A 56211-nucleotide genomic window follows, 5' to 3' on the forward strand; every position below is an offset into this window, starting at 1 on the left:
GCGGCCCCAGGTGTCGATCGTGGTCTTCACCAGATCGGCGACGCCGGCGTCGTCGGTCACCGAGGCGCCGTGGGCGATCGCCTGCCCGCCGAAGGCCTCGATCTCGGCGACCACGGCCTTGGCCGCGTCGGACGAGCCGCCCGAGCCGTCGACGGATCCGCCCAGGTCGTTGACCACCACCTTGGCCCCGCGCCGGGCCAGTTCCAGGGCGTGCTGACGCCCGAGCCCGCCGCCCGCGCCCGTGACGATCGCCACCTGACCGTCGAAGCGAATGTCGTCCGCCATGCCCTAAGTCTCCCTCAAACGCGTGTTTGGTTTCGCGCGTTTGTGCGGCGGCGGGGAGGGGGCGTCAAGGGCGGGTTGTCGGGGCTTGACCGGCATGGTTGAGTTGTCGGCGGAGGGCGCGCGATGACGGCTATGAACAAGGCGATGGGGGCGGGGGTTGCCGGTGTGGCGACCGTGACGTGCCTCGCCGGCAGTTGCTGGACTTCGCAAGGCTGGAGCGATTTTTCCAGCGCCTCGACCTGGGGGCTTTTCGGTGTCGCGGCCGTCGGAGCGCTGGCGAATGCGCTGCAGCTCAAGGGTTTTTTCGACGAGCGATCTGCTGGACGGCGGGACGTGATCGCTGATGGTCAGCGGACGCGTATTCAGATGGCTGGCGGGTTCGGCGATATGCAGCAGGCGCTCGCCAGCCAGGGGGAAGCGCTACGGCGGGTTGAAGCTCTGGTGGTGGCTTTCGCGGCAAGAGATGAGGGGGAGGGCGTTGGGCCTCAGGTCGGCCCGCAAGTCATGGCTCAAATCGCCGCGGTTGCCGAGAGTGCGGAGCCCGCGATCCGCGCGGCGGTCGATGAGGCCGTTCGGCATGGCGCAGGCGCTGTCGAAAAGACTGAAGAAGCCTTGCTCACGGCAATCGCCGCCAATCGACGAGAAGGAGCCGCACGTCATCGCGAATTGGGCGCGTTGCAATCTCTCTACTCTGTGGCGAAGGCGATCGAGACTTACAAGGAGGCGCTCCGACTGGAACCTGGCGACTTCTGGACCAGAGTTCTGCTTTGCGGTCTGCTCAGGGATGCCCATAGAACCGAAGCGGCTTTCGAACTGGCGCGCGACACGCGGGCGATGACCGATGCTGAGAGCTGGGAGAGAGGCGTCGCCTCCAATGTGCTCGGAGACGTGTTGAAGGTACGCAATGACCTTACCGGAGCGTCGGTGCTGTACCAGGAGAGCCTAGAGATTCATCGCCGGCTGGCTGCCTTAAATCCGACTGCTGACGCTATCAGGGACGTATCGCTGTGCCTTAACAAGGTGGGCGACGTATTGATGATGAGAAATGATCTTACAGGCGCGCTTGCGAGCTACGAGGATGGCTTGGAAATCCGCCGTTTAGCGTTGTCGGACGCGAGTGGGGCGGCGCAGGCGCGGGACGTGTCTGTGAGCCTGAACAAAATCGGTGACGTGTTGGTGGCTCGCAATGAGCTCGCCGGAGCGCTGGCTCGATACAAGGAGAGCTTAGAAATCCGTCGTCAATTGGCTGCGGCGGAGCCAACGAATGTCGAGCGCGCACGGGATATGTCGGTGAGCTTGGAGAAGGTTGGCGATGTGCTGACGGCGACGAATGATCTTGTGGGAGCGCTATCACAGTACAACGAGAGTTTAAAAATTTCTCGGAAGATAGCGTTGTCTGATACGACCAATCGCGAGCGGTCTCGAGATGTGTCGGTGAGTTTGGACAAGGTCGGTGATGTGCTGAGAATGCGCAATGATCTTGTGGAGGCTCTAGATCACTATGAGGAGAGCTTAGAGATTGATCAAGTGCTGGCGGCGTCAGATCCGACCAATAGTAATCGATACAGAGATGTGTCGGTCAGCTTGGAAAAGGTCGGCGACGTGCTCGGGGCTCGAAAGGACTTTTCGGGGGCGCTATCGCGTTACGAGGCTAGCCTCGAAATCCGCCTTAGGTTGGCTGCCCTGGATCCGGCGAACGGAGAGATTTCACGGGATCTATCCGTAAGCCTGAACAAGGTCGGTGATATGCTCTTGGCGTCCAGTGATCGGGCCGGGGCATCGAAGCGTTATCAGGAAGGATTGGCCATTCGCCAACGGCTGGCGAGTGAGGACCCTACGAACATGACGCTTCGGCGTGATGTGCTCGCTAGTCTTTCGCGGTTGGCGCCGCTCAGTCCCCATCCCGCTCAGGCATGGGCGATCATACTCCGTGAGCTCACCGCCATGCGAAGTGAAGGCGTTCTGCCTCCCGCCGACGAGTACTTAGTCGGGTTCGTTGAGGAGCGGCTCTTGCACGCCGAAACCGCAGCGGAGGGTTGATCCGCTCAGCGGCTTCTTACGTCTTCTTCGGCTTGGTCAGGCCGCCGGCCACCGGAGCGGTCGGCTTGTCGCGTTTGGCGCCGGCCTTCTTGCCGGGCTTCATGAACTTCACCAGCACGCGCTGGCCGACCAGCAGCGGGGCGCCGTCGGCGCTGACGACGACTTCGACGACGCGTTCGTCGCTGCGCTGGCTGGGGTCGTCGGAGGCCAGCTTGCGGGCGCCGAAGACGGCGGCGCGGCGCAGGACGCGGCCGACATAGACCTTGTCGGGGTCGCTCTCGGGCTGGATCTCGACCTCCTGGCCGGGCTTCACGTTGGGCAGGTCGGCCTCGACGATCTCGGCGCGGACGATGCGCTGGGTGTCGGGCTCAAGATCGAACATCGAGGTGACGTTGAGGGTCGAGGCGCCGGCGCCGGGATTGGCGTAGCGGCGGGCGATGCGGCCGTTGGCCGGCGCGCGGATCACCGTCAGCTCCTGGGTGAAGTTGGCCTGGCCGACCTGGGCGGTGGCGACGGCGATGGCGGCCTGCTGGGCGCCGATATTGGCCTGGGCCTGGGCGATCTGGTCGCTGGCCTGGTCGAGGCGCTGGGCGGCGACGAAGTTGGAGGCCGACAGGTTCTGCAGGCGCTTGTACTCGCGCTGGGCGGTGCGCAGCTGCACCTGGTGCAGGGCCAGCTGGGCGCGGGCCGAAGCGAGGTTGGCGGCGGCGGTCTGGGCGGCCAGGCGCGGCTCGTCGTCCTCCTGCTTGGCCAGGGGCTGGCCGGCGACCACGACATCGCCTTCCTGCACGAACACCTGGCGCACGATGCCCTGGCGGCGCGCGGCCACCTGGATCACGCCGCCCTCGACGTCGGCCTTGCCGTTGGCGATGGCCGCGTAGGGGGAGGGCTCCTCCTGGGCGGCGGCGACCTCGAGCTTCTTCTTTTTCTCGGCGGCCTGGCCCTTCACGTAGAAGAAGCCGCCCCCGAGCAGGCCGATGACGACGATGACGATCCAGAAGGCCGGACGGCGCAGGAACCTGGGCATGTGGAACTTCCCCCGGGAAATCAGTGGCTGAGCGGCGCGGGATCGGCGTCCGGCGTGCGGCGCACGTCGTCCAGGATCCGGCCGTCTTCGATGTGGATGACGCGGTCGGCATAGGCCTCGAGCCGCGGGTCGTGGGTCACGCAGATCACCGCCGCGCCGCGCTCGGTGGCGGCCGCGCGCAGCAGCTTGATCACCGTCTCGCCGCTCTTGCCGTCGAGGGCGGAGGTCGGTTCGTCGGCGAAGATCAGGTTGGGGTTCTTGGCGAGCGCCCGGGCGATGGCCACGCGCTGCTTCTCGCCGCCCGACAGTTCCGACGGTCGCTGGTTGACGCGGGGGCCAAGGCCCACGGACTCCAGCGCCGCCTGGGCGCGGCGGGCGGCCTCGCCCGGGCCGACGTCCTGGTACTTCAGCACCGTCATCACCTGCTGCTTGGCGGTGAGGGCGGGGAAGAGGTTGAAGCCCTGGAAGATGAAGCCGCAGTGATCCAGGCGGAAGCGGTCGATGCGGCCCGGCGGCAGCGCCCACAGGTCGTCGGCCTCCAGCGCCGAGACGTGGCCCTCGTCGGGCTTGAGCAGGCCCGACAGCGCCGCCACCAGGGTGGACTTGCCCGAGCCCGAGGGGCCCATGACCATGGTCACGTCGCCGTGGCGGGCGTTGAAGTCGACCCCCTTGAGCACCTCGATGAAGGTGCGGCCGGTCTTGAACCGCTTGACCAGGCCCTTGGCGGCCAGGGCGGTCTCGCCGCGCTTGTGGGCGTTGTTGTTTCCGCTCATCGCAGCAGGTCCGCGGGTTGGCTGTTCTTGAGGACGCCGAGCGAGAGGAAGCCCGACAGCATGGCGATGACGACGAGGAAGACGGCGACGACCGCGACCAGCACCGGCGGGAAGTACATCGGCACGCCGCCGGCGACGGCCAGCAGGCTGACCAGCCAGGTCAGCAGGCCCGCGGCGAACACGCCGACGATCCCGACCCAGAAGGACAACTCCATGACGATGTTGCGCAGGTCGCCCATGGAGACGCCCAGGGCCCGCAGGGAGGCGAACTCCTTGATGTTGGCCATGATCGCCCCGCGCAGGGTCTGCCAGGTGATGGCCACGCCGATCAACAGGCCGAGGAACGCCGAGAAGCCCAGCATGATGCCGATGATCTGGTCCTCCAGCATGGCCCCGGAATTGGCGTCGGCCAGTTCCTGGCGGGTCCAGGCGCGGAACTTGCCGTCGGCCTTCTTGTTGAGCTGGGCGGCGACGACCTCGGCGTGGGCCGGGTCGCGGATCTGCACCATCAGCGGGCCGACGCGCTGGCCGGTGTCGGCCTCGCCCAGCATGCGCAGGGTGTCGCGTGACATCACCAGGGTGGGCTGGATGATGTTGGGATAGCCGGTGGTGACCACGCCGATGGTGATGGTCTTGCCGTTGTAGAGGGCCTTGTCGCCCTTCTTGACGCCCAGCCGCTTGAGCGCGGTCTGATCGACGGCCACGGCGTAGGGGCGGCGCAGGGCCTCGATCATCGAACTGGTGTAGTCGGTCGGCACGGTCACGTAGCCGGGGATGGCGTCGATGACGGTGACGTTGACGAACTCGGTCTTGCGGCCGTTGCCGCCCTTTTCGCCGCGCTTGGCGCGGGCCTCGGCCTTGGCCGTCTCCTCGGGCGACAGGATGTTCTGGAAGCGGCCGCCCGAACCGTCGAGCGGGGCGACCTGGATCACCTCGGGGTGGCTGTAGACCAGCGGGATCATCCGGCGGGGCAGGCCCGAGGGGCCGCCGAACAGCGCCTTGGCGCCGGGGCCCAGCACCATGATGTCGGCGCGGGCGCGGTCGATCTGGGCGGTGAAGCCCTTGCCGATGCCGACGAACATGCCGACCTGCGCCAGCACCAGCAGGCCCGAGAAGGCCAGGGCGACGACGGCCGCCATGTATCGACGCCACTCGTACAGCAACGTGGCCAAGGCCAACGACATTACGGACCGCTCCCCCAATTCACGGTTGTAGGAGAACAGTGGGATCGCCGTGCGGCCAAGTTAAATCGGGGTAAGCTAAATCCCTGCGACGAAACGCCGTGTGGGAGCACGTTTGTTGCGTCGGCACGCCGACATCCGAAACAGGGCTGGCGAAACAGGGCTGGCGGCGGCGGTTCGGCTTGGCTATGAGGTGTTACATTGTACGCCGGTATCGGCATCGGCGACGCCCGGGTAATCATCCGCGTCAGGGACACGCGTTAGGCAAGGACGCCTCATGAAGATTTCGACTCTGGCCGCCTCGGCCCTGGTGCTCTCGTTCGCGGCCGCCGGCGCCGCCCAGGCCGACGAGGGGATGTGGACCTTCGACAACTTCCCCTCGGCCAAGGTCAAGCAGACCTACGGCGTCGACATCGACCAGAAGTGGCTCGACACCGTGCGCGCCTCGGCCGTGCGCCTGACCACGGGCTGCTCGGCCTCGGTGGTGTCGGGGCAGGGCCTCGTCCTGACCAACAACCACTGCGTGGCCGACTGTTCGCAGTCGCTGTCGAGCGAGGGCAAGGACTACGTCAAGGACGGCTTCCTGACCGGCGCGCGCGAGGAAGAACTGAAGTGCGCGGGCATGCAGGCCGAGGTGCTGCTGTCGATCGTCGACGTCACCGACCAGGTGAAGGCCGCGGGCGCGGGCAAGACCGGCCAGGACTTCGTCAAGGCGCGGGACGCCGCCTTCGCCACCGCCGAGCTGGCCGCCTGCGGCCAGGACAAGACCCTGCGCTGCCAGACCATCAGCTTCTACCGGGGCGGCCAGTACAAGGTGTACAAGTACCGCCGCTACGCCGACGTGCGCCTGGTGTTCGCGCCGGAATACGCCACGGCCTTCTTCGGCGGCGACCCGGACAACTTCAACTTCCCGCGCTTCAACCTCGATAGCGCCTTCCTGCGCCTGTACGAGGACGGCAAGCCCGCCGTGACGCCCAATCACCTGACCTGGCGCGCCACCGCCCCGGTCGAGGGCGAGCCGACCTTCGTGGCCGGCAATCCGGGCACCACCCAGCGCCAGCTGACCGTCTCGCAGCTGGAGACCAACCGCGACCTGATCATCCCGGTCGGCCAGCTGCAGCGCTCGGAGATGCGCGGCCGCCTGATCCAGTTCGGCGAGCGGAGCGAAGAGAACAAGCGCATCGCCAACCAGCCGCTGGCCGGGGTGGAGAACAGCTTCAAGGTGTTCTTCGGCCAGCAGTTCGTGCTCAGCGACAAGAAGTTCATGGACGCCAAGCGCGCCGCCGAGACCGACCTGAAGGCCAAGGTCGCGGCCGATCCGAAGCTTTCGGCCGAGATCGGCGATCCGTGGGGCGAGATCGACAAGGCGCAGGTCGCGCTCGCCGACCAGTTCGTGGCCATGCGCCAGCTGGAGACCTCGGCCGGCGGCGGCTCGGACCTCTACGGCTACGCCCGCACGCTGGTGCGCGGCGCTCAGGAGCGCGCCAAGCCCTCGGCCGAGCGCCTGCCGGAATATGCCGACACGCGCCTGCCGCTGGCCGAGAAGCGCCTGCTGGACGTCAAGCCGGTCGATGCGCCGCTGGAGCAGCTCTATCTCGAGCACTGGCTGCTGAAGACCCGCGAGTACCTGACCGCCGACGCGCCGGCGGTGAAGCTGCTGCTGGGCAAGGAAAGCCCCGAGGGCCTGTCGGCCCGCCTGGTCGCCGGCAGCAAGCTGGCCGATCCGGCCGTGCGCAAGGCGCTGTGGGACGGGGGGCTGGCCGCCGTCCAGGCCTCGGACGACCCGATGATCCAGTTCGTGCTGAAGACCGAAGGCGCGGGCCGCGAGGTGCGCAAGACCTATGAGGCCACCGTCACCGCGCCTACCGACGCGGCGGCCGAGCGCATCGCCAAGGCCCGCTTCGCGGTGCTGGGCGACAGCGTCTATCCGGACGCGACGTTCTCCTTGCGCCTGTCGTACGGCAAGGTCGCCGGCTGGACCCATCGCGGCCGCACGATCACGCCCTTCACCGACTTCGCCGGCTTCTACGACCGCGTCACCGGCGCCGAGCCCTTCGAGGCCGCGCCGCGCTGGATCGCCGCCAAGGACAAGCTGAACCCCAAGACGGTCTACGACTACGTCACCACCAACGACATCATCGGCGGCAATTCCGGCTCGCCGGTGATCGACGCCAAGGGCCGGGTGATCGGGGCCGCCTTCGACGGCAACATCCACTCGCTGGGCGGCGCCTTCGGCTATGACGGCTCGATCAACCGCACCGTGGTGGTCTCGACGGCGGCGATCACCGAGGCCCTGACCAAGGTCTACGGCCGCGAGGCGCTGGTGAAGGAACTGGTCTCGGGGAAATGATCCTGACCCCTCTCCCCTTGCGGGAGAGGGTGGCCCTGCGGAGCAGGGTCGGGTGAGGGGTCTCTCAGACATCGAACGCCGCGACAGCCGATCGGCCGTCGCGGCGTTTTGCGTTTGTGCGACCCCTCATCCGTCGGCCTTCGGCCGCCACCTTCTCCCGCAAGGGGAGAAGGATCGGGATGGTTCACATTTCATCCCTGCAACACGCTGAAATGTGGAATGTTTTTCGCTGGTGTCGGAGCGCGCCCGGGGCAAGGGCGCGCGTTTCTCGCGCTTCGTGCGCGTCCACCGGCACCAGGAGAAATCGCCTTGAGCGTTTCCAGCCTGAGCAGTTCTTCGATCATGCAGCAGCTGCTGCAGTCGATGCGCAGCTCCTCAACGACGTCCGCGGCCAGCGCCACGTCGTCGTCCAGTGGCTCGTCCACTGGGCAAGAAATGCAGGTCGGCAGCGGTTCACCCCCGCCGCCGCCCCCGCCGGCCATGAGCTCGCAAGGCTCCAGCGGCGAAAGTTTCAGCTCCGAAACCCTCGGCTCGCTGCTTTCCATGCAGGAAGGCGGCGCGAGCCAGATGGGGGGAATGGGCGGCGGGCAGGGGATCTTCGAATCCCTCGACACCGACGCCGACGGAACCCTGTCGAGCGACGAGCTGACCACGGCCCTGAGCAGCGCGCTCGGCGAGTCGGACGACGTGTCGTCGGCCGTCGAGAGCCTGATCTCGGACGGCGACAGCGACGGCGACGGCACGCTGTCGGGCGACGAGTTCGCGGCCCTGGCCCAGGCTTCGGGCGGCGCGGGCCCGATGGGCGGTCCGCCGCCCGGACCTCCACCGAGCGATAGCGCGGGCGGTGGTGAAGGCGGCGGCGGTGGTGGCGGCGCCGGCGGCGCAGCCGCGGCCAGCCAGGTGTTCGACGCCCTCGACACCAACCAGGACGGCACCGTCTCGGCTGCTGAACTGGCCGCGGCCGACACCGACAGCAGCGACGCGGCCTCCGCCGCCTCCAGCCTGATCTCGGCGGCCGACAGCGACGGCGACGGCAGCCTGTCGAGCACGGAATTCTCCAGCCTGCTGGATCCGAGCTCCGACAGCGCTTCCAGCGTGATGGACACCTTGTCCAGCTCGAACCTGGCGTCCGAGATGATGCAGAAGCTGCTTCAGCAGCTGGCCGATGCGATGACCACCAGCACCGCCAGCGACGACAGCTCCAGCAGCTCGACCTCGACCCAGTCGGTGAACATCGCCGCCTGATCGGACTGAAGCCCTCCCCCTCGATGGGGGAGGGTTGGGTGGGGGTGGCTCGGGCCTTGCCGGCTGAACCGCCGCGTCACCCCCATCCCCGACCCTTCCCCCATCCGCCAACGGGAAGGGAGAGCGGACGTGACTGCAATTCGGCGGTGATTGTTCGCCCGAGAGGCGCCGGCGCCCGCGACGCCAAAGGTTAAGCAAGCCGCTTGCGCCGGACGCGCTTGTGTTGGACAAACTGGCCCCTTGGTCGGCGTCGCGGGGGCGTCGCTACATAATTCAAGGTTCTGCCGTTGCTTTTCCGTCCTGAGAACGTCCAGGCCCTCGCCGGCCTGGCGCTCACCCTGGGCCTCTGCTGGCTCGTCTCCGAAAACCGCAAGCGCTTCCCGTGGGTGCTGGCCGTCGGCGCCCTGATCATCCAGGTCGGCCTGGTGGTGCTCCTGTTCGGCCTGCCTCAGGCCCAGCAGATGCTGCGCGGCGTCAACGGCGCGGTCGAGGGCCTCGGCGCCTCCACCCAGGCCGGCACGGCCTTCGTGTTCGGCTTCCTGGCCGGCGGCGACCAGCCCTATCCGGTGAGCAATCCGGGCGCGGGCTTCATCTTCGCCTTCCGCGTGATGCCGGTGATCCTGGTGGTCTGCGCCCTGTCGGCGCTGCTGTGGCACTGGAAGATCCTGAAGTGGGCCGCCCAAGGCTTCGGCTTCGTGTTCCAGAAGACCCTGGGCCTGCGCGGCCCGCCGGCCCTGGCCACCGCCGCCACCATCTTCATGGGCCAGATCGAAGGCCCGATCTTCATCCGCGCCTATCTCGACAAGCTGAGCCGCTCGGAACTCTTCATGCTGATCACGGTCGGCATGGCCTGCGTCAGCGGCTCGACCATGGTGGCCTACGCCACCATCCTGGCCGACGTGCTGCCCAACGCCGCGGCCCACGTGCTGACCGCCTCGATCATCTCGGCCCCGGCCGGCGTGCTGCTGGCCCGCATCGTCGTGCCGTCGGATCCGCTGGAAAAGGGCGGCGATCTCGATCTGGCCACCGAGGACAAGACCTACGGCAGCTCGATCGACGCCGTGATGAAGGGCACCACCGACGGCCTGCAGATCGCGCTGAACGTCGGCGCGACCCTGATCGTGTTTGTGGCCCTGGCCACCATGCTCGACAAGTTCCTGGCCATGCTGCCGGCCATCGGCGGTCAGCCGCTGAGCCTGACGCGCGGCCTGGGCGTGGTGTTCTCGCCGCTGGCCTGGTCGATGGGCATTCCCTGGAAGGAAGCCGGCGCCGCCGGCGGCCTGCTGGGCACCAAGCTGATCCTCACCGAGTTCACCGCCTTCATCCAGATGGCCAAGACCGGCGCGGCCACGCTCGACGAGCGCTCGCGGATGATCATGACCTATGCGCTGTGCGGCTTCGCCAACATCGGCTCGGTCGGCATGAACGTCGCCGGCTTCTCGGTGCTGGTGCCCCAGCGTCGCCAGGAAGTGCTGAGCCTGGTGTGGAAGGCCATGCTGGCCGGCTTCCTGGCCACCTGCCTGACCGGTTCGCTGATCGGCCTTATGCCGCGGGCGCTGTTCGGGCTGTAAGGCTCTTTCCTTCCGCTACGAAAACGAACGATCCTCCCGGCCAAAACCGGGAGGATTTTTCGTTGAAGCTCTATGACAGCCGTCGCGCGCCCAATCCGCGCCGGGTGCGGTGGTTCATGGCCGAGAAGGGGATCGAGGACGTCGAGATCGTCGAGGTCGATATCTTCTCCGGCCAGCACCGCACGCCCGACTACATGGCCAGGGCCGGCCTGCCCAACGTGCCCGCGCTGGAGATGGACGACGGGACCACGATCACCGAGTCGGTGGCCATCTGCCGCTATCTGGAAAGCGTCTATCCCGAGCCGAACCTGTTCGGCGCCGATCCGCGCGAGACGGCGATCATCGAGATGTGGGCCAGGCGGGCCGAGATGCTGGTGGCCACGCCCCTGATGCTGACCGTGCGCCACAGCCATCCGGCCCTGGCCGCGATCGAGACCCAGGTCCCCGAAGTGGCCGCCAACAACCGCGCCGCCGCCGAGAAGGGCATCAAGGTGCTGGACCGCCGCCTGGCCGACAGCCCGTTCATCGCCGGCGACCGGGTGACCATCGCCGACATCCTGGCGGTGACGGGTATCGACTTCGCCCGGATGGTGCGGTTCCGGCCGGATCCGGCGCTGGTCAACGTCAAGCGCTGGCTGGACGAGATGAACGCGCGGCCGGCGGCGAAGGCGGGGGTTTAGGAGGGGCCAATGCCGCGATCCCCTCTCTCTTAGAGAGAGGGAGGGGCCCACGCCGAAGGCGTGGGAGGGTGAGTGGTTACGACCTCTCCGATCGGAGCGCGGCCAGGATATCGGCGGCGGTCCCGCCGGGGTCCGCCAAGACCCGTTCATTGGGGAATCTGAGAACCACGTACCCAATCCGCTCCAGCGTGTCGGTACGATGATCGTCATAGACCTCACGACCGTCATGAGCCGCGCCGTCGAGCTCCACGATGAGCTTGCCCGCCTCGCAGACGAAGTCCGCGAAATAGCGGTCGATCGCAATCTGCCGCATGAACTTGAAGCCGGCGAGGCGGCGGTTGCGGACGAGCGCCCACAGAGTCTTCTCCGCCAAGGTCTGGCTTTGGCGAAGGCGGCGGGCGTAGGCGGTCCTGTCCATGCAAAAGCATGAGAGCGGCTTTCCTGCGGTCTCAAGCAGAGGAATTGGGATTTTCCTGTGGGCGGCGAAACCACTCACCCTCCCACCGCTTCGCGGCGGGCCCCTCCCTCTCTCTAAGAGAGAGGGGACGAGAATCCGGCCCCGCTTGGCTCCCGCGCCTCATCCGGCATAACCTCGTTCCATGGCCGTCTCGCTGTTCACCCATGCCGACATGCTCGACCACCGGCCGGGGCCCGGCCATGTGGAGAGCCCGGCGCGTCTCAAGGCGGTGATCGACGCGCTGGAGGACGAGGCCGGCCTCGACCTGGAGCCGTTCGAGGCGCCGCTGGTCGATCCGGCTGACCTGCTGCGCATCCATCCGGCCGCCTTCGTCGATTCGATCTTCGCCGCCGCGCCGCACGCGGGGATCCACGCCCTCGACCCCGACACGGTGATGTCCACGGGCAGCCTGATCGCCGCGCGGCGGGCGGCCGGGGCGGTGGCGGCGGCCGTGCGTCATGTGGCGAGCGGGGAGGGGAGCCGGGCCTTCTGCGCCGTGCGGCCGCCCGGCCATCACGCCGAACCGGGCACGGCCATGGGGTTCTGCGTGTTCTCCAACGTGGCGGTGGCCGCCCGCGTCGCCCAGGCCAGCGGCCTGCAACGGGTGGCGATCGTCGATTTCGACGTCCATCACGGCAACGGCAGCCAGGCGGCGTTCGAGAACGACCCGACGGTGATGGTGGCCTCGATCCACCAGTCGCCGCTCTATCCCGGCACCGGCGATCCGTCGGAGACCGGGGTCGGCAACATCGTCAACGCCACGGTGGCGCCCGGCGCGGCCCGCGAATCCTGGCGCAAGGCGTTCGACGGGCTGATGGCGCGGGTCGACGCCTTCGCCCCCGACCTCGTGCTGGTCTCGGCCGGTTTCGACGCCCACCTACGTGATCCCTTGGCGCAGCAAAGCCTTGAGGCCGAAGACTTCGCCTGGGCGACGCGGGCCATCGTCGCCGTCGCGAACCGTCGGGCCAGAGGGCGTATTGTCTCCTCGCTCGAGGGCGGGTACGACCTCGAAGCGCTGGGCCGTTCGGCCCAGGCGCATGTTCGAGCGCTTCAGGAAGGATAGGGACCCGGCGCCGCGCCTCGCGCGAGCCGGACCGTCGAGGAAAATGGCCGACGCACCGACCGCCGACCAGACCGCCTCGCCCGTGGTCCGCCCACACGGGGCGATCGTCCTGGCGCGCCACGGCGAGCCCGCCTTGTCGCGCAAGATCCACTTCAGCGCCCAGGCCTATGGCGACTGGTGGGCGCTGTACGAGGAGGGCGGCCTGCTGGCCGGACAGACCCCGCCCGACTGCCTGCTCGACATCGCCCGCAAGGCCGACGTCATCATCTCCTCGACCCGCCGCCGCTCGATCGAGACCGCCCAGGCCATCGCCGGGGGGCGCGATTTCCCGCGCGATCCGATGTTCATCGAAGCGCCGCTGCCGCCGCCGCCCTGGCCCAGCTGGATCAAGCTGTCGCCCAAGAAGTGGGGCTTCTTCTCGCGCTTCTGGTGGTGGTTCTTCGATCACCACATGGGCCAGGAAAGCCGCAAGCAGGCCGAGGTGCGCGCCGACGCGGCCGCCGACGCCCTGATCGCCCTGTCGCAGGACGGCAGGAACGTGCTGCTGGTCGCCCATGGCTTCTTCAACACCATGATCGGCGTGGCGCTGCAGAAGCGCGGCCTGAAGAAGACGCTCGACCAGGGCTTCCAATACTGGTGCGTCAAGCGTTTCGAGCGCTCCTGAAGCCTCACAGCCGTTGCCCGCACGCGCCTGCCCAACTAGGGTGCCTGCTTCTCCCTGGAGTAGAAATGACCGACGCCGCTTCCCCTGCGCATGATCTCTCGGCCCTGAGCTTCGAGCAGGCCCTGGCCGAGCTGGAGAAGATCGTGTCCGAGTTGGAATCGGGCCAGGCGCCGCTGGAGCGGTCGATCGACATCTACGAGCGCGGCGCGGCCCTGAAGGCCCACTGCGAGAAGAAGCTGGAAGCCGCGCGCCTGAAGGTCGAGAAGATCGTGCTCGGCCAGGGCGGCGCCGCGGGCGTCGAGCCGGCCGAGTTCTCCTGATGGGTCAGGCCGCCGCGAAGATCTCGCCGACGATCGCGTTCGAGGATTTCGAGCGCGTGGACATCCGCGTCGGCACGATCACGCAGGCGCAGGCCTTTCCCGAAGCCCGCAAGCCGTCCTACAAGCTGACGATCGACTTCGGGCCCGCGATCGGCGTCAAGCGTTCGTCGGCCCAGGTGACCCGCCACTACGCGATCGACCAGCTGGTCGGACGCCGCGTGGCGGCGGTGGTGAACTTCAAGCCGCGCCAGATCGGCCCGTTCATGTCGGAGGTCCTTTGCCTGGGCTTTCCCGACGACGAGGGCGAAGTCGTCCTCGTGACGGTGGATCGCGCGGCGCCGAACGGGGGAAAGCTGTTTTGAGCGACCTTGGCAAGCGCATCGCCCAGGCGGCCGACATCGTCACCGTGGCGCTCGACGAGCTGCTGCCGCGCGCCGACGGGCCCGAAAGCCGGCTGACCGAGGCCATGCGCTACGCGGCGCTGGGTCCGGGCAAGCGCCTGCGGCCGTTCTTCGCGCTGGAAACCGGCAAGATGTTCGACCTGCCCGAGCGGCCGGTGCTGCGGGCGGCCTGCGCGCTGGAGTGCATCCACGCCTACAGCCTGGTGCACGACGACCTGCCGGCCATGGACGACGACGACATGCGTCGCGGCCGCCCGACCGTGCACGTACAATATGACGAGGCGACCGCGATCCTGGCGGGCGACGCCCTGCAGACGGCGGCCTTCGAGATCATGGCCCACCCCGACACCCACGACGACGGCCATGTCCGTTCGGAGCTGGTGCGCAAGCTGGCCATCGCCTCGGGCGCGCGCGGCATGTGCGGCGGCCAGATGATCGACCTCTTGGGCGTTCGCGACGACCTGGGCGCGGTGGCGCGCATGCAGCGCCTGAAGACCGGCGCCCTGATCGCCTTCGCCTTCGAGATCCCGCTGATCATCGGCCGGGCCAAGGAAGCCGAGCGCGCGGCCCTGATGGGCTTCGCCCAGGACCTGGGTCTGGCCTACCAGATCGTCGACGACATTCTCGACGCCGAGGGCGACGTCGCCTTGCTGGGCAAGGCCGCGGGCGGCAAGGACGCGGTCAAGGGCAAGGCCAACTACGTCACCCTTCTGGGCCTCGAAGCCGCCAAGGAACGCGTCGAGCTTCTGGCCGCGCAGACCAAGGCTCATCTCGATATCTTTGGCGACAGGGCCGATCATCTGCGCGACAGCGTTGATTTCGTGCTGGACCGCCGCAACTGACCGCGCTTTCTACGAACATGCCGACGCAAACGCCTCTTCTCGACTCGATCACCTCGCCCGCCGACACGCGGGGTCTGTCGGTCGCCGAACTCAAGCAGCTGGCGCAGGAGGTCCGGGCCGAGACGATCGACGCCGTCTCCGCGACCGGCGGTCACCTGGGCGCGGGCCTGGGCGTGGTCGAACTGACCGTGGCCCTGCACCACGTCTACGAGACGCCCAAGGACATCCTGATCTGGGACGTCGGCCACCAGGCCTATCCGCACAAGATCCTCACCGGCCGCCGCGACCGCATCAAGACGCTGCGCCAGGGCGGGGGCCTGTCGGGCTTCACCAAGCGGGCCGAGAGCCAGTACGACCCGTTCGGCGCGGCCCACGCGGCCACCTCGATTTCGGCGGCCCTGGGCTTCTGCGCCGCGCGCGACGCGAAAGGCGAGGACAACGCCGTCGTGGCCGTGATCGGCGACGGCTCGCTGGGCGCGGGCATGGCCTATGAGGCGATGAACGCCGCCACCGACGCCACGCGCCAGCTGACTGTCATCCTCAACGACAACGACATGTCGATCGCCCCGCCGGTGGGCGGGATGAGCGCCTATCTGGCCAACCTCGTCTCGGGCGGCGCCTATCGCAAGGCGCGCAAGCTTGGCAAGACGGTGGTGGAAAAGCTGCCGACCCCGATCCGCGACGCGGCCCGCAAGGCCGAGGAATACGCCCGCGGCATGGTCACTGGCGGCACCTTCTTCGAGGAGCTGGGCTTCCACTATGTCGGCCCGATCGACGGCCACGACATGGACGCCCTGGTCTCGGTGCTGAAGAACGCCCGGGAATTCAAGGAAAAGCCGGTCCTCGTTCACGTCGTCACCCAGAAGGGCAAGGGCTACGCCCCGGCCGAGGGCGCGGCCGACAAGCTGCACGCCGTGGCCAAGTTCGACGTCGTCACCGGCCAGCAGCAGAAGGCGGCCGCCGGCCCGCCCAGCTACACCAAGGTGTTCGCCCAGGAACTGGTGAAACAGGCGGAAAAGGACGACAAGATCGTCGCCATCACCGCCGCCATGCCCTCGGGCACGGGCCTGGACATCTTCGAAAAGGCCTTTCCGACCCGCACCTTCGACGTCGGCATCGCCGAGCAGCACGCGGTGACCTTCGCCGCGGGCCTGGCCGCCGACGGCATGAAGCCGTTCGCGGCGATCTATTCGACCTTCCTGCAGCGTGGCTACGACCAGGTGGTGCACGACGTGGCGATCCAGCGCCTGCCGGTGCGCTTCGCCATGGACCGCGCGGGCCTGGTGGGCGCCGACGGCCCCACGCACGCCGGCTCGTTCGACATCGGCTTCATGGGGGCTCTGCCCGGCATGGTGCTGATGGCCGCCGCCGACGAGCTGGAGCTGGCCCGCATGGTCGCCACCGCCGTCGAGATCGACGACCGCCCCAGCGCCTTCCGCTATCCGCGCGGCGAGGGCGTGGGCCTGGAGCTGCCGGCCGGCCCCGCCGAGCCGCTGGAGATCGGCAAGGGCCGCATCGTCCGCGAAGGGACCAGCGTCGCCATCGTCTCGTTCGGCACGCGTTTGTCGGAAAGCCTGAAGGCGGCCGACCTGCTGGCCGCGCGTGGTCTTTCCGCGACGGTCTGCGACGCCCGCTTCGCCAAGCCGCTGGACCTTGACCTGCTGCTGCGCCTGGCGCGCGAGCACGAGGCCATCGTCACGGTGGAGGAGGGGGCCATGGGCGGCTTCGGCGCCTTCGTGCTGCAGGCCCTGGCCCAGCACGGCGCGCTTGATCGCGGCCTGAAGATCCGCACGCTGGGTCTTCCGGACGTGTTCCAGGACCAGGACAAGCCCGACGTCATGTACGCCGAGGCCGGTCTCGACGCCGAAGGCATCCTGCACGGGGCGCTGTCGGCGCTGGGCATGGACAATGTCAGCGCCGCGGGGCGGCGGGCCTAAATTGCTTGGAGAAGACGTCTTTAGGTTTGGAGACGTTCACGCCAAGAGCCTGGGCATTCTCGGGGATCTAAGGACTCGTATTCATCGCCTATTCTCTTCCTACGAGGATAGGCCTGGGATGTGTCCAGAGCCCGTTCGGAACGCATTTTATGGCGCGACGGACGCGATTTTGGACGCGGAGGAAGCCATTTTATCGTTGCGGCGAGGGTTTCCCATTCAGCAGGGTATGGGGAAACTGGCCGCGTACGGCTTTCTTCAGGCGCTCTTTATCCAGCAGGATGCCGCCCTAATAATCCATTCTAGTACCCGTGTGGGAAAGCTACCGGCCAAAGGTGGAAAACCCCATGAAGACCCCGTGTTTGGTCCTATTCGCGTATTGCGTAATCGGGTGTGTGGTCATCCCGCGTATGCAGAACACGCAGGGGGAACAGCCGCGATACCCAATATAAGAGAACCTTACTTCCTCGAGGCCGCGATTTACGGCCTCAAGGAGGGGCCGCATGTGGAGCGCTTTCCGCGTCTCCACATTGGAGAGCTTGTTGAGAAAAATGCCGGCGGGTTGATGCCTCTGCTGGAAGCTTCTCATGCTGAGCTATCCAATGAAGCTCATGCGAAGAAGGTAATTTGGGGGGCAGTCTAAGCCCCGCAGGCCTCGAAGAACGCCTTCACGCGGCCGCGCTCGTCCCCGCTGGCGGAGATGCTGTGGCGCTTGCCGGCGTTAAGGATTGAAAGATCGCCCGTGCGGCGAAAATTGCCTAGCGCGGGGTCGCGCGGGCTCGTCCGGGCCAGCAGGAAGGGCCCGGTTCCGCCGTCGTCGGCGGTTTTCGCGGCCAGGCGCGACGTCTGGTCGCGGCTGGCGAGCGCTATGGCGCCGCCCGTGATTCCGCCGGCCGAGACCTCGACCGGCCCGCCCGCCGTCGGGCAGGCCAGCATCAGCAGCACCTCGTCGCTGGAGGGGCGGCCGTAGGCCAGCTTGGGACCTTCGCCGGGCTCGTTGAGATAGGCCCAGGCATAGGCGGAATTTGCCGCCCGCTCGTGCGCGCAGCCGGCCAGCCCGAGGGCGGTCAGCAGGGCGGCGGCGATCAGGCGGAACGACATGGCGGCGGATCTCCTTCGTCAGGAGAACGCTTCGCCGCCTAGGCGGTTTCTGCCGATCCCACCCGACCACCCTGAGGCGGTCGAGCGGGAAGGGCTTGTACGCGAGCGGCCGGACCTGTCCGGAACCGCTCTCAGGCGCTTAGAACGGCGAGAACTTCTCGACCAGGGCCTGGCCGGCCGGGGTCTTCTGCACGCGGCTGATGTCGCCGCGGCCGCCGTAGCTGATGCGGGCTTCGGCGATCTGGGTGTGCTTGATCGTGTTGGCCGAGGAGATGTCTTCCGGACGCACGATGCCGGCCACCGTCAGCTGGCGCAGCTCGTTGTTGGTCTTCACTTCCTGGGTGCCCTGGATGACCATGTTGCCGTTGGGCATGACCTGCGAGACGACCGCGGCGATGGTCAGGCTGATCTTTTCCGAGCGGCTGACGCTGCCGGCGCCGGCGTTGGAGAAGCCCGAGTTGCTGTTGACGGCGTTCGACGGGTCGAAACCGCCCGGCAGAACCTTGCCCAGGCTCGACTCCAGGCCGAAGAAGTTGCTCAGGCCCGCCGTGCCCGACGAGGTGCGCGAGGACTTGCTGGTGTTGGAGGTGCTGGCGCTGTCGTCGATCTCGATCAGCACGGTGACGATGTCGCCGACGCGGCTGGCGCGCTGGTCGTTGAAGAAGGCGCGGGCGCCGACCCGCCACAGCGAGTTGGCCGAGGCGGCCTGCGGGGCCGGTTCGCGGGCCGAGACGTAGCTGGGGGTCATCGGAGCCAGCGAGGCGGGGTAGCCGACCGGGGCCAGCTCGGGGCCCTTCACGGCCTCCTTGACGCTGGAGCAGGCGGCGATCGGGGCGAGCAGGGCGAGGGCGACGAAGGCGGGACGCATGGACATCTCTGTGCTCTCTTAGCGGGCGGCGTAGCGCACGGAATTGCGGGGAGCCTTCAGGGCTTGCGCCTGAGGGCCGACGACGGCCGAACCGGGGCCGGAGGCCACCGCTTCGATGATCTTCTTGCTGGCGGTGTTCTGGATGCTGAGGGTCTCGCCCACGGCCGCACCGGTCACGGCCTTGCCCTGCAAGGTGAGGGCCACGCCGTCGTAATCGTAGGTGACTGCGACAACATCGCCCTTGGCGATGACCTGGGCGGCGGAGACGTCGCGCAGGGCGGCGGCCGCGCCTTGGCGCAGCGGGCGTTTGGCGCTCATGCCGATCATGGCGTCGGCGTCGCGGGGAGCATCCATGGGCGCGGCGGCGACCTTGATCCACACCAGGTCGGCGGGCTGCACGACCTCGCCGGCGGCGAGGCTGCGGGCATAGGCAAGAACCTCCACGTTGCCGCGCTGGACGCCGGCGGCGCCGGCCAGCTGGCCGCCGTTCTCGACGCCCTGGCGGACGATGACGCGGCGCAGGCCCTGGGGATTGGCCCAGTCGAGGCCGTTGCGGCGGGCGGTCATCTGCAGCTGGGCGGCGTCGAGCACGACGCTGGGGCCGGCGCGGCGGGCGACCACGACGCCGCCGGCCGAGCCGGCGCCCTCGAACAGTTCGCCCAGGGTGACGACGCCGTCGGCGTCGGTGGTGTCGTTGCGCAGGTCGACCGGCTGGCCGGCGAAGGCGGCCGGGGCGGCGATCAGCAGGGCGGCGGCGGCGAGGAGCAGGCTTTTCATGAGCTTACGACCTCAGGTTCGAGGTGGCCTGGAGCATCTGGTCGGCCGTGGTGATGACCTTGGAGTTCATCTCGTAGGCGCGCTGGGCGACGATCAGGGAGGTGATTTCGCTGACCGCGTCGACGTTCGAGGCTTCGGTGTAGTTCTGCAGCAGGGTGCCGAAGCCGGTGGAGCCGGGGGCGGCGACGTTGGCCGCGCCCGAGGCGCCGGTCTCCAGATAGAGGTTGTCGCCGATGGCCTCGAGGCCGCCTTCGTTCATGAAGTTGGCCAGCTCGATCTGGCCCACGGTCTGCGGGTCGGCCTGGCCGTCCAGCGTGACCTGCACCAGGCCGGTCTTGCCGATGGTGATGGCCGTGGCGTTCTCCGGGATCGTGATCCCGGGCTGCACCGTGTAGCCGTCCTCGGTGACGATCTGGCCCTGGTCGTTGGTCGAGAAGTTGCCGGCGCGGGTGTAGGCCGTCTCGCCCGAGGGCATCAGGATCTGCAGGTAGCCCTTGCCCTGAATGGCCACGTCCAGCTGGTTGTTGGTGGCCGTCGGGGTGCCTTGCTCGGTGATGCGGTAGACCGAGCCGGCCTTGACGCCGCCGCCGATCTGAATGCCGGTCGGGACCACGTTGCCGTCGCTCGACGACTGGGCGCCGGCGCGCTCGATCGTCTGGTACAGCAGGTCCTGGAACTCGGCCCGTTGGCGCTTGTAGCCAATGGTGTTCATGTTGGCGATGTTGTTCGAGATGACCTCGACGTTCAGCTGCTGTGCAGCCATGCCGGTCGTGGCGGTGCGGAGCGCTTGCATCTGTCGTTAATCCCTTACTGGACCTTGCCCATACGCTCGACGGCGGAGCGCGAGAGTTCGGCGGTTTGGTCCATCATCTTGGCGATGCTCTCGTAGGCGCGGCTGACCTCGATGAGCTTGGTGATCTGCTGGACGGGCTGGACGTTCGACCCCTCCAGCATCCCTTGGTGAATGACCGCGTCGGTGGCCGACTGCGGGGTCTCGTTTCCGGCGTTGCGATAGAGGTTGTCGCCCTGCTTGCGCAGCGAGGAGAGGTCGGAGAAGCGGGCGACGCCGATCTTGCCGACCCGGGCCGCGCCCTGGCTGACGATGCCGTCGCGGCCGATGGTGACGGCGCCCAGCTGCGGGTCGAGGGTGATCTGGCCGCCGCCGTCGTCGAGCACCGGGGCGCCCTGCTGGGTGGTCAGCACGCCTTCGGGGTTGGTCGTGAAGCGGCCGTCGCGGGTGTAGCGCTCGCCTTCGGCGGTCTGGACCTTGAAGAACCCCTGGTTCTCGAGGGCCAGGTCGAGGCTGCCGCCCGTCTGGTTGAGGGCGCCGGGCTTGAAATCGCGCACGACGCCGTCGTCCATCACGAACTTGATCGGCGCGGGGCCGCCAGCGGTGCGCGCGGGCTTGGCCGCCTCGGTGCGGACCATCAGGTCCTCGACCTTGAAGCCGGTGGTGTTGGCGTTGGCGATGTTGTTCGCGACGATGTCCAGCTCACGACGGAGCGTCATCTGCCGCGAAAGGCCCACATACAGCGCGTTGTCCATGACGATTAACTCGCAGTTTGGCGCGACAAATGCGCCGAAACCCTACAAGCAATCCTCGTGCCAACTCGAAAAGCGCAATGAAATCAGCGAAGAGGGTGGTTAACGGCGACGCTTTGAGGGGATGCGCCGGGCAGATTCAGCCTGCGACCAAATGGCCGTCAAAAGAGATCGTTAACCATGCTCGCGCACAAGTAGGACCCATAGTTTTCAAGGAACTCGCGCGTGGCCAAGAAACCGCCCAAGGAAGCTCCCGCCCCGGAAGGCGAAGAGGGCGCCGTCGAGGGTGAAGCTTCCGCCAAGAAGAAGCCGCCGATCATCCTGATCGCCGGGGCCGCCGGCGCGCTCGTGCTGCTGATCGGCGGCGGGACCACGGCCTTCCTGCTGATGAAGCCGAAGCCGGCCGCCGAGGGCGAAGCCGCGGCCGGCGAGCATGGCGAGAAGAAGGAAAAGAAAAAGGAAGAGAAGAAGGAAGGCGGCCACGGCGAGGGCGGCGAAGGCGCCAAGGCCGACGGCGGCGCCGGCGCGCCGGTCATCAAGGAAGGCCCCGACGGCGTGGTGTTCTACACCCTGCCGGACATCGTGGTGAACATGCAGTCCGCCGACGGCAAGTCGACCTTCCTGAAGCTGAAGCTGACCTTCGAGCTGCCCGACCAGGAGACGGCCGACGAACTGACGCCGAACCTGCCGCGCCTGACCGACATGTTCCAGACCTTCCTGCGCGAGCTGCGTCCCGAGGACCTCGCCGGCAGCCAGGGCAGCTACCAGCTGCGCTCGGAACTGCTGCGCCGGGTGAACCTGGTGGCCGCCCCTTCGAAAGTGAACGCCGTCCTGATCGAGGAGATGCTGATCAACTAGTCCCCTGGGGCCTGGCTGAAGCGAACCATCATGGCAGACGAGATCGACGATCAGGCCGCAATGGCCCAGTGGGCCGCGGAGAACCCTCCGGGGACCTTCGACGCCGCTGGCGGTGGCGAGATGAACAGCTTCGGCGACTTCAGCGGCGGCATGGCCGGCATGAGTGGCTGGGACGACGGCGGCGGCGACGGCATGGGCGCCGAGCGCATCCTGAACCAGGACGAGATCGACAGCCTGCTGGGCTTCGACCTGTCCGGCGACGGCTCCGACGACCGCACCGGCATCCGCGCGATCATCAACTCGGCGCTGGTCTCCTACGAGCGCCTGCCGATGCTGGAAATCGTCTTCGACCGCCTGGTGCGGTTGATGACGACGTCCCTGCGCAACTTCACGTCCGACAACGTCGAGGTCAGCCTCGACAACATCAGCTCGATCCGTTTCGGCGACTACCTGAACTCGATCCCGCTGCCGGCCATCCTGGCGGTGTTCCGGGCCGAGGAACTGGACAACTACGGCCTGCTGACGGTCGACTCCAACCTGATCTACTCGATCGTCGACGTGCTGCTGGGCGGCCGTCGCGGCACCGCGGCCATGCGCATCGAGGGGCGTCCCTACACGACCATCGAACGCGTGCTGGTGCAGCGGATGGTCGAGGTGGTGCTGAACGACGCCAAGGCCGCCTTCGAGCCCCTGCATCCGGTGGCCTTCACCCTGGACCGCCTGGAGACGAACCCGCGCTTCGCCGCCATCGCCCGGCCCGCCAACGCCGCGATCCTGGTGAAGCTGCGCATCGACATGGAAGACCGTGGCGGCCGCATCGAACTGCTGCTGCCCTACGCCACGCTGGAACCCATCCGGAAGATGCTGCTGCAGCAGTTCATGGGTGAGAAGTTTGGCCGCGACAACATCTGGGAAGGCCACTTGGCCACCGAACTCTGGACCACCCAGATGGAGGTGCGCGCGGTGCTCGACGAGCAGCAGCTGCCGCTTTCCAAGGTGCTGAACCTGCAGGTCGGCGATACGTTGATGCTGAACGCCACGCCCGACAGTCTGGTGGAGTTGCGGGCGGGGTCGATTCCGCTTACGCGCGGCCGGATGGGCCGTCGTAACCATTCCATCGCCATTCGGGCCGACGCCCCGCTGACGCCCGCGGCGAAGAAGGCGGTTCAGAAGCTGAAATGAGCCTGGTCGCGGTCGCCCTGCAGGTCTTTCTGGCGGTGCTCCTGATGGTGGCGCTGGTCTTCGGCTGGCGCCTGGAGCGCAAGCTGAAGGCGCTGCGCGACGCCCAGGACGGTTTCGCCAAGGCCGTGGCCGATCTCGACAACGCCGCCCAGCGCGCCGAGCAGGGTCTGGCCGACCTGCGCGCGGCCACCGACGAGGCCTCCGAATACCTGGCCGACCGCATCGAGAAGGCCAAGGCCCTGGCCGCCCAGCTGGACGACCGCATGACCCGCGCGGCTTCGGCTCCGCGGATCGAGACGCGCGAACCCCGCCAAGACTTGGGCCAGCGCCCGGCCCGTGATCCGCGTGATTTCGTCGCGTCCCAGGCCCCCGAGCCGGCGCCCGCGCCGAGCCCCGCCGGCGGCCGCCGCCTGAGCGCGCAGGACTTCGAAGCCATGCTGGAGCGCGAAGCCCGCGCCCGCACGAACGGCCCTGCGACCTCGCGTCCCGCGACGCCTTCGAATTCCTCGCTTAATCCGCCCGTTAATCCCTCGCGGGAAACGCCCCGTTCACGGGCGCGGGTGGATGATGACCTGTTCGACGGCCCCGACCCCTCGTCGCGGCCCGGATCGCCTTTCAGAGACCGTCGATGAAGAACGTTCCTCGCATCCTGCCGATCGTCGGCGTCGCCGTCGTCGGCGTCCTGGCCGTCAACGCCCTGGCCGGCGCCAAGTCGATGCCCGACCTGCTGGGCGGCGCCAAGGCGTTCGCCGAAGGCGTGGGCAAGACCGACAAGAAGGACGCCAAGGGCGAAGAGGCCGCCTCGGCCGACGGCGCGGGCGCTGACGCCGCCGCCAAGGCTTCGACCGCGGCCCCGCCGCGCATCTGCGCCCCGTCGGCCACGGATCTGGCCAAGGAAGCCGGCCTGTCGCCGGCCGAGCTGCGCGTGCTGCAGAGCCTGGGCCAGCGCCGCGGGCAGCTGGACCAGCGCGAGCAGGACATCGACGTGCAGCTGCAGCTGCTGGCCGCCGCCGAGGCCAAGCTCGACGCCAAGATGAAGAACCTCAACGGCATGAAGGGCGAGATCCAGAACCTGCTGGGGCAGGCGGACTCGCAGAAGGCCGCCGAGGTCGACCGCATGGTCAGCGTGTTCTCGGCCATGAAGCCCAAGGACGCCGCCGTCCGCCTGACGCTGCTGGACGACAGCGTGCGTCTGCCGATCGCCGCCAAGATGAAGGAACGCACCCTGGCGATGATCCTGGCCAACATGGCGCCGGGCGACGCCAAGGTGCTGACCGAGCGCCTGGCCACCCGCTTCTCGGGCGACGCCATCGCCAAGGGCAAGGCCGCCGTGGCCGACAACGCCGCCGCGCCGGCTGGCGCGGCCGGTGGCCAGCAGGCCGCCGCGGCTCCGCCGCTGGCCGGCGCCGGCGCGCCGAAGAAAGCCGGCTAGGGAAAGGCCAAGGGGGGCTTATGAACCTGCGGGGGGCGTTGAGGGCGAGCGTCGCGGCGATCTGCATCGCCGGCGTCGTCGCGCCCGCCGTCCAGGCCGCCGGTCCCGCCGCCGCTCAAGCTACCCAGGGCGACCTCGTCGTTCGCGCGGCCCAGGCTCCCGACTTCTCGCGCCTGGAGTTCCGCTGGAGCGGCCGCGCTCCGGCGATGAAGATGCGCCGCGAGGGCCAGCAGGCGATCCTGCGCTTCGGCCGCGACGCCAATCCCAACATCGCCGCCCTGCGTATCGCGCCGCCGCGCTGGATCCGCACGGTCGAGGCCCGCCACGCCGGCGGCGCTCTGGAACTGGTGCTGACCCTGACCGACGACGCCGACCTGCGGGTCGGCCGCGCCGACGGCGTCGATTTCGTCAACGTCTTCGCCAAGCCGCCCCAAGCCGCGACGCCGGGCGCGCCGCCGACGGCCCCGACTCCGGTTCCGCGCGATCCGCGCCGGCCCAATCCCGCCCCCGCCAGCGGCGTGGTGGCGGTGAACTACAGCAAGACCGACGGCCAGACCCAGTTCGTCACCACCTGGGCCGCGCCCGCCGCCGCCGCCGTCTTCAAGCGCGGCGAGGCCGTGTGGGTGGTGTTCGACGCCTCGGTGCGCCTGGAGCTGGGCCGCACGCCTCAGACCGGCCCCAACCACACCAAGATCCAGGTCTTCCGCGGCCCCGACTATTCGGCGCTGCGCATCGTCGCCAAGCCCGGCGTGCCGGTCTATGCCGAAGGGCAGGGGAACGTCTGGACCGTGGCCCTGGGGGCCGGCCTGCAGCCCGAACCCGATCCGATCAAGGTCGCCCGCGACGAGACCGCTTCGCCCGCCAGCCTGTCGGCCAATCTGGCCGGGGCGGGGCGTCCGGTGTGGGTCAATGATCCGGCCGTCGGCGACCGCCTGGCCGTGGTGCCGGCCCTGGCGCCGTCCAAGGGCCTGCCGTCGCGCCGCGAATATGTCGAGATGGCCCTGCTGCCGTCGGCCCAAGGCCTGGCGGTCGAGGCCTTCGCCAGCGACCTGCAGGTGCTGACCGAAGGCGACATCGTCCGCATCGGCCGGCCCAAGGGCCTGGTGCTGTCGCCGGCCTCGGCGTCGAGCGCGGGCGAGGAAGTGATCACCGGCGCGCCGCAGCCGGCGGCCATGCCGGCGGTCGTCGACCTGGAGAACTGGCCGAAGACCGGTTCGGGCGGCTTCATGGCCCGCTACGACGCCTTGCAGGCCGCCATCGCCGCCGTCGATCCGGCCGACCGCCAGGGCGACATCGCCGCCCGCATGGCCCTGGCCCGCTTCCTGGTCGGCTCCAAGCTGTCGTTCGAGGCCATCGGCGTGCTGAACGCCGCCGCCCGCAAGCAGCAGACCCTGCTGGGCGACGCCGAGTTCCGCGGCCTGCGCGGCGCGGCCAAGGCCATGGCCGGACGCTGGGCCGAGGCCGAGGCCGACTTCTCCTCGCCGGTGCTGTCGGACGATCCGTCCAGCGCCCTGTGGCGCGGCTATGTCGCCTACAAGCAGGGCCAGTGGGTGGACGCCCGCAACAAGTTCGCGGCCGGCGCCCAGGCGATGAACCTGTTCCCGAACGTCTGGCAGGCCCGCTTCCTGGGCGCCCAGGCGGAGTCGGCGGTGGCCACCGGCGACGGGATCGGCGCCGAGCGTCTGGTCAACCAGGCCCTGAAGCTGCCCAAGGTGCCGATCGTCGACCAGCTGATCCTGCGCCTGACGCTGGCCAAGGCCTTCGAGCTGCAAGGCCGTAAGGACAAGGCGCTGAAGATGTTCCAGGCGATCGGCAAGGCGCCGATCGACCGCATCGCCACGCCCGCCATCCTGCACGCTACCCGGATCAAGCTGGAAAAGAACCAGATCTCGCCGGCCGAGGCCGCCAAGACCCTGGACCAGCTGCGTTTCCGCTGGCGCGGCGACGGGGTCGAGCTGGACGTCGTGCGGGCGCTGGGCAAGCTCTATATCGACCAGGGCCGCTATCGCGAGGCGCTGGAAGTGCTGCGCTCGGCCAACAAGGTGCTGCCCGACCTGCCGCAGGCGGTGGCGCTTCAGAACGACCTCTACGGCGCCTTCCGCACCCTGTTCCTCGACGGCCTGGCCGACGGCATGCAGCCGATCCAGGCCGTGGGGCTGTTCTACGACTACCAGGACCTGACGCCGATCGGGAACGACGGCGACCAGATGGTCCGCAACCTCGTGCGGCGGCTGGTCGACGTCGACCTGCTGGACGAGGCGGCCAAGCTGCTGAAGTACCAGGTCGACAACCGCCTGAACGGCGTGCCCAAGGCCCAGGTGGCCACGGACCTGGCCTGGATCTACCTGATGGACCGCAAGCCCGAGGACGCGCTGGCGGCGATCAACAACACCCGCACCACGATCCTGCCGCCGGCCCTCAACAGCGAGCGGCGCCTGGCCACCGCCCGCGCCCTGATGACCCTGGGCCGCTACGACGACGCGCTCGAGGTGATCGAGGGCGACAAGGGCAAGGACGCCCAGGACATCCGCGGCGACATCGCCTGGAAGCAGCGCAACTGGCCGCTGGCCGGCAAGCTGTACGAGGCCGCCCTGGGCGACCGCTTCAAGAACCCGGCGGGCCTGTCGCCCTCGGACGAGGCCAAGCTGATGCGCGCCGCCGTCGCCTTCAGCCTGTCGGACGACGATGCGTCGCTGGGGCGGCTGCGCACGCGCTACACCAACCTGATCGGCACGGCGCGCAATCCCGAGGGCCTGCGCGTGGCGCTGGCCGGCGTGGACAGCGTCGGTTCGAGCGCCGACTTCGGGCGGGTGACGGCCGAGAACGAGGTGTTCAACGGCTGGGTCGCGAAGATGAAGGACCGGTTCAGGGCGGCGGCGACGCCGAAGAGCTAGCGCCGGGGAAGGCCCCCTCCGGCCCTCCGGGCCACCTCCCCCAGAGGGGGAGGATCTAGTCCGCGAAGATGCTCCCCCTCTGGGGGAGCTGTCGGCGAAGCCGGCTGAGGGGGTCTTCTACAGCCCCAGTTCCGCGATCACGCTGGCCGCTTCGGTGAAGGCCGTGTTCGCCGCCGGCACGCCGGCATAGATCGCCGTCTGCATCAGCACTTCCTTGAGTTCGTCCTGGGTGAAGCCGCCTTGCTCCAGTCCGGCGCGAACGTGGAGGCGGAACTCTTCCCAGCGGGCGAGGGAGGCGCAGATCGCGAGCACGAGGAGCCGGCGGGTCTTGTGGTCGAGGCCCGGGCGGCCCCAGATCTCGTTCCAGGCGTAGCGGGTGATCATCGCCTGGTAGTCGGCGGTGAAGGCCGTGCGCTTGGCCAGGGACTTGTCGACCCAGGCGTCGCCCAGCACCTTGCGGCGGTTCTTCAGGCCAGCCTCGAACAGCGTGTCTTTCGCCGCGCGCTCGGCCGGATCGGCGCCGAGGAAGGCGCGCACGGCGCCGGCGAAGGCGGTCGGGGCCTCGATCGAGGGTAGGTGGGCGGCGTCGATCAGGGCGGTCGCCGCGCCGGGGATGGCGGCGGCGATGCGATCGCCGTGGCCTTCGAAGGGCGTGGAGACGTCCTTGGTCCCGCCGATCACCAGGGTGGGGACGGTGACGGCCGGCAGGCGCTCGAGCAGGTCCATGTCGCGGATGGCCGCGCCGCAGGCGGCGTAGCCCTCGGCGCTGGTCGCCAAGAGGCCCGCGCGGACGGTCTCGACCTGTTCGGGATGCAGGCTGCGGAACTCGTCGGAGAAGAACCGGCCCAGGGCCATGTCGGCGATGGCGGCCAGGCCCTGGCCGCGAACCGTGTCGATCCGCGCCTGCCAGGCGGCGGCGTCCATGGCCGCCGAGGTGCAGGCCAGGACGAGGCCGGTCAGGCGCGCGGGCGCCTTCAGGGCCAGTTCCATCGCGATCATGCCGCCCAGCGAGGTGCCGACGACGGCGGCCTTTTCGACGCCGGCCGCGTCCATGGCTGCCAGGACGTCGCCGGCCAGCAGGTCCAGGCTGTAGTCGCCGACCGGGGCGTCAGAGGCGCCGTGGCCGCGGGTGTCGAGCCGCAGCAGGCGGAAGTCGGCCAGCAGCAGCGGGGCGGCGGCGTCGTAGAGGCCGATGTCGCAGCCGATCGAGTTCAGCAGCACCAGGGCCGGCTTGTCGGCCCCACCGTCGAGGCGGAAATAGAGGCGGGCGCCGTCGGCGGCTTGGGCGAAGGCCATCAGCGGTCCTTTTCGTAGTGTGCGAGGGCCCTGAGAGCGATGCTCTGGCTCTCGCCGGTGTCGGCCCCGACGCCGGCGGCGGCGAGGTTGGCGGCCATGCGATCCGGATGGACCTCCAGGCCCTCGATCACCGGGGCCATGACGGCCAGGGCGCCGTGGGCCAGCTGGAAGAGCTCGGCGATCACCGGACCCTCGGCCTGCCAGCCGCCCAGGTCGCGCTCGTGCGGCTGGGGCAGGGCGGCGACGAGGGTGGCGGCCAGGTGCGGGGCGCGGATCGCCGCCGTCAGGGCCGTCTGGCAGGCGGTGGGGTTGCGCTTGTGGGCCATGGCCGAGGAGCCGCCGCGCCCTTCGACGCGCGGCTCGAAGGCCTCGGCCACCTCGCCCTGAGCCATCAGGGAGAGGTCACGGGCGACCTTGCCAACCGCGCCGCCCAGTATGGCCAGGGCCGAGGCGAGACCCGCGATCGCTTCGCGGCGCGCGTGCCAGGGGGCGATGGCGGGGGCGAGGTCGAGGATCTGAGCCAGGCGGTCGGAGACGGCCAGGGCCTTGCCGTCCATGCCGGCCAGCGAGCCGGTGGCGCCGCCGAGCTGCACTTGCAGGGCGCTGGCGGCCTCGGTCTCGAAGCGGGCTAGCGCCGCATCGACGCCCAGCAGCCATTGCGAGGTCTTCAGGCCGAAGGTGATTGGCAGGGCCGCCTGCAACAGGGTGCGGCCGATCATCGGGGTGGCGGCGTGGGCCCTGGTCAGGAGGGCGAGGCCGGCGGCGAGGCGCCGGGCCTCCTCGACGATCAGCGCCGTGCCGGCCTTGGCCTGGAGGACCAGGGCGGTGTCGGCCAGGTCCTGGCTGGTGGCGCCCCTGTGCACCAGGGCGGCGATCGCCGGGTCGGCGATGCGGCCGCGCAGGTCCTTGACCAGGGGGATGGCCAGGGTGCCGGCGTGGGCGGCCGCCTCGGCGAGAAGCTCGACGTCGGGAAGATCGGCGCAGGCGGCGGCGATGCAGTCCGCCGCGTTCGCATCGATCAACCCGACGTCCGCCTGCGCCCGGGCCAGGCCCGCCTCGAAGCGCAGGGCCGCGCGCAGCAAGGCCTCGTCGCCAAAGATCGCCAGCATGGCGGGCGTCGAGGCCGCGCGATCGCGGATCAGGGATGGCAAGGGTTCGACTCCTGGGCGGCTAGACGTCGAAGAAGACGGTTTCGCGCTCGCCTTGCAAGACGATGTCGAAGCGCCAGGCTCCGTCCTGCTGCTTGGCGATCAAGGTGTCGCGACGCTCGGCCGGCACGAGGGCCAGGATCGGGTCCTCGGCGTTCTGGGCGGCGTCCTCGAAATAGAGCCGCGTGACCAGGCGCTTTATCAGGCCGCGGCCGAACACGCCGACGGCGATGTGCGGGGCCTGCAGACTGTTGCCGGGACCGGGAACGGCGCCGGGGCGCACGGTCTTGAAGCGGTAGAGGCCGGTCTCGTCGGTCGAGGCGCGGCCGAAGCCGACGAAGCCCTCGTCGAGCGGGATCTCGGCGCGGTCGTCGTCGGGGCTGGCGTAGCGGCCGGCGGCGTTGGCCTGCCAGATCTCGATCATGGCGTCCGGGATCGGCTTGCCGTCGGCGTCATAGACCACGCCTTCCAGGGTGATGACCTCGCCGTTGACCGCGCCGCGCGGCGGCGACAGGTTCAGCACATAGTGCTCCTCGGGGAACAGTTCCGGACGCGCGCCCATCTCCGACTGGCCGACCAGGTCGGCGCCGCCCTTCCAGGGCAGGCCGTAGTGGAAGAACGGGCCGACGGTCTGCGACGGGGTCTGGCCGAACAGGGCAGGGTCCTGGTTGTCGTGGCGGGGCGCCGGGTTGACCTGCTCAGTCGTCATGGTGGTCGTCCTCGGTAGGCGTGGCGTCGCGGCCGCGCAGCACCACGTCGAACAGATAGCCCAGCGCCCAGTTGGGCTTGGTGGTCTCGATGTCGAAGCGCGAGACCATGCGGTCGCGGTAGGGCATGGGCACGGCGTTGGCGATCGGGTCGATCTCGATCAGCGGATCGTCGGGGAAGTACATCTGGGTGACGATGCGGCTGGCGAAGGCCGGGCCCAGCAGCGACAGGTGGATGTGCGAGGGCCGCCAGGCGTTGTGGTGGTTGCCCCACGGATAGGCGCCCGGACGGATGGTCACGTACTGGTAGCGGCCTTCGCTGTCGGTGACGACGCGGCCGGCGCCGGTGAAGTTGGGATCCAGCGGGGCGTCCCACTGGTCCTTCTTGTGGATGTAGCGGCCGGCGGCGTTGGCCTGCCAGATCTCCATCACCGTGTTGGGCACGGGGCGGCCGTTCTCGTCGAGCACCCGGCCGGAGACGACGATGCGCTGGCCCTGCGGCGTGCCCTTGTGCTGGGCCGTCAGGTCGGCGAGCGACGAGCCCATCAGGTTCTCCCACTGGCCGGCCGGACCCGTGGTCTCGGTCAGGGTGTGGGGGATCTTGACCAGTGGTTGGCGCGGCGAGCGCGCCACGGTCGAGGCGTAGCCGGGGAACAACGACGGCGGCTGGCCGGCGTCTTCCCGCGCATAGGGCAGGATCAGGGTCACGAGGACCTCCTAGTCTTTCTTAGACACGTTCGATGGCGAGGGCCGCGCCTTGGCCCACGCCGATGCAGAGGGTGGCCAGGGCGCGCTTGCCGCCGGTGGCTTCCAGCTGGCGCAGGGCCGTCAGGGCCAGGCGCGTGCCGGAGGCGCCCAGCGGGTGGCCCAGGGCGATGGCGCCGCCATTGGGGTTCACGTGGGCGCCGTCGTCGGGCAGGCCCAGCTCGCGCAGCACCGCCAGGCCTTGAGCGGCGAAGGCCTCGTTCAGCTCGACGACGTCGAAGTCGCCGATCGTGAGACCCGTGCGGGCCAGCAGGCGCTGGGTGGCGGGCACCGGACCGATGCCCATGACGCGCGGGGCGACGCCGGCGGTGGCGTAGCCGACGACGCGGGCGCGCGGGGTCAGGCCGTGGCGCTTCACCGCCTCTTCCGAGGCCAGGATGATCGCGGCGGCGCCATCGTTGACACCCGAGGCGTTGCCGGCCGTCACCGTGCCGTCCGGACGGACGACGGGCTTCAGCTTGGCCAGGGTCTCCAGCGTCGTTTCGCGCGGATGCTCGTCGCGGTCGACGATGGTCGGGCCGGCCTTGCCGGGGATCTCGACCGGCGTGATCTCGCCGTCGAAGAAGCCGGCCTTGATGGCGGCGGCGGCCCGCTGCTGGCTGCGCAGGGCGAAGGCGTCCTGGTCGGCGCGGGTCACGCCGTAGTCGGCGGCGACGTTCTCGGCCGTCTCGGGCATGGAGTCGACGCCGTAGGCCTTCTGCATGGCCGGATTGACGAAGCGCCAGCCGATGGTGGTGTCCTCGATCTTGGCGGCGCGCGAGAAGGCGCTGTCGGCCTTGCCCATGACGAAGGGCGCGCGGCTCATGCTCTCGACGCCGCCGGCGATCACGAGGTCGGCTTGGCCGGCGAGAATGGCGCGGGCGGCCGTACCGACCGCCTCCAGGCCCGAGGCGCACAGGCGGTTGACGGTGACGCCCGGGACGGTTTCCGGCAGGCCCGCCAGCAGCAGGGCCATGCGGGCGACGTTGCGGTTGTCCTCGCCGGCCTGGTTGGCGCAGCCGTAGATCACCTCGTCCACCGCGGCCCAGTCGAGGCCGGGATTGCGGGCGATCAGGGCCTTCAGCGGGATGGCCGCCAGGTCGTCGGCCCGCACCTTCGACAGCGAGCCGCCGTAGCGGCCGAACGGGGTGCGGATGGCGTCGCAGATGTAAGCGGTCGTCATTGGAAGGCTCCGGGGTCGAAGGCGGCCTTGGTCTTGGCCTTGACCTCATCCAAACGAACGTTTGGAGCCAGTTCAACCAGCTTCAGGCTCTTCTGGCCGTCGGCGCCGCGCTCCAGGGTGAAGACGCAGAGGTCGGTGATGACCATGTCGACGCAGCCCGCGCCGGTCAGGGGCAGGGCGCAGCGCTCCAGCACCTTGCTCTCGCCGGCCTTGTTGGCGTGGTCCATGACGACGATGACGCGCTTGACGCCGGCGACGAGGTCCATGGCCCCGCCCATGCCCTTCACCATCTTGCCCGGGATCGTCCAGTTGGCGATGTCGCCGTTCTGGGCCACTTCCATGGCGCCCAGGACCGTGAGGTCCACATGGCCGCCGCGGATCATGGCGAAGCTCTGGGCGCTGTCGAAGAAGCTGGAGGTCGGCAGCTGGGTGATGGTCTGCTTGCCGGCGTTGATCAGGTCGGGATCGACCTCGTCCGGATAGGGGAAGGGCCCCATGCCGAGCATGCCGTTTTCGCTCTGCAGGGTGACGTGCACGCCGTCGGGGATGTGGTTGGCGACCAGGGTCGGGATGCCGATGCCCAGGTTCACGTAGAAGCCGTCCTGCAGCTCCGCGGCCGCGCGGGCGGCCATTTCATCGCGGGTCCAGGCCATTTACGCGTTCTCCTCGCGGGGGCGGGTCGTGAGCTTCTCGATGCGCTTCTCGTTGATGGTCGAGAGCACGATGCGGTCGACATAGATGCCGGGGGTGTGGATGCCGTCGGCTTCCAGGGCGCCGGCCTCGACGATCTCCTCGACCTCGACGACGGTGATCTTGCCGGCCGTGGCCATCACCGGGTTGAAGTTGCGGGCGGTCTTGCGGAAGACGAGGTTGCCTTCCGGGTCGGCCTTCCACGCCTTCACGATCGACAGGTCGGCCCGCAGCCAGCGCTCGCGGACGTAAAGCTCGCCCTCGAACTCCTCGACGGGCTTGCCTTCGGCCACCACCGTGCCGACGCCGGTCTTGGTGTAGAAGGCCGGGATGCCGGCGCCGCCGGCGCGGATGCGCTCGGCCAGGGTGCCCTGCGGGTTCAGCTCCAACTCCAGCTCGCCCGACAGGTAGAGCTGCTCGAACAGCTTGTTCTCGCCCACGTAGGACGAGACCATCTTCTTGATCTGGCCGTTGTTGAGCAGCATCCACAGGCCGAAGCCGTCGGCGCCGCAGTTGTTGCTGATCACGGTCAGGCCCTTCACGCCGGTGTCCTTCAGGGCCGGGATCAGGGTCTCGGGATTGCCCGACAGGCCAAAGCCCCCGGACATCAGCGTCATGCCGTCGAAGGTGACGCCCTCCAGGGCGGCCGCGGCGCTGTCGTAGATCTTGCTCTTCATGCTGACTCCAAGGCGACTTTTGGCGCGTAGCGGGCGCCAAAACCGCTGACACTTTTGGCTGCTACGCTTCCCTAGACCAAAGGAAGACCGACATAGTTCTCGGCCAGCGTCACCTGTGCGGCGCGCGAGCCCTTGATGTAGGCGAGTTCTGCGACCTGCATCTTGCGGTCGAAGCCGTCGCGGTCGGGGAAGCGGTGGGTCAGGCTGGTGAACCACCAGGAGAACCGCTCGGCCTTCCAGACGCGGGCCAGGGCGCGAGCCGAATAGCCGTCGATCCCGGCCTTGGAGCCCTCGTTGAAGTATTCGGTCAGGGCTTCCGACAGCATGACCACGTCGGAGACGGCCAGGTTCATGCCCTTGGCGCCGGTGGGCGGCACGATGTGGGCGGCGTCGCCGGCCAGGAACAGGCGGCCGTGGCGCATCGGCTCGGCGACGAAGCTGCGCAGGGGGGCGATCGACTTCTCGAACGAGGGGGCGCGGACGATGCGCGAGGCGGCGTCGGGACCCAGGCGGATCGAGACCTCGTCCCAGAACCGCTCGTCGGACCAGTCCTCGATCCGGTCGTCCAGCGAGCACTGCACGTAGTAGCGGCTGCGGGTGGGCGAGCGCATCGAGGCCAAGGCGAAGCCGCGCTCGTGGTTGGAATAGATCAGCTCGTGGTCGCAGGGCGGGGCTTCGGTCAGGATGCCCAGCCAGCCGAACGGATAGACCCGTTCGAAGGTCTTCAGCACGCCCTCCGGGATCGCCGCCCGGCTGACCCCGTGATAGCCATCGCAGCCGGCGATGAAGTCGCAGTCCAGGCGCTGCTCGACGCCGTCCTTGCGCCAGGTGACGTAAGGCTTGTCGGTGTCGATGTCGTGCGGCTGCACCTGGTCGGCGTCGAAGACGATCTGCACGCCGCGCTCTTCGGCGGCGTCGAAGAGGTCCTTCATCACCTCTTGCTGGCCGTAGACCATCACCGTCAAGCCGCCGGTCAGTTCGGCCATGTCGATACGGAAGACCTCACCGTCGCTGGCCAGGTTGGTGCCGCCGTGCACCAGACCCTCGCGGCGCATGCGGGCGGAAAGGCCCAGGCGCTCCATCAGGTCGACGGTGATCTGTTCGAGAACGCCGGCGCGCACGCGGCCTTCGACGTAATGGCGGTCCTTGCGCTCGACGATGACGGCGTCGACGCCGGCCTGCTTCAGCAGGTGGCCGAGGAAGAGGCCAGCGGGGCCCGCGCCGATGATGGCGACCTGAGTGCGCATGGGGTCCTTACGTCTCGCTCCCTGGGGGCGCCTCACGGCGTCTTGTGTGGGAGGAGCCTAGCTCTCCGGTTTAGGATTGGGATGGACAGAGCGCGCCAAAACTTGGACATTTCGCACAGGTGTTCGCATGGCGCACAAATTCTGGATCTCCCGGGTCTGACGATGGAAAAGACTGTCGTTCCTAGCTTTTTCCTGTTCGGCGAGCCGCCCCAGGCCGCCGAGGGCAAGTTCATCCATCTGGAGGCCTTGGACGATCGCACGCGGCCCAACGACTGGAACATCCGCGCCCACGCCCATGGCGACCTGAACCACGTCTTCCACCTGACCACCGGCGGCGGGACGATGATGGCCGAGGACCGCCGGGTGGCCTTTACCGCCCCATGCCTGCTGGTGGTGCCGTCGGGCGTGGTCCACGGCTTCGCCTACGACGTGGGGACGGCCGGCTCGGTGCTGACCATCGCCGACAGCTATCTGCGCGACCTTTCCATGCGCGAACCGGCCTTCGCGGGCCTCTTCCGGGCGCCGGCGGCGCTGGCCCTGGCCAAGGACTCTCGGGTCGAGGGGGCGCTGGAGGGGCTGGCGCGCGAACTGGTCTGGGCCGCGCCGGGCCATGCGGCGGCGGTGGAGGCGCACCTGCTGACGGTGCTGGTCGAGGCGCTCCGCTTGAGCGTCTCGGCGAGGGCCGGGGAGGGACCGGCGGCGATCGGCGGCCATGCGGCCCTGGTGGCCAGGTTTCGGGAACTGGTCGAGGCCCGCTATCGCGAGCACCTGTCGCTGGAAGCCTATGCCGACCTGCTGGGCGTCACCGCCAGTCGCCTGCGGACGGCCTGCGCCAAGGCGGCGGGCGCCGCGCCGCTGAAGCTGGTGCAGGACCGCATCCTGCTGGAGGCCAAGCGGGCGCTGCTCTATTCCAACATGACGGTGGCCGAGGCGGCCTATCACCTGGGCTTCGACGACCCGGCCTATTTCTCGCGGTTCTTCGCCAAGGCGGTGGGGGCCTCGCCCAGGGCGTTCCGCGAGGGCGCGCGGGTCGAGGCCGTCTGATCGCGCGCCGCCGATTGACGTCAGTTTCGAATTAGGACTATGTCGATCGCGCGCCGCGTCCTGGCGTGGGGAGAGCCTTGTCCGTGACCAGCTACAGCGAACTGATCGGGGCCTTGCGCATCGACGGCGAGGCGGTGGTCGCCAGCGTCGGCGACGACTGGAAGCAGGGGCGCACCACCTATGGCGGACTGTCGGCGGCCCTGTGCCTGGAGGCGGCCGCGCGCCGCCTGCCGGAGGCGCCGCCGCTGCGCTCGGCCCAGTTCGCGTTCGTTGGACCTGCGGCCGGAGAGTTGTCGGCCAGGGTCGAGGTGCTGCGCCAGGGCAAGTCGGCGCTGTTCGCCAATGTCGATCTGCACGGGGAAGGGGGCCTGGCCACGCGCGGCCTGCTGACCTTCGGCGCCCCGCGGGCCTCCAAGCTCGATCACCTGGACCTGCCGGCCCCCGATGCGCCAGCGCCCGAGACGCTCGAACTCTTCATCCCGGAGGGCGCGGGCCCGGCCTTCGCGCGCCAGTTCGAGTTCCGCTACGTGGCCGGTGGCCGGCCGCTGAGCGGCGGACCGCCCGATTTCCTGGTCTGGATCCGTCACCGCGATCCGGCCGCGCGGTCGCTGGCGGCGATGGTCGCCCTGGCCGACGCTTTGCCGCCGCCGGCCCTGTCGGTGTTCGACCAGTTCGCGCCGATCTCGACCATGACCTGGTCGATGGATGTGCTGGGCGAAGTTCCGGACGACGACGGCTGGCGGCTGATGTCCAGCCGCGCGGAAACCATCGCGGAAGGCTATTCGGCCCAGGCCATGACCCTGTGGAGCCGGGGCGGCCAGCCGCTGATCTCGGCGCGCCAGACGGTGGCGGTGTTCCTCTAGGACGGGTCGGCCATTGCCTCGCGTCATCGACTGCGGCTAAGGAGAACGCCCGTTCGCGAACGCGCGCCGTTCGCCGACGTCGAGGCGCCGGCTTAGCTCAGCGGTAGAGCAGCGGTTTTGTAAACCGAAGGTCGGGGGTTCAATCCCCTCAGCCGGCACCAGCTCCCAGAAATCCCTCTCAGGCCTCGGGCTCGTAGTGAACGAAGCCGGCCGGATCGAGGGACTCGAGCACGCCGCGCACGGTCAGGCCCTCGGAATGATGGCGCTCGAAATCCTCGACCTCGTAGACCTGGCCGGTGAAGACGCCCAGGTGGGGCAGGCCGGCGCCGGTGCGCAGGATCATGTCGCCCTGTCGAAAGACGCGTTCGGTCATGGCAAAGTCCTCCCGTTCCTTATCCTGAGATTGCAGGCGAGCGGGCTCTCGACCAAGACACGATGATGTCAGCTTCCCGAGCGGAACCTCTTTCGACGTTCAGAAAGCCAGAGTCAGGCGCAGCCGTGCGCCGCCCAGGGCGTCCGGATCGCCGGGCTCGGGCGGCAGCAGCGCCAGGGCGCCGCCATGGGCCTGAACGATCTGGCGCGCCAGGCTGAGGCCGACGCCCGAGCCCGTGGCCTTGGTGGTGTAGAACGGCAGGAACACCTGGTCGGCCTGGTCGGGGGCGACGCCGGGGCCCGAGTCCTCGACGGTGATGTGCAGGGCTTCGCCCACGCGTTCGGCCGACAGCCGCACGCGCGGGGCGGGGCGCTCCAGCGCGGCCTGGGCGGCGTTGTTGAGCAGATTGCCGACCGCCAGCCACATCTGGTCCTCGTCGAGACGGACCTCCAACTCCGGCGGGACCGTGCGCTCCAGCGCCACGCCCTTGTCGCGCCACTGGGCCTCGAAGCTCTCGCAGGCGACGTCGAACCAGGCGGGCAGGCTGGCGAGCGTGCGCACCGGCGGCGGCAGGCGGGTCATGGTGCGGTAGGCGTTGATGAAGTCCTGCAGGCCGGCGGTGCGGGCCACCACCCGCTCCAGGGCCTTGATCGCCGTGGCGGTCGCGTCGTCGCCGCCGTCGCGCAGCAAATCAAGGGCGCTGCGGCTCATCGAGGCGACGGGGGTCAGAGCGTTCATCAGCTCGTGGTTCAGCACCCGCAGCAGGTCGCGCAGGGCGGCGGCCTCGGCGGCGCGGACGTCGGCGGAGATGTCGGTCAGCACCACCAGATCGGCGGCCTGGCCGTTCTCGATCAGTTCGGCGCGGCTGACGGCGTAGGCGGCGTCGCGCCAGCGGACGGGGGTGACGAGGTCGGCCAGCGGCTGGCCGTCGGTGAGGGCGCGGCGGGCGGCCGAGGGCAGGGCGTAAGGGGTGTCGAACAACCGGCGGGCGGCGCGGTTGACGGCGATGACCTGGTCGTCCTGGCCGCGCAGCAGGATCGGCGACGGGGTCTGGTCGAGCAGCAGCTGCAGCCGGCGGCGGCTGAGGTCGGCGGCGAAGGCCTCGCCCGGCAGCGCGGCGCGGGCGGCCAGCGGGCGTCCCGACAGCAGGCGCTGGGAAAGGGCGGTGGCCAGGCCCGCGGCGACCAGTACGCAGAGCAGGGCGTTGGCGTAGAGGCCGTGGGTGAAGGCCAGCCACGCCAGGGCGCCGACCGCGAACAGCGCGGCTTGGACCGCCAGCAGCAGAGCGAGCGGCCTAAAGCCCATGCTTTTCCATCCGCCGATAGAGCGCCGCCCGGGTGATGCCCAGGTCCTTGGCCGCCTGGGAGACGTTGAAGCCGTGCCGGGACAGGGCGGCCTGCACCAGGGCGCGCTCGGAGCGCTCCAGGTTGAGGTCCTTGGGCGGCAGGCCGGCGGGCACGCGGCGCGGGGCCTCCAGCGCCGCCTGGATCGAGCCCAGGAAGCGGTCGTTGTTCCACGGCTTGACCACGAAGTCCTGGGCGCCCAGGCGCATGGCCTGGATGGCGATGGCCATGCCCGAATGGCCGGTGACCACCACGACGGGCAGTTCGGGCGTTGCGGCCAGGGCCGCTTCGAGGAAAGCCAGGCCCGCCTCGCCCGAGGTGTCGCCTCGCCGGAAGTTGAGGTCGAGCAGCAGCAGGTCGATCCCACCCTGGGCCAGACGCTCGTGCGCGGCGGCCGGAGTCTCCAGCCCCACGAAGGCGAAACCGCCCCGCTGCAGCACCAGGCTGGCGGAGGTCAGGATGTCGGGATCGTCGTCGAGAAAGAGGACGGTGGGCCGGGCGTCGGACATGTTCGGAAACGTACACTCTCAAGCGGCGGTTGAGGTGGAGAATCTGCTGAAATTCCGTATAAATCAAATAAAATCAGTTATTTATGTCTATTGATCCGGTGCTGTTAGCCTAGCAGCATGACCAGGACCGTCCTGCTTTCCTCAACCCATGACGACGCCGGCGCCGGCGGCATGGACCGCCGCGTCGAGCGGCCATGGCACGCGAAACGCGCTTATCGGCTGGGCGCGGCCGCCGTGGCGGTGGTCGTGGTCGGCGCCGTTGCCTGGACCCTGTCGCCGAGGGCGGGGTCGGTGAATATCGACGCCAACCTGCTGACCATCGGCGCGGTGACCCGCGCGCCCTATCTCGACTACGCCCCGGTGCGGGCCGAGGCGGCGCCGGCCGAGACCACCCTGGTGGCGGCCGAGGCCTCGGGACGAGTCGAGAGCGTCGGCGCGGCCGACGGCGACCGGGTCAGCGCCGGCCAGGTGCTGGCGCGGCTCAGCAACGCCCAGCTCAGCCTCGACGCCGCCGCCCGCGAGGCCGACATCTCGGCGCGGATCAGCGACAACGCCAGCCGGGTGATGTCGCTGAAGTCGGCCGAGGAGAACCGCGAGCAGGCCCTGGCCGACGCTTCGCACGCGCTGAACAAGGCCCAGCAGGAGCTGGAGAAGCGCCAGGTGCTGCTGTCGCGCGACCTGCTCAGCGAGGCGGCGGTCAAGCCCTATGCCGACGAGGCCGCCTACCAGCGCCAGCGCGTGGCGGCGCTGAAGGCCGGCCAGGCCTCGGACAAGGCGTTCTACGTGTCCCAACGAGCCCAGGCCGCGCGCACGGCCGAAGACCTGCGGCGCAACCTCGTGGAGGTGGGGGCGGGGCGCTCGGCCCTGGTCGTCCGCGCGCCCATGAGCGGCCGGCTGACGGCCTTCGACCTCAAGCCCGGCCAGGCCGTGACCCTGGGCCAGAGCCTGGGCCAGGTGGACGTCGAGGACGCCTACAAGCTGCGAGCCCAGGTCGACGAATTCTACCTGCAGCGCCTGGCGGTGGGGCAGAGCGCCGAGGCGACCGTCCACGGCCGCACGGTGCAGGCCCGCGTGGCCAAGGTGTTTCCCCAGGTGACCGCCGGGCGGGTGACGGTGGAGCTGGCCTTCGCCGGCGCCCAGCCCGCCGGCCTCAAGCGCGGCGAGGCCATCGACCTGCGCCTGTCGCTGGGCCAGCCGGCCAGCGCGGTCATCGCCCCGTCCGGCGCCTGGCTGAGCGAGACCGGCGGAACCTGGGCCTTCGTCCTGTCGCCCGACGGCAAGCGCGCCGAGCGGCGGGCGGTGACCATCGGCCGGCGCAATCCCGAACAGGTCGAGGTGGTGAGCGGCCTCCTGCCCGGCGAGCGGATCGTCACCGCCGGCGCCCAGGACCTCCAGAAAACCAAGACCCTGCGACTTCGAGCGAGAGACTGAACCATGATCGAACTGAAATCCCTCTCGCGCCGCTATCGGTCGGACGAGATCGAGACCACGGCCCTGCACGACGTGTCGCTGACCATCCGCCAGGGCGAGTTCGTGGCCATCATGGGTCCGTCCGGCTGCGGCAAGTCCACGCTGCTGAACATCCTGGGCACGATCGATCGGCCGACCGAGGGGCGGTACCTGTTCGACGGCGCGGACCTGACGGCCAGCAGCGAGGCGGCCCTGGCCCAGCATCGCGCCCAGCGGCTGGGCTTCATCTTCCAGAGCTTCAACCTGGTCGACGACCTGACCATCGCCGAGAACATCGAGCTTGGCCTGCTCTATCGCAAGGGCCGCCAGGGCTCGCGCCGGGCGCTGGTCGAGGCGGCGATGGACCGGGTGGGCGTCGGGCACCGGGCGCGGCACTTCCCGCACCAGCTGTCGGGCGGCCAGCAGCAGCGGGCGGCGATCGCGCGCGCCATCGTCGGCGAGCCCAGCCTGATCCTGGCCGACGAGCCGACCGGCAATCTCGACACCGAGAACGGGGCCCAGGTGATGGAGATCCTCAAGGGCCTGAACGCGGCCGGGGCGACGATCGTCATGGTCACCCACTCGCCCAGCCACGCCGACCAGGCAGGCCGCCGCATCGACATCCTAGACGGGCGGCTGGTGGCCTCCGTCGCCCAGGCGATCTGAGGAGGCGGGGCGTGCTGCGTTCGATCCTGGTCGCCTTCTGGCGCTCGTTCACCCGGCGGCCGCTCTATGCGGCGCTGAACCTTTTGGGCCTAAGCCTGGGCGTGGCGACGTTCCTGACGCTGAGCCTGCTCTATCGCTTCGAGACCAGCTACGAGCGCTGGACGCCCGAGCGCGGCAAGATCTACGCGGGCGGGGTGGCCTACAACATCCCCGGCTTCTCCAACGCCACGCGGGTGGGGGCGATGGGCGGCCTGCTGGAGGAGATGAAAGCCGATTATCCCGACGTGCGGGGCGTGCGCGACTGGTCCCAGCAGGCCACGGTGCACAGGGGCGCGGCGGCCACGGCCGAGCAGATGGAGCTGGTCGATCCCGAGTTCCTGGAGTTCTTCCAGGTCCCGCTGCTTGCCGGCGACGCCCGCACGGCCCTGGCCGATCCGAGCCGGATGGCGATCTCCGAGGATCTGGCGCGCAAGTATTTCGGCACGGTGGACGTCGTCGGGCGGACGCTGGAGATGACCGACACCGAAGGGCGGGCGAGCTACACGATCAGCGCGGTGCTCAAGACCCTGCCTAAGAACTCCAGCCTCAAGCTCGACATGCTGCGGCCGCTGACCGCCGTCAGGACCGCCAAGGAAGAGAGCTGGCATCACTGGGGGTCGATCCAGCTCAACACCTTCTTCAAGTTCGACCGGCCCGAGCAGGCGCGCGCCCTGGAGGCGCAGTTGCCGGCCTTCGTCGACCGGCGGGTGGGCAAGACCTTTGGCGACGTCGTCCCGCATGAGATGCTGGCCCTGAAGTTCGTGCCTGCGGGCGACGTCCACCTGCTGGATCCGAAGCAGCGGGCGGCGGTCGACACCCTGGGCGTGGTCGGGATCGTGGCCCTGGCGCTGGCCCTGATCAACTATGTGAACCTGGCGACCGCACGGGCGGGCCTGCGGGCGCGTGAAGTGGCCGTGCGCAAGACGCTGGGGGCGGGACCCGGGACGCTGCGGACCCAGTTCCTGGGCGAGGCGGCGGTGACGATCGCCCTGGCGTTCCTGATCGGCCTGGCGGTGGTGGAACTGGCCCTGCCGCTGATCAACGCGGCGGGCGGGCTGTCGCTGGATCTCGACTATCGGCAGGACGGCGCCTGGGTGGCGGGCGTGTTCGGCGTGGTGCTGGCGGCGGGCCTGCTGGCGGCGGTCTATCCAGCCTTCATGCTGGCGGCGTTCAAGCCGGCCCAGGTGCTGGCCTCGAGCCGCGCGCCCAGCGGCGGCCGGTTCGGCGCGCGGGTGCGCGAGGCGCTTGTGGTCTGCCAGTTCGCCGCGGTGGTGGCCGCCTTCGTGCTGATGCTGGGGTTCCTGGGCCAGATCCGGCACATGCAGGACGCCGACTTCGGCTATCGCCGCGACGGGCTCTTTCTGGTCACGGCCACGCGCGGGGTCGGGGTCACGCCCGAGCAGCGCAACGCCTATTGGGAAGCGGTCAGGCGCATCCCCGGCGTGATCGCGGTGACGGCCAGCAGCAACGCCCCGGCCGACGACAGCTTCAACAGCAATTCGTCGGCCACGCGCCTTGACCGGGCCGCGCGCCCGGGTCTTTCGCCCACCCTGAACCTGTCGTCGATCGGGCCGGACTACTTCCAGGCGCTGGGGGGCAAGCTGATCGCCGGGCGGCTGCTGGACCTGCAGCACGGCGGCGACGAGCAGTACGATCCCAAGGCCACGCCCGACACCGTGACCAACGTGGTGATCAGCCGCGCGACCGTGAAGCTGATGGAATACGCCTCGCCGGAGGAGGCGCTGGACAAGCTGATGGACTTCGCCGGCCGCAAGGTGCGCGTCGTCGGCGTGGTCGAGGACATGCGCTTCTACAGTCCGATGGAGAAGGTGTCGGCCAAGATCTACTTGTTCAGCGGCTATCCGGCCTGGTGGCCGGCGGACTGGCCGATCACCATGGTGCGCTATTCAGGGGTGGACGACGCGGCGATGCGGGCGCGGCTGGAGGCGGCCTGGCGGCAGGCCGCGCCGAGCACGCCGTTCGAGGGCAAGACGGCGCTCGCCAATCTCGATCGCTACTACAAGCCCCAGCGCGATCGCTCCAACCTGTTCAGCCTGGGGGCCGCGGCGGGGGCGGGGATCGGCTGCATCGGCCTCTACGGCCTGGCGGCGTTCAACACCTCGCGACGGGCGCGGGAGGTGGGCCTGCGCAAGGTGCTGGGAGCGTCGAGCCCGCAGGTGGCGCGGCTGCTGATCGGCCAGTTCCTGCGGCCGATCCTTATCGCCTGCCTGATCGCCTGGCCCTTGGCCTGGTGGGCGCTGCGGCGCTGGCTGTCGCAGTTCGACGACCCCGTGGGCATGGGGCCGGGGATCTTCCTGGCCGGCGCGGCGGCGGCTCTGGCCATCGGTCTGGCGACCGTCGGCGGGCTGGGCTGGGCGGCGGCCGCGACCTCGCCCGGCAAGGCGCTGCGCAGCGAGTGAACGGCGCGCACGGTCAGGTGGAGAGCGTTGCGGCGCTCTCCCTTAGGCTTCGTCGCCCTTGATCCAAAAGGCTTTTCGTCGGGGAGGGCGCCTGCGCGGCGGGCAGTTGACTGGCCGGTCCCGGGCTTGCAGAGCTAGCCGTTGACGAGGCGCGCGCCGACAGCAAAGAAGCGCGCCATCGAGGGCGGGCAGGGGCGATCGGTGTGAAGGACGAGGGCTGGCGCGGGCTGGTGCGCCGCATCACGCGCATCACGCGCGACCCCGCCGGCGCGGAAGACGTGGTCCAGTCGGCCATGCTGCGGATGCTGGAATACCGGCGGGCCAACGCGCTGCACAACCCCGAGGCCTTCGTCGCCCGGGCGGCGGTGAACCTGGCCATCGACGAGCGCCGCCAGAGGGCGCGGCGGCCCGAGGAGGGCCTGGATTTCGTCGAGAACGCCCTGGCCGACGCCAATCCGCTGCAGGACGAGGTTTTGCGGGCGCGCGAGCGTCTGGCGCGGCTGAAACTGGGCCTGGCGCGTCTCAGTCCGCGGACACGCGAAGTCTTTTTGCTTCACCGACTGGAGGGGCTGAAGTATCGGGAGATCGCAGAGCGCCTCGGGATCACCGTCAGCGCCGTGGAAAAGCACGTGGCCAAGGCGGCCCTGTTCCTGACCGGATGGACCGAGAAGTGGTGAGCCCAGCGCGCGATCTCGACGCTGTACGCAAGGAGGCGGCCGACTGGCTGGCCCGCCTGCGCAGCGACGCGCGCGGCCCGGCCGACGAGGCCGAGTTCAAGCTCTGGCTGAGCCGTTCCGAGGATCACCGCTCCAGCTTCGACGCCCTGACGGCGACCTGGGAACTGGCCGGCGCCCTCAAGCACGATCCCGAGATCGCCGCCTCCACCCGCCGCCGCGCGCCGTCGATGGCGCGCCGCGCGGTGCTGGCCGGCGTGGGCGTCGGCGCGGTCGGGATCGGCTGGCTGGCCCTGGCGCCGGAGGTCTACGCCACCGGCATCGGCGAGACCCGCACCCTGCATCTCGACGACGGGACCTCGATCCTGCTCGACGCCGACAGCCGCATCCGGGTTCACCTGGGCGGCCGAAAGCGCAAGGCGACCCTGGTGCGCGGGCGGGCCTTCTTCCGCGCCGCGACCGATCCGGTGAAGCCGTTCGTGGTCACCGCCGAGGGCCGCGAGATCGTCGGCGAGGGCGGCGACGCCTTCGACGTGTCGCTGAACGATTCCGCCGTGGCGGTGACGGCGGTCGAGGGCCAGGTGCTGGTGATGGACGCCGGCCAGCCCTCCAGCCGCCTGACCGCCGCCGCCGGGCAGCGGATCGTGATGGCCGGGGAGGGCGCGCCTCGCCGCGAGACCGCCGACGTCCAGGCCGCCACGGCCTGGCGCTTCGGCCAGGCGGTGTTCGACGACCAGACCCTGGCCGCCGCCATCGCCGAGATGAACCGCTACAGCCGTCGCCGCATCGTGCTCTCGGAGCCGGGCCTCGAGGATCTGCGGATCAGCGGCGTCTACAAGGCCGGCGACAACGAGGCCTTCGCCCGTTCGGTGGCGACCCTGCTCGACCTGAAGGTCCAGACCAGCGCCGGCGGACTGCTGATCGAGCCGCGCGGCGGGGCATGAACGCGTCGTTTCGCGGCCCCGAAAAAAGTTGCTGAGGAAAAATCGACCGCCGTCGTCAGGCCTCTAGAGCCCGAACATGTCGGGCTGAGAGGGGACTAGATTTTCATGACGATGGGGAACGACGGCCGGCTGCGCCGAATGCTGGCCGGATCGGCGGCCGTGGGCGTGCTGCTGGCGGCCGGGGCGGCCTTCGGCCAGGCCGTGGCCGTGGACGTGCAGGCTCAGCCGCTGGACAAGGCGCTGCGCGAGCTTGGCAAGGAAACCGGCACCAACATCCTGTTCTCGCCCAAGGCCGTGGCCGGGCGTCGCGCCGGCGCCGTGGTCGGCCGCTACACCCCGATCGAGGCGGCCCGTCGTCTGGCCGGTTCGGCCGGCCTGGAAGTGGTCGAGGATGGTTCGGGCGCGCTGATCGTGCGCCAGCCGGGCGCAGCCCCGGTCGCCACCGTCCAGCCGGCCTCGTTCGAAGCCGTAGATCAAGGCCCTGCTGTCCAGGTTGAAGAGGTCGTGGTGACCGGCTCGCGCCTGCGTCGCACCACCTTCGACAGCCCCTCGCCGGTGGTCGACATCGAGCGCGAAGAGCTGCTGGAAAGCGGCTACACCGATCTGGCCGAAGCCCTGACCGACCTGCCGGGCGTCGACATCGGCGTCAACCTGTCGACCAGCCAGTCGGCGGTGCAGGACAACGGCCTGTCGACCGTCAGCCTGCGCTCGCTGGGCCAGAACCGCACCCTGACCCTGATCGACGGCCATCGCACGGTGTCCAACGCCGGCAACAAGAACGCCGTCAGCCTGAGCTCCATTCCGGAGTTCTTTGTCGACCGCGTCGAGATCAGCACCGGCGGCGCCTCGGCCGTCTATGGCTCGGACGCCATCTCGGGCGTCGTCAACATCATCACCACCAGCAAGATGGACGGCGTGAAGGCCCGCGCCGTGGCCGGCGTCACCGACGACGGCGGCGGCAGCTCCCTCGAATACTCGGCGGTCGCCGGCAAGCGCTTCTTCGACGACAAGCTGTTCGTCATGGTCGGCGGCACCTACGAGAAGCAGGACGCCCTGAACGCGACCGACCGCAGCTGGGCGACCCAGTCGGTGGCCTACGACGCCGACACCAACACCGTCTCGGGTCCGGACCTGTCGACCTACACCCCGGGCGGCCGTTTCCGCAGCAGCAGCTTCTATTATGATGAAGGCGGCCTGCAGAAGAACTTCGTCACCGCGGTGAACGGCTACGAGACCCGCAAGAACGGCACCCTGATCACCCCGGCCAAGCGCTCGTCCGCCGCCGCCAAGATCACCTACGACGTCACCTCCGACATCAAGATCTGGGGTCAGTTCCAGGCCTCGCGCGTGACCACCAACTCGGTGCGCGAGCCCTACGCCCTGAGCAGCTCGACCACCTACGGCGTCAACGACGAGTACACGATCGGCAACATCGCCCGGGCCAACCCGTACGTGCCGTCGGCGATCTATTCGTCCTCGACCTCATCGATCAGCTTCCGCCGCCGCATGACCGAGGTCGGCGAGCTTGAGATCTACAACCGTCGCACCACCCTGCGCGGCTGGGCCGGCGCCGAGGGCAAGGCGTTCGGCGACTGGGACTGGGCCGTGACCTACGGCTACGGCGAGTTCGACGGCTATCAGCTGCGCAAGAACGGCCTGAACATGGCCAATGTGAAGAACGCGCTGAATTCCGAGCTCAACACCACGACCGGCCAGATCCAGTGCAAGGACGCCACGGCCCGCGCCAACGGCTGCGTGCCGCTGAACCTGTTCGGCATCGGCTCGATCAGCGCCGCGGCGGCCGACTACATCCGCGCCGACATCTGGTATCGCCCGCAGAACCGCCAGGACACCGTCGAAGGCTACATGACCGGCGAGTTGTTCCAACTGCCGGCCGGTCCGGTCGAGACCGCGTTCGGCTTCGAGCTGCGTCGCGACAAGACCCGCACCACCACCGACGAACTGACCCAGAACGGCCTGACCAACTTCGCCTACATCCCCGAGTACACCGGGGTGGTGAAGGCCAAGGAAGCCTTCATGGAAGCCTCGGTGCCGCTGGTGAAGGACCTGCCGCTGATCAAGCGTCTGGAAGTCGACGGCGCCGTGCGCGTCGCCCACTACAATCTGGAGAACGTCGGCACGACGGTCAGCTATCGCGGCGGCCTGCAGTGGGCGCCGGTCTCGGGCCTGCGCTTCCGCACGGCCTGGAGCCGGGCCCAGCGCGCGCCCGACACCACCGAGCTCTATTCGCCGCCCCGCGACGACTATGACTCGGTCGCCGACCCGTGCACCGGCGTGACCGCCTCCTCGACCGGCACCGTGGCCCAGAACTGCCGGGCCAACCCCGGCATCGCCGCGGCCATCGCGGCCGAGGGCGTGTTCAACTCGGAAGTCACCAGCGTCAACTCGCCCAACGGCGGCAACGTCGACCTGAAGGAAGAGACCGCCGACACCCTGACGATCGGCTTCGTGCTCCAGCCGACGTTCCTGCGCGGCTTCAACCTGAGCGTCGACTACTACGACATCAAGGTGGCCGACGCGATCTCGTCGCTGTCGAACAGCCAACTGCTGGCCGAGTGCTACCAGTCGACGAGCGGCACGGACAACCGCTTCTGCAACGTCATCAGCCGTGACGCGGAGGGCCAGATCACCAAGATCCTGAACCTCACGGAAAACCTCGACGACCTGCGCGCCAGCGGCGTCGACGTGGCCCTGCGCTACCGCTTCGACCTGGAGCGCTGGAGCGTGCCGGGCGACTTCACCTTCCGCGCCAACTACAGCCGGCGCCTGAAGCTGGAGAGCCGCTACCAGGGCATCGACGGCACGATCGTCGACAACGACCTGGGCGAAGTCGGCACCTCGAAGAACGAGGGCATGGCCAGCCTGGCCTGGCGCGGCCGCCACTGGAACCTGCAGTGGACGACCAACTACATCGGCAAGGCCGTGGACGACAACGACCTGGCGGCCGCCTTCGCGGCAGCCGGCGTGACCGACCCGCTGTACCTGCACGTCGACGCTTTCTGGCGCCACGACGTGTCGGTGAAGTTCTTCCCGGATCCGAAGAACAAGGACCTGCGCGTGTTCGGCACGATCAAGAACGTGTTCGACAACCAGGGCCCGTTCCTGCCCAGCGGCACGGTGTACGGCAACGACTACAACTACAACGCCGTCTACGGCGTGACCGGCCGGGCCTACACCCTGGGCCTGCAGGTCGCGTTCTAAGCGCGACGTCTTCCTCGCCGGCGCCCTTCGGGGCGCCGGCGATTTCATTTCCGGAGCTTTTCGATGTTTCGTTTCCGCCTGGCGGCCCTGGCCGCCGGAAGCCTGCTCGCGTCCGTCGCCTCGCACGGCTGGGCCGCCCCGCGCGTCATGACCGCCACCGACCTCGTGGGCCTCGAGAAGCTCTCCGATCCCAAGGTCTCGCCCGACGGGCGGTTCGTGCTCTATTCGGTCGGTCGCGTCGACTGGAAGGCCAACGGCGTGCAGGACGACCTGTGGCGCGTGGGCCTGGACGGTTCGGATCCCCGGCGGATGGTCGAGGGATCGGCCTCGGGCGCGGCCTGGGCGCCGGACGGCAAGCGCTTCGCCTTCACCGCCAAGCGCGACGGCGACAGCGGCCGGCAGATCTATCTGTCGCCCATCGACGGCGGCGAGCCGCGCCGCATCGGCAAGCTGCGCACCAGCCCGTCGGACCTGCGCTGGTCGCCGGACGGTTCGGCGATCTACTTCCTGGCCGACGCGCCGGATCCCAAGCCGGTGGCCAAGCGCAAGCGCGAGAAGGACGACATGGTCGCCTTCGAGACGCCGCAGGCGCGCGGTCGGCTGTGGCGGATCACCCTCGCCGACGGCAAGGCCGAGCCGGTTGTCGAGGGCGACTTCGAGGTCGAGGCCTACGACCTGTCGGCCGACGGCAAGACCATCCTCTACCGCCGCGCGCCCTCGCACCTGCTGGACGACAATCCGAAATCCGAGTTGTGGGTGAAGACAGGGCAGGGGCCCGACCGTCGCCTGACCGACAACGACTTCCAGGAAAGCACGCCGCGCCTGTCGCCCGACGGCCGCTCGGTTCTGTTCCTGGCCACGGCCGAGAACGGCCGCTACGGCACGGTCAATCCGAACCTGTTCGTCGCGCCGCTGGCCGGCGGCGCGCCGCGCGAGCTGGCCCACGGCCTGCCCTACGAGATCGAGGACGCGGCCTGGTCGGCCGACGGGCGCGAGATCTACATCACCGCCACCACCGGCGTGCGGCGCGAGCTGTTCGCGGTCGACGTGAAGAGCGAGGCCGTGCGCCCGCTGGCCCGCGGCGACCACGCCGCCGGCGACGTCACCCTGACCCGCGACGGCAGGACGGTGGTCTATTTCAAGGCCTCGGCGACCTCGCCGGGCGAGGTGTTCCGCATCGACCCGGCCAAGCCGGCGCCGGTGCAGGTGACCCACCTGAACGACGACATCGCGCAGCGCTTCCGCCTGCCGCGCCAGGAGGCGATCCAGTGGACCGCGCCCGACGGCCAGGCGCTGGAGGGCCTCGTCACCTATCCGCTCGATTACCAGCCGGGCCATCGCTACCCGCTGATCGTGCAGAGCCACGGTGGGCCGCGCTCGTCGGACGTGTTCAACATCTTCGCCTATGGCCGGTTCAACCCGCTGCTGGCGGCCAAGGGCGTGATGACCCTGAGCGTCAACTACCGGGGCGGCACCGGCTATGGCGACGAATTCCTGCAGGGGATGAACGCCGGCTATTTCCGCCATGCCGACAAGGACGTGCTGTCGGGCGTCGACAACCTGGTGGCCAAGGGCCTGGCCGATCCGGATCGCCTGGGCGTGATGGGCTGGAGCGCGGGCGGCCACATGACCAACCGCCTGATCACCGTCACCGACCGCTTCAAGGCCGCGGCCTCGGGCGCGGGGGCGGTGGACTGGCCGTCGATGTACCTGACCTCGGACAACCGCTGGCAGCGCACCGAGTGGTTCGTGACGCCGCCTTACGGCTCCACCGCGCGACGTGATCTGTACACGGACAATTCGCCGCTCAGCCAGCTGGACAAGGTCAAGACCCCGACCCTGATCCTGGCCGGCGCCGAGGACGAGCGGGTGCCGTGGACCCAGTCGGTGATGCTGAACCGGGCGCTGAGGGCCCTGGGCGTGGAGAGCGAGCTCTACCTGGCCCCGCGCGAGCCGCATAACTTCCGCGAACTGCGCCACCGGCTGTTCCAGGTGAACGTGCAGATGGACTGGTTCAGCAAGCGCGTGCTGGGCCAGGACTACGTCTGGAGCGCCCCGCCGGGCGGTGAGAGCGACGAGGCCGGCGAGCCCTGAAATGGAAACGGCGGGGGCCAGGGCCCCCGCCGTTTTTCGTTCTAGCGACGCACCCGCAGGGTGACGCCGAAGGTGCGGGGATCGCCCAGCGTGCCGGTGACGGCCCCGGTGTTCGCCGCCGCCAGCGACAGGTAGTAGAGCTTGTCGAAGACGTTGCGGCCCCAGACCTGCAGGTCCCAGCGGCCGTCTTCCGAGCCGATGCCGGCCCGCAGGTTCAGAAGGGTGTAGCCCGGGATCTTGGAATATTCGGAGTCCGCCGCGGTGGTGTAGTAGGCCGAGCGGTAGTTGGCGTCGTAGCCGGCATAGGCCTCCAGCCCGTTCCCGCGCCAGATTCCGGCCGGGCGGCGGTATTCGCCGCCGGTCGACACCGCCCACAGCGACACGCCCGGCAGGCGGCGGCCGGTGAGGTCGCAATAGGTCGTCAGGTGGACCTCGATCGGGCAGGCGGCCTGCTCGTAGCTGGTGTAGCTGGCGTCGTTGTAGGTGGTCGAGCCGTAGAGGGTCAGGCCCTCGATCGGCGCGGCCCGCACGTCGACTTCCACGCCGCGGCTGCGGACGCTGCCGGCGTTGGTCAGATAGCTGATGTTGTTGATCAGGTTGACGGCGGTGGTCTGGTAGCCCTCGTCCTCGGTCCAGAACAGGGCGAGGTTGGCGGTCAGGCGGCGGTCGAACCAGGTGCTCTTCAGGCCGGCTTCGTAGCTGTCGATGGTTTCCGGATCGATGACCGGATCGACGGCGTTGGCGCCCGAGGTGTTGATGTTCGACAGGTTCAGGCCGCCGGCCTTGTAGCCTCGGGCGTAGGTCGCATAGAGCAGCGGGCCGTTGTCGAAGGTGTAGGCCAGGGTGACATTGCCGGTCAGGCTGTCGCCCGAGGTCTTGGACGAGAAGCTGTTGGCCGCGCCGAAGCGGGCGCGCAGGGCCAGCGCCGTGGCCTGTTCGGCCGTGGTCAGGCCCGAGAGGCTGGCGCCCGACGCGGTCTGGTCGAACCAGCCGGTCATCTTCTCGTAGGTGTAGCGCAGGCCGCCGGTGATATCGAAGCGGTCGGTGACGTGCCAGGTGCCCTGGGCGAAGGCCGCCGCGCTGGTGGTTTCGGGGCTGGAGTGGCTGATGATCGAGTAGTTGTTCAGCGCCGCGGCGCGCACGGTGGCCGAGGCCGCCGCCGGGGCCAGCAGCCAGTCGGCCGCGTAGGGGCCGTAGTAGTTGACCGCCTCGGCCTCAAGGTCCTGCCAGAAGTAATAAAGGCCGGCCACGTAGTCGAGCTTGCGGTCGCCTTCCGAGCGGATGCGCAGTTCCTGGCTGAACTGCTGCTGGTCGTTGTCCTGGTGGGCGTCGATGATCGCCGACAGGGTGGTGCCGTCGGCGTCGTTGTGCGGACGCCAGTGCCAGCCGCGCCAGGCGGTGACCGAGGTGATGGTGGCGTTGTCGAGGCTGTAGTCGGCGATCGCCGAGACGCCGCCGTGGGTCTCGAAATAGCTGTTCTTGGTGTTGACCGAGACCTGGCGGGCTTCCGGATCGATGGCCGGCGGCGTGAAGCCGATGCGGGCCGCGCGGGCCAGATAGCCGTTCGGATAGGCCGTGCCGTCGTCGGCGTAGGTGGTCAGCAGGCCGGTCAGCACGCTGGCGGCGGTGTTGGAGTATTGCTGGCCGTAGTCGCCCGACAGCTTGATCTTCAGCTTCTCGTTCGGGGTCAGCAGGAACTGAACGCGGCCGCCGAAGTCGTGATAGTCCTGGGTCTTGGAGCCGTCATAGACGTTGGTCATGTAGCCGTCGCGCTGGGTGTTGGCGAGGGCGACGCGGAAGGCCAGCTTGTCTTCGACGATCGGACCGGCGACGGCCAGATGGGCCTGGAAGTAGTTGTAGTTGCCGCCGGTGACGTCGGCCGCGAACTCGGGCGTGAACTTCGGCTCCTTGGTCGAGATCACCAGGGCGCCGGCCGAGGTGTTCTTGCCGAACAGCGTGCCCTGCGGGCCGCGCAGCACCTGCACGGAGTCGAGGTCGGCCAGATCGAACACCGCCTGGCCCGGACGGCCCAGATAGACCTGGTCCAGATAGACGCCGACCGCCGACTGCAGGCCGTCGTTGTAGACCGAGACGTTGTTGCCCAGGCCCCGGATGTTGATGCTGGTGTTGCGCGGGTTGGTGACGCTGACGCTGAGGCTCGGCGAGAGCTGCTGCAGGTCGCGGACATTGTAGGCGCGGGCTTTTTCCAGTTGCGCGCCGCCGAAGGCGGAGACGGCGACCGGCACGGTCTGGGCGTCTTCCTCGCGGCGGCGGGCGGTGACGACCACCGACTCCAGGCCGACGGCGTCGTCAGGCGTCGCGGCGGGCTCGGCGGGTGTCTCCGCGGCGAAGGCGGGCGCGCCGGCCATCAGGGCCGCGCAGGACGCGGCGGCCAAGGCCAGGCGACGCAGGGTCACGCCGTGGTTGTGGTCGAGGCGAGTATTCGCCTGGCGATAAGAATGTTGCGCGCCCGACATGTTGTGGAGCCCCCATAAACAGCAAGAACAACCGCAGAAGAACGACGGTCCTTGACGCCTCGGCGGGCCCTTCGCCGATGCGTCGTCGTTGCGGTGCGGAGGGAGCTTTAAATCCCAACTACTCCGATCGGCATTACAGAAATTCTCAACGGTGCGTTTCGAAATTGTCGTAAGCGCCTCCGAGCAGGGAGGCCTTAGGGGAAAGGGAAAGCTGAGGGAAAGCGTCATGAAGACCTATCGAAACACCCTGCGCGGACGGCTCCTGGCCGGCGCCATGATCGCCGCGACCTGCCTTGCGGGCGGCCTCGCCAACGCCGCCGAACCGACGGCTCCGGCCGCGACGCGCAGCGTGGAGAAGCGACCGAACTTCTTGATCATCGTGGCCGACGACTTGGGCTATTCTGATCTGGGCGCGTTCGGCGGCGAGATCGAGACGCCGAACCTCGACGCCCTGGCCAAGGCCGGCGTGCGCCTGTCGGGCTTCCACACCGCCGCCACCTGCTCGCCGACCCGCTCGATGCTGCTGACCGGCTCGGACAATCACCAGGTCGGCCTGGGCTCGATGGCCGAGATCCTGACCCCCGGCCAGAAGGGCCAGCCCGGCTACGAGGGCTATCTCAACGACCGCTCGGTGACCGTGGCCGAACTGCTGCGCGACGCCGGCTACCGCACGGTGATGGCCGGCAAGTGGCACCTCGGTTTGACCGACGACCAGTCGCCGACCGCGCGCGGCTTCGAGCGCTCCTACGCCCTGCTGCAAGGCCTGCAGAACCACTATGGCGAGGACCAGAACGAGGCCTATGCGGCCGCCGGCGCGGCCTCGACCTTCCGCGAGGACGGCAAGGTCGTGACTTATCCCAAGGGCGTGTTCTCGGCCGACTTCTACGGCGACCGGATGGCCCAGTATGTCCGCGACGGCGCCAAGGACGGCCGGCCGTTCTTCGGCTACCTGACCTTCACCGAGCCGCACTGGCCGCTGCAGGCCCCGCCCGAGACCATCGCCAAGTACAAGGGCCGCTACGACGCGGGCTACGAGGCCCTGCGCGAGCAGCGGCTGGCCAAGCTGAAGGCGCTAGGCCTGGTGGCCAAGGACGCCAAGCCGCATCCGTTCGTCGACGTGCCGGCCTGGAGCTCGCTCACTCCCGAGCAGCAGAAGGTCGAGGCGCGGAAGATGGAGATCTACGCGGCCATGGTCGATCGCCTCGACCAGAACGTCGGCAAGGTGGTCGCGGCCCTGAAGGAGACGGGCCAGTACGACAACACCATCATCGTCTTCCTGTCGGACAACGGCGCCGAGGGCAGCCGTATCGACACCGTGCGGGCGGTCTTCGATCCGGCCAAGCTGGCGGCGCTGAAGGTCGACAACAGCTTCGACAACCTGGGCCGCGCCAGCTCGCACGTCGGCTACGGCCCCGGCTGGGCCCAGGCGGCGACGTCGCCGACGCGGCTGGTGAAGGGCTATTCGACCGAGGGCGGCATCCACACGCCGGCCATCGTCGAGGGCCCCGGCGTCAAGGGCGCTGGCCGCATCGTCGACTCCCTGGCCCACGTCACCGACGTCGAGGCCACGGTGCTGGAACTGGCGGGCGTGAAGCGTCCGGAGACCTATCGCGGCCGTGCCGTCGCCCCGGCCATCGGTCATTCGTGGGTCCAGGCCCTGGCCAGCCCCGACGCCTCGGTGCGCGGCCCGCAGGACACCGTGGCCTGGGAGCTGTTCTTCCGCCGGGCGGTGCGTCGCGGCGACTGGAAGGCGGTCTATCTGCCCACGGCCCCGGGCGGGGCGGCCTATTCGCGCGAAGCGGTGCTGCCGGCCAACTGGCAGCTCTTCAACCTGAAGAGCGACCCGGCCGAAGCCGTCGACCTGGCCGCCAGCCAGCCCGAGAAGCTGAAGGAACTGGTCGAGGCCTGGAACCGCTACGCCGCCGACAACGGCGTGGTGCTGCCGCCGGCCCCGCCGGCCGCTGGAGGCGCCGCCGCGCCCGCCAAGACCAGCGGCAAATGAGCCGGCGCGGCCTTTCCTGGGCGGTCGCCGCTGGAGCCCTCGTCGCCGGCCTGGCGACGAGCGGCTTCACGGTCGCCGATCCGGCGGGCGTCGAGGTGGCGGCCATACGCGCCGCCGCCCCCGGCGCCTGCCATGCCCGCAAGGGCGAGGACAGGGAAGGCCGCGCCTTCGTTCCCGCCGGCGCCGTGGCGCTGGGCGAGGATGGTCCGGGCAAGCCGGGCAAGGCCGTGGCCGTCGAGGGTTTCTGGATCGACCGCCACGAGGTGACCAACCGCCAGTTCGCCGCCTTCGTCGACGCCACGGGCCATGTCACCCAGGCCGAGCGGGAGGGGGCCTCGGCGGTGTTCGTCCAGCCCGAGCATCTGTCCGGCGACGACGCGGCCCAGTGGTGGAAGCTGGTGCGCCGGGCCAACTGGCGTCATCCGCACGGCGGCGGGGCCGACGACCTGGCCCATGCCGACGAGCCGGTGGTGCACGTGACCTATGACGACGCCCAGGCCTACGCCCGCTGGGCCGGCGGTCGCCTGCCGACCGAAGCCGAATGGGAACGTGCGGCGCGCGGCGCCCAGTCCGGCCCGCGTTCGCCCCAGGCCTGGGCCTATGACGACGACGGCAAGCCGACCGCCAACACCTGGCAGGGCGAGTTCCCGCTGTCCCAGAGCAACGAAGACCACTTCACGGGCCTGGCGCCCGTCGGCTGCTTTTCCGCCAACGCCTTCGGCCTGGTGGACATGATCGGCAACGCCTGGGAGTGGACGTCGAGCGCCGCCGCGAGCGGCGGACCCGAACGCCTGATCAAGGGCGGCTCGTTCCTCTGCGCCTTCAACTACTGCGCCAACTTCCGCCCCGCCGCCTGGCAGGCGCAGGAGGAGGGGCTGGGAACCTCGCACGTGGGGTTCCGGGTGGCGTACGC

At 69.2% G+C, this 56211-nt stretch carries 50 protein-coding genes and 1 tRNA gene (2 of these 51 cut by a window edge); 29 read left to right on the forward strand and 22 right to left on the reverse strand.

Translation table 11 applies throughout. The features are described from left to right. Window positions 1-285: the 5' end (the start) of an SDR family NAD(P)-dependent oxidoreductase gene (locus AC1RRS_RS22935; RefSeq protein ID WP_487289707.1), read on the reverse strand. It extends 624 nt beyond the left edge of the window; only the first 285 of its 909 coding nucleotides appear in the window; it begins with the start codon at window positions 283-285; the stop codon falls past the left edge of the window. 123 nt (window positions 286-408) lie between these two features. Between AC1RRS_RS22935 and AC1RRS_RS22940 the strand changes: the two genes are divergently transcribed. Further along, on the forward strand, window positions 409-2325 hold the full coding sequence (locus AC1RRS_RS22940) for a tetratricopeptide repeat protein (protein WP_492857194.1): 1917 nt from the start codon (window positions 409-411) through the stop codon (window positions 2323-2325). A 16-nt stretch (window positions 2326-2341) separates the two neighbouring features. Here the strand turns inward: AC1RRS_RS22940 and AC1RRS_RS22945 are convergent, their stop codons facing one another. From AC1RRS_RS22945 to AC1RRS_RS22955, 3 genes are read right to left on the reverse strand one after another with little or no spacing between them, the layout of a single operon-like run. Continuing rightward, window positions 2342-3352, reverse strand: coding sequence for an HlyD family secretion protein (locus tag AC1RRS_RS22945; RefSeq protein ID WP_492857195.1), 1011 nt, complete (start codon window positions 3350-3352; stop codon window positions 2342-2344). Window positions 3353-3372: 20 nt separating this feature from the next. Further along, on the reverse strand, window positions 3373-4125 hold the full coding sequence (locus tag AC1RRS_RS22950) for an ABC transporter ATP-binding protein (RefSeq protein WP_492857196.1): 753 nt from the start codon (window positions 4123-4125) through the stop codon (window positions 3373-3375). Next, window positions 4122-5309 (reverse strand): ABC transporter permease, encoded by a 1188-nt coding sequence (locus AC1RRS_RS22955; RefSeq protein WP_487289710.1) that lies wholly within the window; start codon window positions 5307-5309, stop codon window positions 4122-4124. Before AC1RRS_RS22955 ends, AC1RRS_RS22950 begins: the two co-directional genes overlap by 4 nt. Before the next feature lie 274 nt (window positions 5310-5583). Between AC1RRS_RS22955 and AC1RRS_RS22960 the strand changes: the two genes are divergently transcribed. The 4 genes from AC1RRS_RS22960 (at window position 5584) to AC1RRS_RS22975 (ending at window position 11152) form a co-directional block, all read left to right on the forward strand. Next, on the forward strand, window positions 5584-7656 hold the full coding sequence (locus AC1RRS_RS22960) for a S46 family peptidase (RefSeq protein WP_492857197.1): 2073 nt from the start codon (window positions 5584-5586) through the stop codon (window positions 7654-7656). A gap of 309 nt (window positions 7657-7965) precedes the next feature. After that, complete coding sequence (locus tag AC1RRS_RS22965) at window positions 7966-8901, forward strand: EF-hand domain-containing protein (RefSeq protein ID WP_492857199.1); 936 nt, start codon at window positions 7966-7968, stop codon at window positions 8899-8901. Window positions 8902-9188: 287 nt separating this feature from the next. Then, window positions 9189-10472, forward strand: coding sequence for a NupC/NupG family nucleoside CNT transporter (locus tag AC1RRS_RS22970; RefSeq protein WP_110120624.1), 1284 nt, complete (start codon window positions 9189-9191; stop codon window positions 10470-10472). 62 nt (window positions 10473-10534) lie between these two features. Continuing rightward, window positions 10535-11152, forward strand: a complete 618-nt coding sequence (locus tag AC1RRS_RS22975; protein ID WP_492857201.1) for a glutathione S-transferase family protein — start codon at window positions 10535-10537, stop codon at window positions 11150-11152. Window positions 11153-11228: 76 nt separating this feature from the next. Here AC1RRS_RS22975 and AC1RRS_RS22980 read toward each other — a convergent pair whose 3' ends face one another. After that, a complete protein-coding gene (locus AC1RRS_RS22980) occupies window positions 11229-11570 on the reverse strand; it encodes an endonuclease domain-containing protein (protein WP_492857202.1) in 342 nt (113 codons plus the stop codon). Between the two features lie 181 nt (window positions 11571-11751). Here AC1RRS_RS22980 and AC1RRS_RS22985 point away from each other — a divergent pair, with 181 nt between their 5' ends. The 7 genes from AC1RRS_RS22985 (at window position 11752) to AC1RRS_RS23015 (ending at window position 17476) form a co-directional block, all read left to right on the forward strand. After that, window positions 11752-12672, forward strand: a complete 921-nt coding sequence (locus AC1RRS_RS22985; RefSeq protein WP_492857204.1) for a histone deacetylase family protein — start codon at window positions 11752-11754, stop codon at window positions 12670-12672. A gap of 43 nt (window positions 12673-12715) precedes the next feature. Further along, window positions 12716-13336, forward strand: coding sequence for a phosphoglycerate mutase family protein (locus AC1RRS_RS22990; RefSeq protein ID WP_492857205.1), 621 nt, complete (start codon window positions 12716-12718; stop codon window positions 13334-13336). A 65-nt stretch (window positions 13337-13401) separates the two neighbouring features. After that, window positions 13402-13656, forward strand: coding sequence for an exodeoxyribonuclease VII small subunit (locus tag AC1RRS_RS22995; RefSeq protein ID WP_109099095.1), 255 nt, complete (start codon window positions 13402-13404; stop codon window positions 13654-13656). Then, on the forward strand, window positions 13656-14018 hold the full coding sequence (locus AC1RRS_RS23000) for a tRNA-binding protein (protein WP_110120630.1): 363 nt from the start codon (window positions 13656-13658) through the stop codon (window positions 14016-14018). Before AC1RRS_RS22995 ends, AC1RRS_RS23000 begins: the two co-directional genes overlap by 1 nt. Continuing rightward, the gene (locus tag AC1RRS_RS23005; protein ID WP_110120631.1) at window positions 14015-14899 is read left to right on the forward strand and encodes a polyprenyl synthetase family protein; all 885 of its coding nucleotides are present in this window, start codon (window positions 14015-14017) and stop codon (window positions 14897-14899) included. Before AC1RRS_RS23000 ends, AC1RRS_RS23005 begins: the two co-directional genes overlap by 4 nt. A gap of 17 nt (window positions 14900-14916) precedes the next feature. Continuing rightward, complete coding sequence (dxs, locus tag AC1RRS_RS23010) at window positions 14917-16836, forward strand: 1-deoxy-D-xylulose-5-phosphate synthase (protein ID WP_492857207.1); 1920 nt, start codon at window positions 14917-14919, stop codon at window positions 16834-16836. Window positions 16837-16954: 118 nt separating this feature from the next. Then, window positions 16955-17476 carry a hypothetical protein gene (locus AC1RRS_RS23015; protein WP_492857209.1) on the forward strand — a complete coding sequence of 174 codons (522 nt, stop codon included), beginning with the start codon at window positions 16955-16957 and terminating at the stop codon, window positions 17474-17476. Here AC1RRS_RS23015 and AC1RRS_RS23020 read toward each other — a convergent pair. From AC1RRS_RS23020 to flgF, 5 genes are all read right to left on the reverse strand, one after another. Continuing rightward, window positions 17473-17934: a hypothetical protein gene (locus AC1RRS_RS23020; RefSeq protein WP_492857211.1), complete on the reverse strand. Its 462-nt coding sequence runs from the start codon at window positions 17932-17934 to the stop codon at window positions 17473-17475. The genes AC1RRS_RS23015 and AC1RRS_RS23020 overlap by 4 nt on opposite strands. 139 nt (window positions 17935-18073) lie before the next feature. Beyond that, window positions 18074-18802, reverse strand: coding sequence for a flagellar basal body L-ring protein FlgH (gene flgH / locus AC1RRS_RS23025; protein WP_492857276.1), 729 nt, complete (start codon window positions 18800-18802; stop codon window positions 18074-18076). An 18-nt stretch (window positions 18803-18820) separates the two neighbouring features. Beyond that, on the reverse strand, window positions 18821-19579 hold the full coding sequence (flgA, locus tag AC1RRS_RS23030) for a flagellar basal body P-ring formation chaperone FlgA (protein ID WP_492857212.1): 759 nt from the start codon (window positions 19577-19579) through the stop codon (window positions 18821-18823). Window positions 19580-19583: 4 nt separating this feature from the next. After that, window positions 19584-20372 (reverse strand): flagellar basal-body rod protein FlgG, encoded by a 789-nt coding sequence (gene flgG / locus AC1RRS_RS23035; protein ID WP_110120637.1) that lies wholly within the window; start codon window positions 20370-20372, stop codon window positions 19584-19586. A 14-nt stretch (window positions 20373-20386) separates the two neighbouring features. Beyond that, a complete protein-coding gene (gene flgF / locus AC1RRS_RS23040) occupies window positions 20387-21124 on the reverse strand; it encodes a flagellar basal-body rod protein FlgF (RefSeq protein WP_110120638.1) in 738 nt (245 codons plus the stop codon). 222 nt (window positions 21125-21346) lie between these two features. Here flgF and fliL point away from each other — a divergent pair, with 222 nt between their 5' ends. Genes fliL through AC1RRS_RS23065 form a run of 5 tightly spaced genes read left to right on the forward strand, consistent with a single transcriptional unit; the run spans window position 21347 to window position 27487 of the window. Continuing rightward, on the forward strand, window positions 21347-21979 hold the full coding sequence (fliL, locus tag AC1RRS_RS23045) for a flagellar basal body-associated protein FliL (RefSeq protein ID WP_110120639.1): 633 nt from the start codon (window positions 21347-21349) through the stop codon (window positions 21977-21979). 30 nt (window positions 21980-22009) lie between these two features. Next, on the forward strand, window positions 22010-23161 hold the full coding sequence (gene fliM, locus AC1RRS_RS23050) for a flagellar motor switch protein FliM (RefSeq protein WP_487289722.1): 1152 nt from the start codon (window positions 22010-22012) through the stop codon (window positions 23159-23161). Continuing rightward, window positions 23158-23793 carry a DUF6468 domain-containing protein gene (locus AC1RRS_RS23055; protein WP_492857213.1) on the forward strand — a complete coding sequence of 212 codons (636 nt, stop codon included), beginning with the start codon at window positions 23158-23160 and terminating at the stop codon, window positions 23791-23793. Before fliM ends, AC1RRS_RS23055 begins: the two co-directional genes overlap by 4 nt. After that, window positions 23790-24593 carry a MotE family protein gene (locus AC1RRS_RS23060; RefSeq protein ID WP_487289726.1) on the forward strand — a complete coding sequence of 268 codons (804 nt, stop codon included), beginning with the start codon at window positions 23790-23792 and terminating at the stop codon, window positions 24591-24593. The genes AC1RRS_RS23055 and AC1RRS_RS23060 overlap by 4 nt, the downstream gene beginning before the upstream one ends. 20 nt (window positions 24594-24613) lie before the next feature. Further along, window positions 24614-27487, forward strand: a complete 2874-nt coding sequence (locus AC1RRS_RS23065) for a tetratricopeptide repeat protein (RefSeq protein ID WP_492857214.1) — start codon at window positions 24614-24616, stop codon at window positions 27485-27487. Between the two features lie 117 nt (window positions 27488-27604). Here the strand turns inward: AC1RRS_RS23065 and pcaDC are convergent, their stop codons facing one another. The 8 genes from pcaDC to pobA all read right to left on the reverse strand — a co-directional run bounded on the left by pcaDC (window position 27605) and on the right by pobA (window position 35179). Then, window positions 27605-28783, reverse strand: coding sequence for a bifunctional 3-oxoadipate enol-lactonase/4-carboxymuconolactone decarboxylase PcaDC (gene pcaDC, locus AC1RRS_RS23070; RefSeq protein ID WP_492857215.1), 1179 nt, complete (start codon window positions 28781-28783; stop codon window positions 27605-27607). Then, window positions 28783-29934: a 3-carboxy-cis,cis-muconate cycloisomerase gene (pcaB, locus tag AC1RRS_RS23075; protein ID WP_492857216.1), complete on the reverse strand. Its 1152-nt coding sequence runs from the start codon at window positions 29932-29934 to the stop codon at window positions 28783-28785. The genes pcaDC and pcaB overlap by 1 nt, the downstream gene beginning before the upstream one ends. Before the next feature lie 19 nt (window positions 29935-29953). Next, on the reverse strand, window positions 29954-30640 hold the full coding sequence (gene pcaG / locus AC1RRS_RS23080; protein ID WP_492857217.1) for a protocatechuate 3,4-dioxygenase subunit alpha: 687 nt from the start codon (window positions 30638-30640) through the stop codon (window positions 29954-29956). Beyond that, a complete protein-coding gene (gene pcaH, locus AC1RRS_RS23085; RefSeq protein ID WP_110120650.1) occupies window positions 30630-31340 on the reverse strand; it encodes a protocatechuate 3,4-dioxygenase subunit beta in 711 nt (236 codons plus the stop codon). The genes pcaG and pcaH overlap by 11 nt, the downstream gene beginning before the upstream one ends. 25 nt (window positions 31341-31365) lie before the next feature. Beyond that, window positions 31366-32565, reverse strand: a complete 1200-nt coding sequence (gene pcaF / locus AC1RRS_RS23090) for a 3-oxoadipyl-CoA thiolase (RefSeq protein ID WP_492857218.1) — start codon at window positions 32563-32565, stop codon at window positions 31366-31368. Further along, window positions 32562-33218 carry a CoA transferase subunit B gene (locus AC1RRS_RS23095; RefSeq protein ID WP_492857219.1) on the reverse strand — a complete coding sequence of 219 codons (657 nt, stop codon included), beginning with the start codon at window positions 33216-33218 and terminating at the stop codon, window positions 32562-32564. The genes pcaF and AC1RRS_RS23095 overlap by 4 nt, the downstream gene beginning before the upstream one ends. Beyond that, complete coding sequence (locus AC1RRS_RS23100) at window positions 33219-33932, reverse strand: CoA transferase subunit A (protein WP_492857220.1); 714 nt, start codon at window positions 33930-33932, stop codon at window positions 33219-33221. 71 nt (window positions 33933-34003) lie between these two features. After that, complete coding sequence (gene pobA, locus AC1RRS_RS23105; RefSeq protein WP_492857221.1) at window positions 34004-35179, reverse strand: 4-hydroxybenzoate 3-monooxygenase; 1176 nt, start codon at window positions 35177-35179, stop codon at window positions 34004-34006. A 162-nt stretch (window positions 35180-35341) separates the two neighbouring features. Between pobA and AC1RRS_RS23110 the strand changes: the two genes are divergently transcribed. The 3 genes from AC1RRS_RS23110 to AC1RRS_RS23120 all read left to right on the forward strand — a co-directional run bounded on the left by AC1RRS_RS23110 (window position 35342) and on the right by AC1RRS_RS23120 (window position 37247). After that, window positions 35342-36223, forward strand: a complete 882-nt coding sequence (locus AC1RRS_RS23110; protein WP_492857222.1) for a helix-turn-helix domain-containing protein — start codon at window positions 35342-35344, stop codon at window positions 36221-36223. Window positions 36224-36306: 83 nt separating this feature from the next. Continuing rightward, on the forward strand, window positions 36307-37086 hold the full coding sequence (locus AC1RRS_RS23115; protein WP_492857224.1) for an acyl-CoA thioesterase: 780 nt from the start codon (window positions 36307-36309) through the stop codon (window positions 37084-37086). 86 nt (window positions 37087-37172) lie between these two features. Then, window positions 37173-37247: transfer RNA gene (locus tag AC1RRS_RS23120), tRNA-Thr, on the forward strand. Between the two features lie 17 nt (window positions 37248-37264). On the opposite strand, the gene AC1RRS_RS23125 is transcribed toward AC1RRS_RS23120, so the two are convergent. From AC1RRS_RS23125 to AC1RRS_RS23135, 3 genes are all read right to left on the reverse strand, one after another. Beyond that, a complete protein-coding gene (locus AC1RRS_RS23125) occupies window positions 37265-37459 on the reverse strand; it encodes a hypothetical protein (RefSeq protein WP_110120652.1) in 195 nt (64 codons plus the stop codon). Between the two features lie 99 nt (window positions 37460-37558). Beyond that, complete coding sequence (locus tag AC1RRS_RS23130; RefSeq protein WP_492857226.1) at window positions 37559-38764, reverse strand: sensor histidine kinase; 1206 nt, start codon at window positions 38762-38764, stop codon at window positions 37559-37561. After that, window positions 38754-39311, reverse strand: coding sequence for a response regulator (locus AC1RRS_RS23135; protein WP_492857227.1), 558 nt, complete (start codon window positions 39309-39311; stop codon window positions 38754-38756). Before AC1RRS_RS23135 ends, AC1RRS_RS23130 begins: the two co-directional genes overlap by 11 nt. A 117-nt stretch (window positions 39312-39428) precedes the next feature. Between AC1RRS_RS23135 and AC1RRS_RS23140 the strand changes: the two genes are divergently transcribed. The 7 genes from AC1RRS_RS23140 (at window position 39429) to AC1RRS_RS23170 (ending at window position 50819) form a co-directional block, all read left to right on the forward strand. Beyond that, window positions 39429-40742, forward strand: a complete 1314-nt coding sequence (locus AC1RRS_RS23140) for an efflux RND transporter periplasmic adaptor subunit (protein ID WP_492857229.1) — start codon at window positions 39429-39431, stop codon at window positions 40740-40742. A 3-nt stretch (window positions 40743-40745) separates the two neighbouring features. Further along, window positions 40746-41426, forward strand: coding sequence for an ABC transporter ATP-binding protein (locus AC1RRS_RS23145; protein WP_487289745.1), 681 nt, complete (start codon window positions 40746-40748; stop codon window positions 41424-41426). A gap of 11 nt (window positions 41427-41437) precedes the next feature. Next, a complete protein-coding gene (locus AC1RRS_RS23150) occupies window positions 41438-43885 on the forward strand; it encodes an ABC transporter permease (protein WP_492857230.1) in 2448 nt (815 codons plus the stop codon). A gap of 203 nt (window positions 43886-44088) precedes the next feature. Further along, window positions 44089-44562, forward strand: a complete 474-nt coding sequence (locus AC1RRS_RS23155) for an RNA polymerase sigma factor (protein WP_487289748.1) — start codon at window positions 44089-44091, stop codon at window positions 44560-44562. Then, window positions 44559-45503, forward strand: coding sequence for a FecR family protein (locus tag AC1RRS_RS23160; protein ID WP_492857232.1), 945 nt, complete (start codon window positions 44559-44561; stop codon window positions 45501-45503). Before AC1RRS_RS23155 ends, AC1RRS_RS23160 begins: the two co-directional genes overlap by 4 nt. A 105-nt stretch (window positions 45504-45608) precedes the next feature. Beyond that, the gene (locus tag AC1RRS_RS23165) at window positions 45609-48725 is read left to right on the forward strand and encodes a TonB-dependent receptor domain-containing protein (RefSeq protein ID WP_492857233.1); all 3117 of its coding nucleotides are present in this window, start codon (window positions 45609-45611) and stop codon (window positions 48723-48725) included. 63 nt (window positions 48726-48788) lie between these two features. After that, window positions 48789-50819, forward strand: coding sequence for an alpha/beta hydrolase family protein (locus AC1RRS_RS23170; RefSeq protein WP_492857234.1), 2031 nt, complete (start codon window positions 48789-48791; stop codon window positions 50817-50819). Window positions 50820-50860: 41 nt separating this feature from the next. Here AC1RRS_RS23170 and AC1RRS_RS23175 read toward each other — a convergent pair whose 3' ends face one another. Further along, window positions 50861-53296, reverse strand: a complete 2436-nt coding sequence (locus AC1RRS_RS23175; RefSeq protein ID WP_492857235.1) for a TonB-dependent receptor — start codon at window positions 53294-53296, stop codon at window positions 50861-50863. A gap of 226 nt (window positions 53297-53522) precedes the next feature. Between AC1RRS_RS23175 and AC1RRS_RS23180 the strand changes: the two genes are divergently transcribed. Continuing rightward, window positions 53523-55298, forward strand: coding sequence for an arylsulfatase (locus AC1RRS_RS23180; protein WP_492857237.1), 1776 nt, complete (start codon window positions 53523-53525; stop codon window positions 55296-55298). After that, window positions 55295-56211, forward strand: partial view of a formylglycine-generating enzyme family protein gene (locus tag AC1RRS_RS23185; protein WP_492857238.1) — the 5' portion only. The gene runs 13 nt beyond the window's last position; 917 of the gene's 930 nt are visible here — the first part of the coding sequence; it begins with the start codon at window positions 55295-55297; its stop codon lies beyond the right edge, outside the window. Before AC1RRS_RS23180 ends, AC1RRS_RS23185 begins: the two co-directional genes overlap by 4 nt.

The organism is Caulobacter sp. GW821-FHT12A07, assembly GCF_058807655.1.

What these genes read in the sequence shown, in the direction of transcription:
- AC1RRS_RS22940 (WP_492857194.1), top strand. Translation starts at nt 409, where the DNA reads ATGACGGCTATGAACAAGGCGATGGGGGCGGGGGTTGCCGGTGTGGCG.
- AC1RRS_RS22945 (WP_492857195.1), bottom strand. Translation starts at nt 3,352, where the DNA reads ATGCCCAGGTTCCTGCGCCGTCCGGCCTTCTGGATCGTCATCGTCGTC.
- AC1RRS_RS22950 (WP_492857196.1), bottom strand. Translation starts at nt 4,125, where the DNA reads ATGAGCGGAAACAACAACGCCCACAAGCGCGGCGAGACCGCCCTGGCC.
- AC1RRS_RS22955 (WP_487289710.1), bottom strand. Translation starts at nt 5,309, where the DNA reads ATGTCGTTGGCCTTGGCCACGTTGCTGTACGAGTGGCGTCGATACATG.
- AC1RRS_RS22960 (WP_492857197.1), top strand. Translation starts at nt 5,584, where the DNA reads ATGAAGATTTCGACTCTGGCCGCCTCGGCCCTGGTGCTCTCGTTCGCG.
- AC1RRS_RS22980 (WP_492857202.1), bottom strand. Translation starts at nt 11,570, where the DNA reads ATGGACAGGACCGCCTACGCCCGCCGCCTTCGCCAAAGCCAGACCTTG.
- AC1RRS_RS22985 (WP_492857204.1), top strand. Translation starts at nt 11,752, where the DNA reads ATGGCCGTCTCGCTGTTCACCCATGCCGACATGCTCGACCACCGGCCG.
- AC1RRS_RS22990 (WP_492857205.1), top strand. Translation starts at nt 12,716, where the DNA reads ATGGCCGACGCACCGACCGCCGACCAGACCGCCTCGCCCGTGGTCCGC.
- AC1RRS_RS22995 (WP_109099095.1), top strand. Translation starts at nt 13,402, where the DNA reads ATGACCGACGCCGCTTCCCCTGCGCATGATCTCTCGGCCCTGAGCTTC.
- AC1RRS_RS23000 (WP_110120630.1), top strand. Translation starts at nt 13,656, where the DNA reads ATGGGTCAGGCCGCCGCGAAGATCTCGCCGACGATCGCGTTCGAGGAT.
- dxs (WP_492857207.1), top strand. Translation starts at nt 14,917, where the DNA reads ATGCCGACGCAAACGCCTCTTCTCGACTCGATCACCTCGCCCGCCGAC.
- AC1RRS_RS23015 (WP_492857209.1), top strand. Translation starts at nt 16,955, where the DNA reads ATGTGTCCAGAGCCCGTTCGGAACGCATTTTATGGCGCGACGGACGCG.
- AC1RRS_RS23020 (WP_492857211.1), bottom strand. Translation starts at nt 17,934, where the DNA reads ATGTCGTTCCGCCTGATCGCCGCCGCCCTGCTGACCGCCCTCGGGCTG.
- flgH (WP_492857276.1), bottom strand. Translation starts at nt 18,802, where the DNA reads ATGCGTCCCGCCTTCGTCGCCCTCGCCCTGCTCGCCCCGATCGCCGCC.
- flgA (WP_492857212.1), bottom strand. Translation starts at nt 19,579, where the DNA reads ATGAAAAGCCTGCTCCTCGCCGCCGCCGCCCTGCTGATCGCCGCCCCG.
- flgG (WP_110120637.1), bottom strand. Translation starts at nt 20,372, where the DNA reads ATGCAAGCGCTCCGCACCGCCACGACCGGCATGGCTGCACAGCAGCTG.
- flgF (WP_110120638.1), bottom strand. Translation starts at nt 21,124, where the DNA reads ATGGACAACGCGCTGTATGTGGGCCTTTCGCGGCAGATGACGCTCCGT.
- fliM (WP_487289722.1), top strand. Translation starts at nt 22,010, where the DNA reads ATGGCAGACGAGATCGACGATCAGGCCGCAATGGCCCAGTGGGCCGCG.
- AC1RRS_RS23055 (WP_492857213.1), top strand. Translation starts at nt 23,158, where the DNA reads ATGAGCCTGGTCGCGGTCGCCCTGCAGGTCTTTCTGGCGGTGCTCCTG.
- AC1RRS_RS23060 (WP_487289726.1), top strand. Translation starts at nt 23,790, where the DNA reads ATGAAGAACGTTCCTCGCATCCTGCCGATCGTCGGCGTCGCCGTCGTC.
- AC1RRS_RS23065 (WP_492857214.1), top strand. Translation starts at nt 24,614, where the DNA reads ATGAACCTGCGGGGGGCGTTGAGGGCGAGCGTCGCGGCGATCTGCATC.
- pcaDC (WP_492857215.1), bottom strand. Translation starts at nt 28,783, where the DNA reads ATGGCCTTCGCCCAAGCCGCCGACGGCGCCCGCCTCTATTTCCGCCTC.
- pcaG (WP_492857217.1), bottom strand. Translation starts at nt 30,640, where the DNA reads ATGACGACTGAGCAGGTCAACCCGGCGCCCCGCCACGACAACCAGGAC.
- pcaF (WP_492857218.1), bottom strand. Translation starts at nt 32,565, where the DNA reads ATGACGACCGCTTACATCTGCGACGCCATCCGCACCCCGTTCGGCCGC.
- AC1RRS_RS23095 (WP_492857219.1), bottom strand. Translation starts at nt 33,218, where the DNA reads ATGGCCTGGACCCGCGATGAAATGGCCGCCCGCGCGGCCGCGGAGCTG.
- AC1RRS_RS23100 (WP_492857220.1), bottom strand. Translation starts at nt 33,932, where the DNA reads ATGAAGAGCAAGATCTACGACAGCGCCGCGGCCGCCCTGGAGGGCGTC.
- pobA (WP_492857221.1), bottom strand. Translation starts at nt 35,179, where the DNA reads ATGCGCACTCAGGTCGCCATCATCGGCGCGGGCCCCGCTGGCCTCTTC.
- AC1RRS_RS23110 (WP_492857222.1), top strand. Translation starts at nt 35,342, where the DNA reads ATGGAAAAGACTGTCGTTCCTAGCTTTTTCCTGTTCGGCGAGCCGCCC.
- AC1RRS_RS23125 (WP_110120652.1), bottom strand. Translation starts at nt 37,459, where the DNA reads ATGACCGAACGCGTCTTTCGACAGGGCGACATGATCCTGCGCACCGGC.
- AC1RRS_RS23130 (WP_492857226.1), bottom strand. Translation starts at nt 38,764, where the DNA reads ATGGGCTTTAGGCCGCTCGCTCTGCTGCTGGCGGTCCAAGCCGCGCTG.
- AC1RRS_RS23135 (WP_492857227.1), bottom strand. Translation starts at nt 39,311, where the DNA reads ATGTCCGACGCCCGGCCCACCGTCCTCTTTCTCGACGACGATCCCGAC.
- AC1RRS_RS23140 (WP_492857229.1), top strand. Translation starts at nt 39,429, where the DNA reads ATGACCAGGACCGTCCTGCTTTCCTCAACCCATGACGACGCCGGCGCC.
- AC1RRS_RS23145 (WP_487289745.1), top strand. Translation starts at nt 40,746, where the DNA reads ATGATCGAACTGAAATCCCTCTCGCGCCGCTATCGGTCGGACGAGATC.
- AC1RRS_RS23165 (WP_492857233.1), top strand. Translation starts at nt 45,609, where the DNA reads ATGACGATGGGGAACGACGGCCGGCTGCGCCGAATGCTGGCCGGATCG.
- AC1RRS_RS23170 (WP_492857234.1), top strand. Translation starts at nt 48,789, where the DNA reads ATGTTTCGTTTCCGCCTGGCGGCCCTGGCCGCCGGAAGCCTGCTCGCG.
- AC1RRS_RS23175 (WP_492857235.1), bottom strand. Translation starts at nt 53,296, where the DNA reads ATGTCGGGCGCGCAACATTCTTATCGCCAGGCGAATACTCGCCTCGAC.
- AC1RRS_RS23180 (WP_492857237.1), top strand. Translation starts at nt 53,523, where the DNA reads ATGAAGACCTATCGAAACACCCTGCGCGGACGGCTCCTGGCCGGCGCC.